Source organism: Luteimonas deserti (genome assembly GCF_013425765.1).
Lineage (GTDB): Bacteria > Pseudomonadota > Gammaproteobacteria > Xanthomonadales > Xanthomonadaceae > Luteimonas > Luteimonas deserti.
Genome location: NZ_JACCJZ010000015.1, coordinates 55,464 through 113,134, shown reverse-complemented (window position 1 = coordinate 113,134; position 57,671 = coordinate 55,464). Strand labels below are relative to the sequence as shown.

44 protein-coding genes and 2 tRNA genes (2 of these 46 cut by a window edge) are annotated in these 57,671 nt (G+C 68.1%); 31 read left to right on the top strand and 15 right to left on the bottom strand.

Annotated features, from left to right (window positions below; genetic code table 11):
• Together H0E82_RS08270 and H0E82_RS08265 are read left to right on the top strand one after the other, a co-directional pair.
• On the top strand, positions 1-83 hold the end of the coding sequence (locus H0E82_RS08270) for an MgtC/SapB family protein (RefSeq protein WP_180544985.1). 430 nt of this gene lie to the left of the window's left edge; only the last 83 of its 513 coding nucleotides appear in the window; its start codon lies beyond the left edge, outside the window; it ends in the stop codon at positions 81-83.
• Positions 84-171: 88 nt separating this feature from the next.
• Positions 172-987, top strand: coding sequence for a hypothetical protein (locus H0E82_RS08265; RefSeq protein ID WP_180544984.1), 816 nt, complete (start codon positions 172-174; stop codon positions 985-987).
• Positions 988-1,090: 103 nt separating this feature from the next.
• Here H0E82_RS08265 and H0E82_RS08260 read toward each other — a convergent pair whose 3' ends face one another.
• Positions 1,091-1,480, bottom strand: a complete 390-nt coding sequence (locus H0E82_RS08260) for a DUF1428 domain-containing protein (RefSeq protein WP_180545007.1) — start codon at positions 1,478-1,480, stop codon at positions 1,091-1,093.
• 620 nt (positions 1,481-2,100) lie between these two features.
• On the opposite strand from H0E82_RS08260, the gene H0E82_RS08255 reads away from it, so the two are divergent.
• Entirely contained in the window at positions 2,101-2,334 is a 234-nt protein-coding gene (locus H0E82_RS08255; protein WP_180544983.1) for a hypothetical protein, read from the top strand.
• 597 nt (positions 2,335-2,931) lie between these two features.
• Here H0E82_RS08255 and H0E82_RS08250 read toward each other — a convergent pair.
• Positions 2,932-3,321: an MAPEG family protein gene (locus H0E82_RS08250; protein WP_180544982.1), complete on the bottom strand. Its 390-nt coding sequence runs from the start codon at positions 3,319-3,321 to the stop codon at positions 2,932-2,934.
• Between the two features lie 25 nt (positions 3,322-3,346).
• Positions 3,347-3,886, bottom strand: a complete 540-nt coding sequence (locus H0E82_RS08245; RefSeq protein ID WP_180544981.1) for a type 1 glutamine amidotransferase domain-containing protein — start codon at positions 3,884-3,886, stop codon at positions 3,347-3,349.
• 93 nt (positions 3,887-3,979) lie between these two features.
• Between H0E82_RS08245 and H0E82_RS08240 the strand changes: the two genes are divergently transcribed.
• From H0E82_RS08240 to H0E82_RS08215, 6 genes are all read left to right on the top strand, one after another.
• Positions 3,980-6,466, top strand: a complete 2,487-nt coding sequence (locus H0E82_RS08240) for a DEAD/DEAH box helicase (RefSeq protein WP_180544980.1) — start codon at positions 3,980-3,982, stop codon at positions 6,464-6,466.
• Positions 6,463-7,395 carry a ribonuclease H-like domain-containing protein gene (locus H0E82_RS08235; RefSeq protein WP_180544979.1) on the top strand — a complete coding sequence of 311 codons (933 nt, stop codon included), beginning with the start codon at positions 6,463-6,465 and terminating at the stop codon, positions 7,393-7,395. Before H0E82_RS08240 ends, H0E82_RS08235 begins: the two co-directional genes overlap by 4 nt.
• Positions 7,396-7,658: 263 nt before the next feature.
• Positions 7,659-8,978 (top strand): APC family permease, encoded by a 1,320-nt coding sequence (locus tag H0E82_RS08230; protein WP_219338468.1) that lies wholly within the window; start codon positions 7,659-7,661, stop codon positions 8,976-8,978.
• Entirely contained in the window at positions 8,975-9,649 is a 675-nt protein-coding gene (locus tag H0E82_RS08225; protein ID WP_219338467.1) for an SAM-dependent methyltransferase, read from the top strand. The genes H0E82_RS08230 and H0E82_RS08225 overlap by 4 nt, the downstream gene beginning before the upstream one ends.
• 129 nt (positions 9,650-9,778) lie before the next feature.
• Complete coding sequence (locus H0E82_RS08220) at positions 9,779-10,843, top strand: alpha/beta fold hydrolase (RefSeq protein WP_180544977.1); 1,065 nt, start codon at positions 9,779-9,781, stop codon at positions 10,841-10,843.
• 53 nt (positions 10,844-10,896) lie between these two features.
• Positions 10,897-12,204, top strand: a complete 1,308-nt coding sequence (locus H0E82_RS08215; protein ID WP_235974237.1) for a COG3904 family protein — start codon at positions 10,897-10,899, stop codon at positions 12,202-12,204.
• 19 nt (positions 12,205-12,223) lie between these two features.
• Here the strand turns inward: H0E82_RS08215 and H0E82_RS08210 are convergent, their stop codons facing one another.
• Both H0E82_RS08210 and H0E82_RS08205 read right to left on the bottom strand, forming a co-directional pair.
• Positions 12,224-14,059, bottom strand: coding sequence for an ABC transporter ATP-binding protein (locus H0E82_RS08210; protein ID WP_180544976.1), 1,836 nt, complete (start codon positions 14,057-14,059; stop codon positions 12,224-12,226).
• 110 nt (positions 14,060-14,169) lie between these two features.
• Entirely contained in the window at positions 14,170-15,198 is a 1,029-nt protein-coding gene (locus H0E82_RS08205; RefSeq protein WP_219338466.1) for an NADP-dependent oxidoreductase, read from the bottom strand.
• A gap of 70 nt (positions 15,199-15,268) precedes the next feature.
• Here H0E82_RS08205 and soxR point away from each other — a divergent pair, with 70 nt between their 5' ends.
• Both soxR and H0E82_RS08195 read left to right on the top strand, forming a co-directional pair.
• Positions 15,269-15,706, top strand: coding sequence for a redox-sensitive transcriptional activator SoxR (gene soxR / locus H0E82_RS08200; protein ID WP_180544975.1), 438 nt, complete (start codon positions 15,269-15,271; stop codon positions 15,704-15,706).
• A gap of 349 nt (positions 15,707-16,055) precedes the next feature.
• A complete protein-coding gene (locus H0E82_RS08195; RefSeq protein WP_180544974.1) occupies positions 16,056-16,550 on the top strand; it encodes a DUF4019 domain-containing protein in 495 nt (164 codons plus the stop codon).
• Between the two features lie 12 nt (positions 16,551-16,562).
• Here H0E82_RS08195 and H0E82_RS08190 read toward each other — a convergent pair whose 3' ends face one another.
• The gene (locus H0E82_RS08190; RefSeq protein ID WP_180544973.1) at positions 16,563-16,826 is read right to left on the bottom strand and encodes an RNA-binding S4 domain-containing protein; all 264 of its coding nucleotides are present in this window, start codon (positions 16,824-16,826) and stop codon (positions 16,563-16,565) included.
• 185 nt (positions 16,827-17,011) lie between these two features.
• On the opposite strand from H0E82_RS08190, the gene H0E82_RS08185 reads away from it, so the two are divergent.
• Complete coding sequence (locus tag H0E82_RS08185) at positions 17,012-18,079, top strand: GGDEF domain-containing protein (RefSeq protein WP_180544972.1); 1,068 nt, start codon at positions 17,012-17,014, stop codon at positions 18,077-18,079.
• A 3-nt stretch (positions 18,080-18,082) separates the two neighbouring features.
• Here the strand turns inward: H0E82_RS08185 and H0E82_RS08180 are convergent, their stop codons facing one another.
• Both H0E82_RS08180 and H0E82_RS08175 read right to left on the bottom strand, forming a co-directional pair.
• The gene (locus H0E82_RS08180) at positions 18,083-19,021 is read right to left on the bottom strand and encodes a DMT family transporter (RefSeq protein WP_180544971.1); all 939 of its coding nucleotides are present in this window, start codon (positions 19,019-19,021) and stop codon (positions 18,083-18,085) included.
• 76 nt (positions 19,022-19,097) lie between these two features.
• The gene (locus tag H0E82_RS08175) at positions 19,098-20,414 is read right to left on the bottom strand and encodes an NTP/NDP exchange transporter (protein WP_180544970.1); all 1,317 of its coding nucleotides are present in this window, start codon (positions 20,412-20,414) and stop codon (positions 19,098-19,100) included.
• 497 nt (positions 20,415-20,911) lie between these two features.
• Between H0E82_RS08175 and H0E82_RS08170 the strand changes: the two genes are divergently transcribed.
• Complete coding sequence (locus H0E82_RS08170) at positions 20,912-22,168, top strand: HD-GYP domain-containing protein (RefSeq protein ID WP_180544969.1); 1,257 nt, start codon at positions 20,912-20,914, stop codon at positions 22,166-22,168.
• Positions 22,169-22,181: 13 nt separating this feature from the next.
• The gene (locus H0E82_RS08165; protein WP_180544968.1) at positions 22,182-23,444 is read left to right on the top strand and encodes a putative bifunctional diguanylate cyclase/phosphodiesterase; all 1,263 of its coding nucleotides are present in this window, start codon (positions 22,182-22,184) and stop codon (positions 23,442-23,444) included.
• A gap of 467 nt (positions 23,445-23,911) precedes the next feature.
• On the opposite strand, the gene H0E82_RS08160 is transcribed toward H0E82_RS08165, so the two are convergent.
• Positions 23,912-24,499: a superoxide dismutase gene (locus H0E82_RS08160; RefSeq protein WP_180544967.1), complete on the bottom strand. Its 588-nt coding sequence runs from the start codon at positions 24,497-24,499 to the stop codon at positions 23,912-23,914.
• A 117-nt stretch (positions 24,500-24,616) separates the two neighbouring features.
• On the opposite strand from H0E82_RS08160, the gene grxD reads away from it, so the two are divergent.
• The 11 genes from grxD (at position 24,617) to H0E82_RS08105 (ending at position 38,539) form a co-directional block, all read left to right on the top strand.
• Positions 24,617-24,937 (top strand): Grx4 family monothiol glutaredoxin, encoded by a 321-nt coding sequence (gene grxD, locus H0E82_RS08155; RefSeq protein WP_180544966.1) that lies wholly within the window; start codon positions 24,617-24,619, stop codon positions 24,935-24,937.
• Between the two features lie 26 nt (positions 24,938-24,963).
• Entirely contained in the window at positions 24,964-25,692 is a 729-nt protein-coding gene (locus tag H0E82_RS08150; protein WP_328796986.1) for an SDR family NAD(P)-dependent oxidoreductase, read from the top strand.
• Entirely contained in the window at positions 25,689-26,288 is a 600-nt protein-coding gene (locus H0E82_RS08145; RefSeq protein ID WP_180544965.1) for a MarC family protein, read from the top strand. The genes H0E82_RS08150 and H0E82_RS08145 overlap by 4 nt, the downstream gene beginning before the upstream one ends.
• Before the next feature lie 262 nt (positions 26,289-26,550).
• Positions 26,551-29,991 carry a TonB-dependent receptor gene (locus H0E82_RS08140; RefSeq protein WP_180544964.1) on the top strand — a complete coding sequence of 1,147 codons (3,441 nt, stop codon included), beginning with the start codon at positions 26,551-26,553 and terminating at the stop codon, positions 29,989-29,991.
• 112 nt (positions 29,992-30,103) lie between these two features.
• Positions 30,104-31,492: a nucleotide 5'-monophosphate nucleosidase PpnN gene (gene ppnN, locus H0E82_RS08135; protein WP_180544963.1), complete on the top strand. Its 1,389-nt coding sequence runs from the start codon at positions 30,104-30,106 to the stop codon at positions 31,490-31,492.
• A 127-nt stretch (positions 31,493-31,619) separates the two neighbouring features.
• Complete coding sequence (locus tag H0E82_RS16805; RefSeq protein WP_328796985.1) at positions 31,620-32,144, top strand: GspH/FimT family pseudopilin; 525 nt, start codon at positions 31,620-31,622, stop codon at positions 32,142-32,144.
• On the top strand, positions 32,141-32,617 hold the full coding sequence (gene pilV / locus H0E82_RS08125; RefSeq protein WP_180544961.1) for a type IV pilus modification protein PilV: 477 nt from the start codon (positions 32,141-32,143) through the stop codon (positions 32,615-32,617). Before H0E82_RS16805 ends, pilV begins: the two co-directional genes overlap by 4 nt.
• Positions 32,614-33,747 (top strand): PilW family protein, encoded by a 1,134-nt coding sequence (locus H0E82_RS08120; RefSeq protein WP_180544960.1) that lies wholly within the window; start codon positions 32,614-32,616, stop codon positions 33,745-33,747. Before pilV ends, H0E82_RS08120 begins: the two co-directional genes overlap by 4 nt.
• A gap of 1 nt (position 33,748) precedes the next feature.
• Positions 33,749-34,252, top strand: a complete 504-nt coding sequence (locus tag H0E82_RS08115) for a pilus assembly PilX family protein (RefSeq protein ID WP_180544959.1) — start codon at positions 33,749-33,751, stop codon at positions 34,250-34,252.
• Positions 34,253-34,262: 10 nt separating this feature from the next.
• Positions 34,263-38,081, top strand: a complete 3,819-nt coding sequence (locus H0E82_RS08110; protein WP_180544958.1) for a pilus assembly protein — start codon at positions 34,263-34,265, stop codon at positions 38,079-38,081.
• Positions 38,078-38,539 carry a type IV pilin protein gene (locus tag H0E82_RS08105; RefSeq protein ID WP_180544957.1) on the top strand — a complete coding sequence of 154 codons (462 nt, stop codon included), beginning with the start codon at positions 38,078-38,080 and terminating at the stop codon, positions 38,537-38,539. Before H0E82_RS08110 ends, H0E82_RS08105 begins: the two co-directional genes overlap by 4 nt.
• A 371-nt stretch (positions 38,540-38,910) precedes the next feature.
• On the opposite strand, the gene H0E82_RS08100 is transcribed toward H0E82_RS08105, so the two are convergent.
• Both H0E82_RS08100 and H0E82_RS08095 read right to left on the bottom strand, forming a co-directional pair.
• A tRNA-Asn gene (locus H0E82_RS08100) sits at positions 38,911-38,987 on the bottom strand.
• Positions 38,988-39,587: 600 nt separating this feature from the next.
• Positions 39,588-40,112 (bottom strand): GspH/FimT family pseudopilin, encoded by a 525-nt coding sequence (locus H0E82_RS08095; protein WP_180544956.1) that lies wholly within the window; start codon positions 40,110-40,112, stop codon positions 39,588-39,590.
• A 182-nt stretch (positions 40,113-40,294) separates the two neighbouring features.
• Here H0E82_RS08095 and uvrB point away from each other — a divergent pair, with 182 nt between their 5' ends.
• Together uvrB and H0E82_RS08085 are read left to right on the top strand one after the other, a co-directional pair.
• A complete protein-coding gene (gene uvrB / locus H0E82_RS08090) occupies positions 40,295-42,328 on the top strand; it encodes an excinuclease ABC subunit UvrB (protein WP_180544955.1) in 2,034 nt (677 codons plus the stop codon).
• Between the two features lie 57 nt (positions 42,329-42,385).
• Positions 42,386-42,460, top strand: a tRNA-Val gene (locus H0E82_RS08085).
• Positions 42,461-43,043: 583 nt separating this feature from the next.
• On the opposite strand, the gene H0E82_RS08080 is transcribed toward H0E82_RS08085, so the two are convergent.
• The gene (locus tag H0E82_RS08080; RefSeq protein WP_180544954.1) at positions 43,044-45,791 is read right to left on the bottom strand and encodes a TonB-dependent receptor; all 2,748 of its coding nucleotides are present in this window, start codon (positions 45,789-45,791) and stop codon (positions 43,044-43,046) included.
• A gap of 226 nt (positions 45,792-46,017) precedes the next feature.
• On the opposite strand from H0E82_RS08080, the gene H0E82_RS08075 reads away from it, so the two are divergent.
• Positions 46,018-46,992: an oxygenase MpaB family protein gene (locus tag H0E82_RS08075; RefSeq protein WP_180544953.1), complete on the top strand. Its 975-nt coding sequence runs from the start codon at positions 46,018-46,020 to the stop codon at positions 46,990-46,992.
• 68 nt (positions 46,993-47,060) lie between these two features.
• Here H0E82_RS08075 and pulA read toward each other — a convergent pair whose 3' ends face one another.
• Both pulA and H0E82_RS08065 read right to left on the bottom strand, forming a co-directional pair.
• Positions 47,061-49,805: a pullulanase-type alpha-1,6-glucosidase gene (gene pulA, locus H0E82_RS08070; protein WP_180545003.1), complete on the bottom strand. Its 2,745-nt coding sequence runs from the start codon at positions 49,803-49,805 to the stop codon at positions 47,061-47,063.
• Positions 49,802-51,421, bottom strand: coding sequence for an alpha-glucosidase (locus tag H0E82_RS08065; RefSeq protein WP_180544952.1), 1,620 nt, complete (start codon positions 51,419-51,421; stop codon positions 49,802-49,804). The genes pulA and H0E82_RS08065 overlap by 4 nt, the downstream gene beginning before the upstream one ends.
• Before the next feature lie 200 nt (positions 51,422-51,621).
• On the opposite strand from H0E82_RS08065, the gene H0E82_RS08060 reads away from it, so the two are divergent.
• Positions 51,622-53,118 (top strand): MFS transporter, encoded by a 1,497-nt coding sequence (locus tag H0E82_RS08060; protein WP_180544951.1) that lies wholly within the window; start codon positions 51,622-51,624, stop codon positions 53,116-53,118.
• A 23-nt stretch (positions 53,119-53,141) separates the two neighbouring features.
• Positions 53,142-54,890, top strand: coding sequence for an alpha-amylase family glycosyl hydrolase (locus tag H0E82_RS08055; RefSeq protein ID WP_180544950.1), 1,749 nt, complete (start codon positions 53,142-53,144; stop codon positions 54,888-54,890).
• An 83-nt stretch (positions 54,891-54,973) separates the two neighbouring features.
• Here the strand turns inward: H0E82_RS08055 and H0E82_RS08050 are convergent, their stop codons facing one another.
• Entirely contained in the window at positions 54,974-56,014 is a 1,041-nt protein-coding gene (locus H0E82_RS08050) for a LacI family DNA-binding transcriptional regulator (protein ID WP_180544949.1), read from the bottom strand.
• 349 nt (positions 56,015-56,363) lie between these two features.
• Between H0E82_RS08050 and thrS the strand changes: the two genes are divergently transcribed.
• Positions 56,364-57,671 carry the 5' portion of a threonine--tRNA ligase gene (gene thrS, locus H0E82_RS08045; protein WP_180544948.1) on the top strand. The gene runs 600 nt beyond the window's last position, so 1,308 of the gene's 1,908 nt are visible here — the first part of the coding sequence; its start codon is at positions 56,364-56,366; its stop codon lies beyond the right edge, outside the window.

Genomic DNA, 57,671 nt, shown 5'->3' with positions numbered 1-57,671 from the left:
TGGTCGTACGTGCGATTCCGCGCATGCATCATCCCGCCCGCGCGGCGCCCACAGGCGAAGACATCAGCGGGCGTGATGCCTGAACGGCGAACGCGCCCATTCTGTCTTCCCCCACGGCGGCTTCATCCTGCCTCGCGCAGGGTGGATGCACATCCCCTGGAGTGAGCGCTCATGAGCAACAACGATGAAATCCGCGATGAAGGCCGTGACATGAACCGCGATCCGATCACCAAGGCGCCCGGCGCGCATCCCGTCGGTGTGGGTGTGGGTGGAATCGCGGGCGGTGCAGCCGCGGGCGCGGCCGCAGGCACGATCTTCGGCCCCGTCGGAACCCTGATCGGCGCGGCCGTTGGTGTGGTCGCGGGCGCCGCGGTAGGCAAGGGCGTCGCGGAGCGTATCGACCCCACCGGTGAAACCGAGTACTGGCGTGAAGCCCACGCAGAACGTCCGTACGTGAAGTCCGATTACGACTACGACCGTGACTACGCGCCGGCCTACGGGTTCGGCCTGCAGGCCCGCGAAGCCGACCGCACGCGCGGCTGGGACGAGTCCGAAGCGACCTTGCGCGAGGAATGGGAGTCCGCGCGCAGCGATTCTCGCCTTCCGTGGGACGAAGCCAAGCCGGCCGTGCGCGATGCCTGGGATCGGACCGAGCGGACGCACGACCTTTACCAGCGCAGCGATGCTTACCACAGCTCGGAGTTCGAGAAGGCCGATTACCGCAGCGAGGACGACAGCTTCGACGATTACCAGCCCGCCTACCGGTACGGCGTGTATGCGCGCTCGCGTCATCCCGACCGCAACTGGGACGACTCGCTGGAGAGCGAACTGTCCCGCGACTGGGGTTCGCGCCGCGGCACGTCCAAGCTCGAGTGGGACCGCGCGAAGGCCGCCGTGCAGCATGCGTACGTGTCACACGACCACTACAGCTCGGGCCAGTACAGCGATGACGGCCGCGATGGCGGAGACCGGTTCCGCGTCGGTTGATCCGCTTCGCTGTTCAGAAGGCTTGACGCACGAGCGCACCCCTCCGGGGGTGCGCTTTTTTCTATGCGCAATGCGAATCGTCGAGTTCCCGGGCGGCCCGGCCTCAGCGCTTCGCAGCGCCGGCGTCGGGCGCGGGCAGCTCCAGCAACGGTCGGAACCCGCCGAAGATCATCCGCTTGCCGTCGAACGGCATCGGATTTTTTTCCGGATCGAAGCGAGGATCGCTGCCATCCATCATTTTTGCGAACGCCGCATCCCGGGTGGCTTTGTCAGGCCATTCGATCCAGGAGAACACCACGGTTTCATCCTCGCGTGCCTGCACGGCTTTGCGGAAGTCGGTCTGCGTGCCGTCGGGGACATCGTCGCCCCAGCACTCGAGCACGCGCAATGCGCCCAGCTCGATGAAGAACGGATCCCCGATACGCGCGTGCTCGACGAACTTGTCGCGATTGGCGGTGGGAACGGCGATGACGAAACCATCGATGTAGGACATGGAAAACTCCGTGGTTGGACGTGAGGCACCGGACATCCGGTTGCATCCGAGCGACGTTCGAGGGGCGCCGGTTTCGACATCGCGTGCGACCGAGCGCAGCGAGAGATCGCTTGGACCACTGTTTGACATCCTGTGGCACAACGTACCGGCGCGCCCGGCGCGGCCAGCGGGCCGAGCGACCGGAACGTGCGCGGCTCCCGGAACGTCGTCCGCGCCAGCGCGCGCGTTGGAGATGCCCTGGACGCGCGTGCGCATGGCGGGATCTCTCCGTATCGGGCACAGGTCGCGCGCTGCGCCCCGCCAGCTCGGTATCGGGCGTGGGCGGAACGGACATGTGGCAAACCAGGTGTTGTTCCGGGGGGGCTGGAGCGTCGGGAAGGACGGTCGAAGCCAAGTGCGTGAACAGTCGCTGCCGGCCTGAAGGCGCCTCCGCCCGCGCTGGGCGCCTCTCAGGCGACCTGCGCGCTCAGATACCTCGACCATCGCATCGGTACGAAAGATGAAGAAGCCGATCCCGATTGCCGCCGCGCATGTGTCGCGGGCGTTCACCCGCGGCACTCTTCACATTCCTGCGTGGCGCCCTGCGCGAGCATTCGCCCATTCATCATGGGAGTGGTCACATGGGTCAGGGTTCCGCTGGCAACGTCATCGCCGCCATCTGCAGCTTCATCGTGCCGGGTCTTGGCCAACTGGTGCAGGGGCGGGTCTTCTCGGCGATTCTGTGGTTCGTCGCCGCCTGCATCGCATTCGCCGTGACCTGGCTGCTCACCGTCTCGCTGCTGCCCTTCGGATGGTTCGTCGTCAGCGTGTTCTCGTGCATCAACGCCGCGCTGTACCGGCGTCCTGTGCGCTGACGGTTCACGACGCGGCTTAGCCGCCTGCATCCGTGAAGCACGGCGCAGGCAGCCTGCCGGGGCAATCGCGATCCGCCAGCATCCGCTCGCCCCGGGCCGCACGTGTGTTCGCGTTCCGGGGCTCCATGGAGCAACGCAGCCGAATCGGGCCACGCAACGGAGCAATCATCCGGAGGTCCCGTCGAGGGCCCGTGTCACGCTCAGGCCGCGCGGCTGAACCCGCGTCGGCGGCCCGCGGGAGCGGGGACCTCGAAGGCCTGCCATGCGGCCTGGACGTCCGCCCGGACGTCATGCCAGGCACGCAGACGGCTGTCGAATTCCCAGACGCGCCGCAGCACAGGTTCGATCTCCTCCCATGGGCGTTCGGGGTACGAAGCGCGCCCGTTTCGGCCGAGGGAAAGCACCAGTGTACGGTCGGAATCGGAGCGAGCCATCTGCGTCGTGCCGTGATCGGGAGCGCGCAGGCTACGGCGCGTTTCGTGTGTTCTTGGTGAACCTGTCGAGCGATTTCCATGACAGACGCGCCACCGGCTGAACGCTGCCGAATAGGGCCCGGCACCCAGCACCCCTGCGTCACCCGCGGGCAGCGCGGACACGTCAGAACAGGCCCTTGATCACCTGCAACAGGCCCCACAACGAGACAACCCAGACGAGGCTGCGCAGGTACGGAATCCCGATCGCGTAGATCGGGAGATAGGCGATGCGTGCCCAGAGGTAGACCTGGGCGCCGAGCGCCGTCGTCGGGTCGCTACGGCCGGCCACGACCACCGCGAGCACGGCTGCGACGAAGAAGGGAAAGGTCTCGAGAAAGTTGCGACTGGCCGCCGCGGTGCGGACGGCGGCACCCCGGAGCGGCGGCGCCTCCGCATCGCGGTTTCCGGCGTTCCAACGCACGCCGCGCTGCCAGGTGGCAAACGCGGCGGCGACGCCGATATGAACGAGGCCCAGGACGATCGCCCAAGCCAGCACTTGCAGTTCGATCGTCATCGTCCGAGCTCCGTCGCGGCGGGTGTCAGCCGGCGACCGCCTTGGCGATCGCGGCGTTGAACGCCGGCAGGTCGTCCGGCTTGCGGCTGGTGATCAGGTTGCCGTCGACCACGACCTCCGAATCTTCCCACTGCGCGCCGGCATTGACGAGGTCGGTCTTCACCGACGGCCAGGACGTGACCTTGCGACCTTTGGCCAGACCGCTTTCGACCAGCAGCCACGGGCCGTGGCAGATCGCGGCGACCGGCTTGCCGGACTCGCCGAATGTGCGGACGAAGGCGACCGCATCTTCGTCGGCGCGCAGGACGTCCGGGTTCATCTGGCCGCCCGGCAGGACCAGGGCGTCGTAGCTGTCGGGGTTTGCCTTGGCCAGTGGCACGTCCACATCGACGCTGCGTCCCCAGTCCTTCTTGTCCCAGCCCTTGATCGAGCCGGCATCGCCGGGGGTGATGACATCGACGTGGGCGCCGGCCTCGCGCAGGGCCTTGAGCGGCTGCTCGAGTTCGGACTGTTCGAAGCCGTCGGTGGCGAGGATGGCGATCTTCTTGCCGTCGAGGTTCTGCATGGGGTGCTCCTGAGGGAAAGGAGCACCGGATGCTAGGCAGCCAACGGTGCCATGGCCGTGAAGCGTGCGCCGCGCGGCGGCCAGTCTCGGGGAATGAGACGCCGGGCGGTCACGCTGGGCGCCGTTTTCTTCCACGCGCCGGAGCAGGTTCTGAACGCGATCCTCAAGCCTGTGCAGGCCCTCGTCACCACAGGCGAGTCCGCGACCGGGAGCGCCCTTGCCACGAAGCTCGCGGCCAAGTATCCCGGCCGCGTCACCGGCACGCTCCTGCTGCCCGGCCAGGCCGGCGAATACGCGCCGCTCCCCGACGACGTGCCCGAGGCCCTGGCACGCGCGTTGCGCAGTCGTGGCATCGACCGGCTGTACCGCCACCAGGCCGAGGCCTGGGCGGCGACGCAGGCGGGACGCCATCTGGTGGTCGCGACCCCGACGGCCTCGGGCAAATCGCTGTGCTACACGCTGCCCGTGCTGTCGGCGGCGATCACCGCGCGCAGCAAGGCGCTGTATCTGTTCCCGACCAAGGCGCTGGCCCAGGACCAGGTGGCCGAGCTGCTGGAACTCAACAAGGCCGGCGAGCTGGGCCTGCGCGCGGCGACGTTCGATGGCGACACGCCGGGCGATGCCCGCCAGGCGATCCGCATCAACGGCGACATCGTGGTCAGCAATCCGGACATGCTGCACCAGGCGATCCTGCCGCATCACACCAAGTGGGCGCAGTTCTTCGAGAACCTGCGCTTTGTCGTGATCGACGAGATCCACACCTACCGCGGCGTGTTCGGCTCGCACGTCGCCAACGTGATCCGTCGGCTCAAGCGCGTCTGCGCGTTCTATGGCGTGACGCCGCAGTTCATCCTGTGCTCGGCGACGATCGGCAACGCGCGCGAGCACGGTGCTGCGCTGGTGGAAGTGGACGATGCCGCGCTCGAAGCGATTCTCGAATCCGGGGCGCCGCGCGGCGACAAGCACGTGCTGCTGTGGAATCCGCCGGTGGTCAATCCCGATCTCGGCCTGCGCGCCTCGGCGCGTTCGCAGTCCAACCGCATCGCACGCATGGCGATTCGCGCGGGCCTCAAGACCCTGGTGTTCTGCCAGACCCGGCTGATGGTGGAAGTGCTGACCAAGTATCTGAAGGAGGTCTTCGACCACGACCCGCGCAAGCCGAAACGCATCCGCGCCTACCGCGGCGGCTACTTGCCGACCGAGCGCCGCGCGGCCGAGCGCGAAATGCGCGCGGGCAACATCGACGGCATCGTCAGTACCTCGGCGCTGGAACTGGGCGTCGATATCGGCAGTCTCGATGTCGTGGTGCTCAACGGCTATCCGGGCAGCATCTCGGCGACCTGGCAGCGCTTCGGCCGCGCCGGTCGCCGGCAGCAACCCTCGGTCGGCGTACTGGTGGCCAGCTCCGAGCCGATGGACCAGTACGTGGTGCGGCATCCGGAGTTCTTCGCCGAGGCCAATCCCGAACACGCGCGCATCGAACCCGACCAGCCGCTGATCCTGCTCGACCACATCCGCTGCGCCGCGTTCGAGCTGCCGTTCGTCGATGGCGACATGTTCGGGCCCGTCGCGCCGATGCCGTGGCTGGAGGTGCTGGCCGAATCCGGGGTGCTGCATCACGAGGGCGACCGCTGGGAGTGGATCGCCGACAGCTATCCGGCGCAGGCGGTGAACCTGCGCTCGGTCGCCGACGGCAACTTCGTCGTCGTCGACCGCACCGACGGGCGCCAGACGATCATCGCCGAGGTCGATTATTCGGCCGCCGCGCTCACTTTGTACGAGGGCGCGATCCACATGATCCAGTCCGAGCCCTTCCAGGTGGAGCGTCTCGACTGGGAGGGCCGCAAGGCCTACGTCACGCGGACCAACGTCGACTACTACACCGACGCGATCGACTACACCAAGCTGAAAGTCCTCGATGACGAGGAGCAGGCCGATGCCGGGCAGGGCAGCGCGCACCTGGGTGAAGTGCACGTGGTGCGGCGTGTGTCGGGCTACAAGAAGATCCGCTTCCACACCCACGAGAACATCGGCTACGGGCCGGTGAATCTGCCCGATCAGGAACTGCACACCAGCGCGGTGTGGTGGCAGCTGCCGCAGCAGGCGCTGGACCGTGCGTTCGATGCGCGTCACGAGGCGCTCGACGGCTTCCTCGGCGCGTCGTATGCGCTGCATCTGGTGGCGCAGGTCGCGGTGATGGCCGAGAGCCGGGATCTGCAGAAGGCGGTGGGCAGTGGCGACGGCACCTGGTTCGCGACCGCCGACCAGCGCGGCCGCGGTCAGTTGCGCGATGGCGACGGCAGCAGCACGTCGATCGAGTTGCTCGGGCGGTTCGCGCCGACGCTGTATCTCTACGACAACTATCCCGGCGGCGTGGGCCTGTCGTCACCGCTGTTCGAGCGTCGCGACGAACTGCTTCACAAGGCCGCGGCGCTGGTCGCCGGCTGCAGTTGCCGTGCCGGCTGCCCGGCCTGCGTGGGACCGATTCTCGCCTCGGAGGAAGACGCCGAGCGCACGCCGCGCCAGCTCGCGGCGCGCGTGATCGATCTGCTGATGCAAGCGCCGCAGCAGCCGGCATGAGTGCGCTGGGCAAACGCCTGGGCCTGCTGCGCAGCCAGGCCGGGACCGTGCTGCCGGCGGTGGCTCCGACACCGCCGCTGCCGACGGCGACGCGCGCGCACTGGCCGCGCGCCGACGGCGAGCGTTCGCCGGAGGAGGTCGTCGCGCAGTTGCGCAGGCTGATGAAGCTGCGCGTGCCGACGCCCGCATCCCGCCCGGCCGGACCGATCGATCGCGCGCTGCCAGGCGAGGAGATCGCGCCCGGCCTGCGCTATCTCGAGCAGATCGCGCCATGGCCGCACGAGGACGGCCCACTCGCGCTCTACGACATCCGCCACGAACCGGCGCAGCGGTCCGATCTCCTGGCGTTCGACACCGAGACCACGGGTCTGGCCGGCGGCACCGGCACCCGCGCCTTCATGATCGGCGCCGCAGATTTCGTCGACGGAGCGCTGCGCATCCGTCAGCTGTGCATCACCACCCTGGGCGCCGAGCGCGAGATGCTCAAGACGTTCTCGACGTGGCTGCGGCCTTCGACGGTGCTCGTCAGCTACAACGGCCGCAGCTACGACCGGCCGTTGCTGACCACGCGCTATCGTCTCGCGCGCCTGCGCGATCCGCTGATCGAACTGCGCCACGTCGACCTGCTGCATCCGGTGCGACGCCGTTACCGCGGCGTATGGGCGAACTGCAAGCTGGCGACCGTCGAGCGCGAACTGCTCGGCGTGCTGCGCGAGGACGACCTGCCCGGCAGTGAGGCACCCGCCGCATGGCTCGCGTATCTGCGCGGCGGCAGCGCAGACAAGCTGCGGCGCGTGGGCCTGCACAACGCCCAGGATCTGCGCAGCCTGTTCGGCGTGCTGGAAGCGATGCGCGATGCGGCGTGCGTCGAGACGGTGGTGGTGCCGGAGCCGGACGCGACCCTGCCGGTGGACTGCATGTTCGACTGAGCCGCTGCGCCGTGGGATTCAGCGACCGGAATCCGGCGGCAGAGGCCGGCGGGTGCGCGACCCACGCCGTCGATCGACTCGCGACGGGATCGATGCGACATGCGGTTGTCATCGTCGCGATGCGTTCACATGCCCGGCATCGCCGCGATGCTTGAATCGGACGGCCCAGCAGTCACGAGTCGCCGGCCCGCCGGCAACAGACGCCCGCGCCACTCTGGAGCCCCATGGATACACGCGAACGCCGGCCCGGGAGGGCCGACCCGGTGTCCCCGCGCACGACGCTACGCGCGCGTGATGCATTCGCGATCACCATCGGCGTGGTCGTCGGTGCAGGCATCTTCCGCACGCCATCGCTGATCGCCGGTGCGTCGGGCACCGAGTTCGTGATGCTCGCCGCGTGGCTGGCCGGCGGGGCGCTCTCGATCATCGGCGCGCTGTGCTACGCCGAGCTCGCGACGACGTATCCGCAGGCCGGCGGCGACTATACCTACCTGCGCCGCGCCTACGGGCCGCGTCTGGCGTTCCTGTTCGCGTGGGCCCGGGTATCGGTGATCCAGACCGGCTCGATCGCGCTGCTCTGCTTCATCGTCGGCGACTACATGGCGCAGCTCTACGACCTCGGGCCGTGGAGCGCATCGCTGTATGCCGCGGCTGCCATCATCGTGCTGACCGCGGTGAACTGGATCGGCACGCGCCACGGCGCAACGGTGCAGGGGTGGCTGACCGTGGCGGAGATCGTGGGTGTGCTCGTGATCGTGGTCGCGGGGCTGCTGTTCGCCCCGGGCGATGTCGCGCCGGTGCCCGGCGCAGGCGGCGACAGCGCGATCGGCCTGATTCTGGTGTTCGTCCTGCTGACCTACGGCGGCTGGAACGAGGCGGTCTACGTGACTTCGGAAGTGCGCGATGCCAGGACGTGGATGCCCCGCGTCCTGGTGCTGAGCCTCGTTGCGATCGCCGTGCTCTACCTGCTGGTGAACCTCGCCTACCTCCGGGTGCTGGGACTCGGCGGCATGGCCGAGCACAACGCGGTGGCCGCCGAGCTGATGGGCCGCGTTTTCGGAGCGCCGGGTGCCGTGCTGATGAGCGCGATCGTCATCGCCGCCGCGCTGACCTCGGCCAACGCCACGATGATCACCGGCGCGCGCAGCGTCTACGCGGTGGGCCGGGATTTCCCGACGCTGGGTTTCATCGGGCGCTGGGATGCCCGCAGCGGCACACCGCGCGCCGCCATCGTCACCCAGGGCGTGTTGGCCCTCGCGCTGGTGGGACTCGGCGCGTTCGCGCGCGACGGCTTCGAGGTCGCCGTGGAATACACCGCCCCGGTGTTCTGGCTGTTCTTTCTGCTGGTCGGGATCGCGTTGTTCGTATTGCGCCGTCGTGAGCCCGACCGTCCCCGCCCGTTCCGGGTGCCGTTGTACCCGGTCCTGCCGCTGCTGTTCTGTGCCACCAGTGCCTATCTGCTGTACTCGAGCCTCGCCTACACCGGCCGCGGCGCAGTGGTGGGTGTTGCGGTGCTGGCCGTCGGCGGCCTGCTGCTGCTGTTGCTTCGCCCCGCCATTCGAACCGAGGAAATCCTGCCATGACCCCCTCCAAGAAGATGCTCACCGCGATCGCCGTCTGCACGCCACTGTTGATGGCCTGCGCCGACCAGGCCGTCAATGCCTATGAACCGGCCGGGCAGGCGGAGTCCGCGCCTGCCACCAGCGTGGCCACGCCGATCGAGACCACGCACACCGTCGACGCCGCGCTCGAGCCGGGCACGGCCGCCGGCGATGCGCCGCGTCCCTCGCGAGAACCGGACGTCATCTACGTGCCCACGCCCGAGCCGGTCGTGGACGCGATGCTCAACCTCGCCGGGGTGAAGGAAGGCGACGTGCTCTACGACCTCGGCTCGGGCGACGGACGTATTCCCATCGCCGCGGCCCGGCGCTTCGGTGTGCGCGCCGTCGGCATCGACATCAATCCGGTCCGCGTGCGCGAGGCCAATGCCCACGCCGAAGCGGCGGGCGTGACCGATCTCGTGACGTTCAAGGAGGCCGACCTGTTCGAGGAAGACATCCGCGAGGCCACCGTCGTCACCCTCTATCTGCTGCAGAGCCTCAACGTGAAGCTGCGGCCCAAGCTGCTGGCCGAACTGCGACCGGGGACGCGGATCGTCAGTCACGCCTTCGACATGGCCGACCAGTGGGAGCCGGAGGAGACCCGTCAGGTCGACGGCACGCGGATCTTCATGTGGACCGTGCCGGAGCGCTGAGCCACCACGCGGCCGCCTCACGGCGCGCCGCGCGTCCAGCGGGCTGTCGTCTGCGCCACGCAGGACGGCTGCAGTCGTGCCCGACGTCCGGTTCGGTCCGGGACGTCCTCATCCGGAGATGCCCGATCCATGCGTGATCCAGTCCTGGCTGCCGGCCTGACGCTCGCGGTTCTCTTCGCAACGGCGGTCGATACGGCTGCGAGCACGCCGCTCGGCGGCGAACTGCAGGAATTCGACTATCCCCATGCGCGCCGCGCGCATACGTTCGACTCCCAGGGACAGCGGGTGTCGATGACCTATATGGATGTCCGTCCTCCAGGCGAGGACACCGGCCGCGTCGCCGTGCTGCTGCACGGCAAGAACTTCTGCGGGCCCACCTGGGAGGACACGATCGATACCCTGCTTGCAGCGGGCTGGCGTGTGGTCGTGCCCGACCAGGTGGGCTTCTGCGGGTCCACACAGCCGCGCGGCTACCAGTTCTCGTTCGCGCAGCTGGCCGCCAACACCCGCGGACTGCTGGAGATGCTGGACGTCGAGCGGCCCGTGATCATCGGGCATTCGATGGGCGGGATGCTCGGCATCCGCTATGCGCTGCAGTATCCCGATGCCGTGGAGCGTCTGGTTCTGGTCAACCCGATCGGCCTGGAAGACTGGCAGGCCGAAGGCGTGCCCTATGCCACGATCGATACGCTTGCGGCTGTCGAGCGGGCGACTACCGCCGACACCATCCGTGACTACCAGCGCCGCGTGTACTACGACGGCCAATGGACACCGCGGTTCGAGCGCTGGGTGGCGATGCTGGCGGGCATGTACGCGGGCCCCGACGGCGCGCTGGTGGCATGGAACCAGGCCCAGGCTTCGGAGATGATCTTCACCCAGCCCGTGATCCACGAACTGCCGGCCCTGCGTGTGCCCACGCTGTTGATGATCGGCGGAACCGATCGCACTGCGCCGGGCTCCAACCGCGCGGTCCCCGAACTGGCGGCGCGCCTCGGCGATTACCCGGCACTCGGACGTCGGGCAGCGGCCGCCATCCCCGATGCAGAGCTCGTGGAATTTCCCCGGTTGGGCCACTCGCCGCAGGTCGAGGATCCGGACACGTTCCATGCCGCACTGCTCGAGCGGCTACGGGACGTGCCGCGGCGACCCGGGACATTCAGACCGCGTTCGGACGTGTCCGGGCCCACCCCCTAAACTGAACCGGTCGCGGCCTGTCGCCGCCCGTCCTGTCCGGAGCCCGTTGCCCCATGTCGTCCTGGCGCCTCTGCCTGCTGCTGTTCGCCTGCATCGCCCTGGCCGCCTGCCGGCCGGCGACCGATCCCGCCGGCTCCGCGGTGGAGACGGTCGAGGTGACCAGCCCCGAGGAAGGGGGCGCAGTCAGCACCGCGCCGCTCGCCGACGAGGACTTGCCCGAGGTGTCGGCGCTGCCGGAGACGCCGCTGGAGAACGTGGACTGGGCGCCGATGACGCTCACCGACGGGACCGCGGCGCTCGGCTGTGAACTGGACTACGCGAACGCCGGGGACGGCGAGGTCCTGGCCGCGTTCGAACAGGACGCCCTGCGCACGGCGATGCAGGCCTGCGCCGAACGCGGGGTGTTCCGGCTGCGCTACCGCGGCCGGGTGACCCAGGAATTCACCCAGCTGATGCAGCGTCTCGCCGTGGTCGCGGAGGGTCTCGGCATCGACAAGCGCGTACTGGACATCGATTCGAGCGGCGGCATGGTGGAGGAAGCGATCCGCGCCGGCGATGTGATCGCCGAATCGCGCTGGACCATCTGGGTGCGTGACGGCGCGGTCTGCCACAGTGCCTGCGTCTTCCTGCTGGCAGGCGGTGACACGCGCCTGATCGGCGGCCGGGTCGGCATTCACCGGATCATCCGCATGAGTTCGACGGCCTCCACCCGCGCCGAGCTCAACCGCGAGCTGCGCGCGGTATACGGCCGCGTGCGCGATTACCTCGAACGCAACGGCGCCGCGGTCGCGGTGGCCGACCTGATGATGGCCGTGCCCAACCGCAGCCTGCGCATCCTCACCACCGACGAGCTCAAGCTCTACGGTCTCGACGGGGTGAACCCCGCCCAGGACGATCTCGACCGCCTGCGTCTGATGCGCAAGTGCGGGCAGGACTTCGTCAACCGGCGCGATGCCTACGCGCGCGCCTTCGACGCCACCTGCAACGCGCCGGACCGGGATGTCGAACAGATGGCGGCCTGCGGCCTGGAATTGCGCAGTACGTTCGGGTTTCCCGACGAACAATGCCCGTCGGAGAGCCCGCTCTCGGAGTTCGACCTGGTCGGCCAGATGACCGCGGCCGCCGGCGTCGCCAGCCGTCTGCGCATACTCGGAGTGCCGGCTGCCGACTCGACGCGGGCGGCGGCGCCGAACGCCGAGCCTGCACCGCGGCGCGCCGTGACTTCGCCGCGGCCGGCGGCACCCGCAGGTCGTCCGGCAGCCGACGCCGCCGCCGAGCCGTCGGTGGCGCCGCCGACCGAGGAAGCCGTCGACGTGGCCGAGCAGCCCGAATCGTCCGCCGAGCGCGAAGGCGGGCGTTGATGCAGGCGGCGCAGCCCGGCTAGACAGCGTCCTGGAGGAAGCCGCCCGACTGGCGGCGCCACAGCTGTGCGTAGATGCCGTCGCCCTCGACCAGTGCCTCATGCGTGCCCTGCTCGACGATGCGGCCCTGGTCCATGACCACCAGCCGGTCCATCGCGGCGATGGTCGAGAGCCGATGCGCGATCGCGATCACCGTCTTGCCCTCCATCAGGCGGTAGAGATTCTCCTGGATCGCGGCCTCGGCTTCGGAATCCAGCGCCGAGGTCGCCTCGTCGAGGATCAGGATGGGCGCGTTCTTCAGGAGGACCCGGGCGATCGCGATGCGTTGTCGCTGCCCCCCCGACAGTTTGACGCCGCGCTCGCCCACCTGGGCCTCGTAGCCGGTGCGGCCCTTGGCATCGCTGAGGCCGAGAATGAACTCGTGGGCCTCGGCGCGCTTCGCTGCCTCGATCATCTCGGCCTCGCTCGCGTCGGGGCGTCCGTAGAGGATGTTGTCGCGCACCGAGCGGTGCAGCAGCGAAGTGTCCTGCGTGACCATGCCGATCTGCGCCCGCAGCGAATCCTGGGTGACGGTCGCGATGTCGACCCCATCGATCCGGATCACGCCTGCCTCGCGGTCGTAGAAGCGCAGCAGCAGGTTGACCAGGGTGGATTTCCCTGCGCCGGAGCGGCCGACCAGGCCGATCTTCTCCCCCGGTCGCACATGCAGATCGAGGCGTTCGATGACGCTGCGCTCCTGCTGGCCGTAATGGAAGTCCACGTGCTCGAACCGGATCTCGCCCGCGCTGGCGGCGAGTGCCGGCGCGCCCGGGGCATCGTCGACGGTGGGCGCGAGCGCGATCGAGTTGATGCCGTCGCGCACCGTGCCGATGTTCTCGAACAGCGCGGAGAGCTCCCACATGATCCACTGCGACATGCCCAGCATGCGCAGGGCCAGGGCCAGGGCCACGGCGATCGCACCGGTGCTGATCGCGCCCTCCAGCCACAACCACAGCCCCAGCGCGGCGACTGACGCGACCAGCAGCATGTTGAGTGCGTAGTTGCAGACGTTGACCATCGTCACCAGACGCATCTGGCCGTGGACGGTCACCAGGAAACCGTCCATGGCCTCGCGCGCGTAGGCCTGCTCGCGGGACGAATGCGAGAACAGCTTCACGGTGGCGATGTTGGTGTAGCTGTCGACGATGCGGCCCGTCATCACCGAGCGCGCATCGGCCTGCTTTTCCGCAATCCGGCTGAGCCGGGGCACGAACACGCGCATCAGCGCCGCGTAGCAGGCCACCCAGCCGAGGAAGGGCAGCATCATCCGCCAGTCGGCCGAGGCGGCGACGACCAGCGCGCCGGTGAGGTAGACGAGCACGTAGTTGCCGACGTCGAGCAGCTTGATGACGGTTTCGCGGACTGCGAGCGAGGTCTGCATCAGCTTGGTCGCGATGCGTCCGGCGAATTCCTCCTGGAAATAGCCCATCGACTGGCGCAACAGGTAGCGGTGGACGTTCCAGCGGATGCGCATCGGGAAATTTCCGAGCAGCGTCTGATGGATGACCAGCGAGCTGAACGTGGTCAGCAGCGGCAATGCGAGCAGCACCAGCACCGCCATGGCCACCAGCCGTCCGCCTTCGGCCTGCATGAAGGTGGCCGGCGTGTGTGCGGCGAGCCGGTCGACCAGCGAGCCGACGTAGGCGTAGAGCACGACCTCGGCGATCGCGATGCTCGCCGTCAGCAGCGCCATGAGCAGCAGCCAGCGTCCGCTGCCTCGCACGTAATGCATGCAGAAGGCGAACAGGCTGGTCGGCGGCTGGGCCGGGGGCGCAGGCGGGAACGGGTCGATGCGGGTTTCGAACCAGCGGAGCATGAAGAGGCCTGTGCGGATGCGCCATCAGCGGCGCGACGAGGGGAGGCGCCTATTGTCGGCGATGTCGAGGGAGGCGGACCGGCGCCGACGTGGATTGCGGGCGGTCGCCGCTAGAGCACCTCGAGAACGATGCGTCCCAGATGGTGCGCCGCGAGCGCATGTGCGGCATCGTCGATGCGCTGCAGCGGGAAGCGCGCGCCGACGTGCACTTCGAAGGGGCCGCGCGCGATCGCCCGGCAGGCGGCCCGCACCTGGGCCATGCCCTCACGGGCGCCGAATGCGAGCGCAGCGACGTCGGAACGGTCCGCCGGCGGGAGTACCCCCTGCGGCCAGGCGATGCGGCCACCCGGGCGCAGGGCGCGCAATGCGGCGCCGGTGATGCTCGGGGCGTCCGCCGTCAGCAGGGCCGCATCCAGTCCGCCCGGTGCGAAGATCCGCAGCGCCGCGGTGACGTCATGCCGACGCCCGTCGATGGCCATGTCGGCGCCCAGCCGTTCGGCGAGGTCGACGCCGTCGGCGCCAGACGCGACCGCCAGCACGCGCGCGCCCCGGTGCCGTGCGAACTGCAGCGCCATGTGACCGATGCCGCCGCTCGCCCCCGAGATCAAGAGGCTCTGGCCCCGGCCGAGGTCCAGGGCCCGGTCGATCGCATGCAGGGCGAGGCCCCCATCCACCGGCAATGCCGCGGCCTGGTGCAGCGGCAGGCGCACCGGCACAGGCCAGACGAGATCGGCGGAGACTAGGGCGAACTGTGCGTGGAACCCGTTGCGGCGGTGGCCCGGAGGGGCGATCGCACAGACGCGGTCGCCCTCGCGGACGCGATGGACCCCCGGGCCGACCTCGACCACGCTGCCCGCGCCTTCCGACCCGCCGATGACCGGGCCCGTCGACAACGCCGCAGCGCCGAGTCGACCGTCGCGCTCCAGCACGTCCCAGTGCCCGAACCCTGCCGCGAGCACACGGACCAGGACCTCGCCGGGGCCGGGCATGGGCACGGGGGTCGCGATCCGGTACCAGGTGCCATGGCCCGTGTCGGCGCGGTCGCGTGCGATCGACATCGCATGCATGGCGTCCTCGTCCGGCGCCGTCGCGGGCGCGGTGGCGACGGGCTCGGCGTCGGCGGGTGGGTCGAAGGTCATCGCGGCTCGCTTGCATCGGAAGGAACCGCAGGCTAAAACCTCGACCATTGTTGAGGTCAAGGGCAGGACGATGGGTCGTATCGACGCACTCTCGATCGGCGACGTGTCCGCACGGACCGGCGTGAGCGTCTCGGCCCTGCACTTCTACGAGCGCCAGGGTCTGCTCCAGAGCACCCGCAATGCGGGCAACCAGCGGCGCTATCCGCGCGACGTGCTGCGTCGCCTGGCGATCGTCCGCGTGGCGCAGCGCGCGGGGATTCCGCTGGCCGAGATCCGGGCGACATTCGACAGCCTGCCCCAGGGCCGGACCCCGACGCGGGCGGACTGGGTGCGGCTTTCCAGCCGCTGGCGGGCCGCGTTGCAGGCCCGTATCGACCAGCTCGGCCGGCTGCGCGACCAGCTCGACAACTGCATCGGCTGCGGCTGTCTGTCGCTGGCGCAATGTCCGCTCCGCAACCCCGACGATGCCGCGGCTGAGCGGGGTCCGGGGGCGTCGTTCCTAGAGTGAGCCGCCGCATGCGCCAGGCGGGTCGCGTGCGAGACGATGATCGCGCGCCGTGGGCGCGGCCGGCGCCGAGGATGCGCTTGCAGGGATCGGAACGATCGACGCGGATCGGCAAGGGCGACACCTCGCCACGCGCGCGGAGATCCCGTTATCCGGCGTGCGCCGACGGCCGTCGAGCGGGGCACGGGGGCTGGCGGCGTGGGGCAATCCGATACGCGCGGTCGCGGGAACCCTCACTGCCCCCCACCATGCCCGGCGCAGCCAGGCATGGTTTGAGGGCCCGAAACGGCACGGTGTTGCCGGCTCAGGGGCGCCGCGTACACTCGGGGCCTACCGTATCCGGAGTGTCCACATGCGCGCTGTCCGTCTCGCCCTGTCCCCTGTCCTGCTTGCCGCATTCGCGGCGCCCGCCTTCGCCCAGCAGCCTGCGGCACCTGCCGCCGCGGCCCAGCAGGAGCCGCTCACGGCTGAACAGCAAGCCCAGGTCGCACGCCAGGATGCCGAGATGGGCGCTGCCGCGCAGCAGGTGCTGCAGATGATCGACGCCAATCGCGCCGCCGAGGTCTGGGACGGCGCATCGCAGACCATGAAGGCGGCGGTCGGCCGGGACGAGTTCGTCAGCCAGCTGCAGGCGGACCGCACCCGCCTCGGCGCACCCAGCCGCCGTGACGCGCCGGTCGTCAGCCGGTCGCAGTTCCGCGAAGGCGACGCGGTGCCGGCCGGAATCTACGTCAATGTGGCATTCCCCACGACGTTCGCCCTGCAGCCGGAGCCGATCCGCGAACTGGTGTCCTTCCGTCTCGACGAAGACCGGACCTGGCGCGTGTCCGGCTACAGCGTGCGCTGAGCGGACGCCGGCTCAGGTGGGCGACGACATGACAGGCGCGCCTGGCGCTTCCGCCGCGTCGGCGTCCACCACGATGGTCACGTCGGCGAGCGTCACCCGTTGGCCGGCGCGGATCTTGCAGGTCTTGCGCAGTTCGACGGTGCCGTCGACCCGGACGGCGCCGCTGGCGACGACGGCCTTGCCGGCGCCGCCGCTGTCACACAGGCCGGTCAGCTTCAGCAGCTGGTTGAGCTCCACGTAGTCGCCTTCGAGCGGGAAATGAATCTGCGCAGACATCGGGAGGATTCCGGAGCGGGAGTCCTAGTATCGCGTGGTCGTCCCCCAGGACGTGCATCGGCCTGCGCGGATCGTGCGTCAGGGTGCCGCCGGGGAGAGCGGGGCGCCCCTCCGCCGCCTCGCCGCATTCATGGCGGCTTTGTTATACAGGGCGGCGTTATCTGCGCTGACGGGAGCCTGCGCTCATGATCCCGCCCGGTCGTCCGGTCGATGAAGCGTCCAGGCAGGCCGCACTCGCGGCCTACCGCATCCTGGACACGCCACGCGAGGCCGCCTACGACGATCTGGTCGCGATCGCCACTGCCATCTGCGACGTCCCCATGGCCTTCGTGTCGCTGGTGGACCGGGACCGGCAATGGTTCAAGGCCAAGGTCGGTCTGGAAGACACCGAAACCTCGCGCGATCTGTCCTTCTGCGGGCATGCGCTGCTGGCGCCAGACACACTGATGGTGGTCGACGACACCCTGGCCGATCCACGGTTCCACGATCACCCCATGGTGACCGGCCCGCCGCACGTGCGCTTCTATGCGGGTGCTCCGCTGCGTGTCGGCGGAGGCAGCGCGCTCGGCGCGTTCTGCGTGATCGACCGCCGACCGCGCCAGCTGGCACCGGCCCAGCTGGCGGCGCTCGAGGCCTTGTCGCGGCAGGCGACGCGCCTGCTCGAACTGCACCGCATCAGTGGCGAGCTGAGCCTGCAGCTCGAGGAGCGCGACTGGTACGAGCAGCAGCTCCTGCACTACCAGCAAGAACTGGAGATGGAGAACGCGGACCTCGCCGAGCAGTCGACCACCGATCCGCTCACGGGACTGCTCAACCGGCGGGCGTTCTCGCACCTGCTCGACGAAGCGATCGAAATGGCGCGGTCGGAATCGACGCCGCTGTCGCTCGCCATCGTCGACATCGACCATTTCAAATCCATCAACGACAACCATGGCCACGGCGAGGGCGACCGCGTCCTGCAGGCGCTGGGCGCCTACCTGCGCGGGCAGGCATCAGCCCGCGGCCGGGTGGCGCGACTGGGCGGCGAGGAGTTCGTGCAGCTGATGTCCGGCTGTGCATCCGACGCGGCAGTGGCCGAATGCGAGCGCCTGCGCACGGATGTCACCGCGATGGATCTCGGCATCCCGGTGACGGTGAGCATCGGCACGGCCTCGCTCGAGGCCGGCGATGACCCGTCGTCGCTTCTGGGACGTGCCGACGCCGCTCTGTACGACGCCAAGCGAAACGGCCGCAACCGCGTCGCCACACGCTGACGTTCAGTCGGTGAAGGCCTTCGACTCTCCGGTGCCGAGCTGTTCGGCGTGGATCCGCCGCGGCCGGACGAAGGCCGGATACAGCAGCACCGCGGCGAGGATGATGGCCACGCCGGCGTAGAAGCGGGGCGAGAGTTCATGCTGTTCGTTGAGCAGCACGATGGCGAGGGCGATGGCGTAGACCGGTTCCAGGTTGACCGCGAGCTGCGCGGCGAAGGCGCTCATGTGGCGCAGGGCCACCAGGGACAACGCGAACGGCAGCAGGGTGCAGGCGAACGCCAGCAGCAGGAGATAGGCGCCGTCCTGCAAACCCGGCAGCAGGAGCAGAGGGCCTGCGAACGCAGGAAACAGCAGCGGCATCAGGGGCGCCAGCAGCGTGAGCGTGAGCGTGCCGGCGCCCAGCTCCAGCGCAGTGACCGTCAGAGGATCGGACCGCTCGACGAGCCGCTTGTTGAGCGATCCGAAGCAGGCCACGAACAGGGCCGACAGAGCGCCCACCGCCACTCCGATCCGCATGCCGTCCGGAATGCCCCCCACCACGAGTGCCACGCCCGGCAGAACGGCCAAGCCCAGGGCGAGTTCGCGCCAGGAAAAGCGGCTGCGCGCGACAAGCGGCTCGATCAGGGCGACGAACACCGTCGCCAGGGCCATGCAGGTCGCCGCAACGGACGCATTGGCCAGCTTCACGGCGCCGTAGAAGGTGAGCCAGTGCAGCGCGACCAGCGCCCCCACGCCGGAATACGCCAGCAGCAGGCGCAGTGGCAGTGCACGCAGCCCACGCCAGACCGTCGGTACGAGCATCAGCACCGCTGCGACCAGGAGCATCCGCCACCACACCAGCGGCAGGGCGGGGAGCGTGATCAGCTTTCCGAGGATGGCGGTGAAGCCCCACAGCAACACGCAGAGGTGGATCTGCCAGTAGGCCTTGGCAACAGGTGTCATGGCGGAACGCGCGGCGAGGGGCGCGCATTATCCATCGCGCGCGGCACGCCCGCGTCGTCGAAGGCGCAGCGCGTGCTCAGGGCTCGGCGGACGGCGTCCCGGCATCGTCCGGCCGGCTGCGGCGCTGCTGCACCCGGCCGAGCCAGAGCCCCAGGGCGGCCCAGACCAGCGCCAGTGGCAACACGACGCTGGCGAGGCCGCCGAGCGCCAGTCCGAGACGACCCAGCACGCCCTCGGTCTGGGCGCCGAGGACATCGCCCATGCGATAGAGGAACGTGTCGATGACCGCCTTGGCCTTGTACTTGTCCTCGCGGCCGACCACGGTGAACAGCGCCTCGCGCGCGGGGCGCGTGAGTCCGCGCTGGATGGCCCGGTTGGTCGCCTCGAGGAGGATCAGCACGAGAAACGAGCCGTACAGCGCCAGCCCGAGGAAGCCGATCGCCATTGCGATCGGCAGTATTGCCAGCGCAATGCCCAGGCCGAGGCGGCGGATGATCTGGCCGGTGAGGGTCACCTGCAATACCAGCACCGCGATCTGCGTCCACATGTCGATGTTGCCGAGCAGCGCCGTGCGCGCGTCCAGATCCGCTTCTGCCGCGGCGACCATCTGCAGTCGGGTGAAATAAATGAACGTCGCGACGATCGTCATGATCACCACGTAGCCGGCGATTCCCATGAGGTAGGGCGAAGCCGCCACCGCGCGCAAGCCGGCCCAGGCGCTGCCGCCGATGCGCGCCGACTCGGGCGGCGCTGCGTCGTGGGGCGCCAGCGGTGTCGCCTCGGTGGCGCCCAGCCGGACAAGCCCCCATGCCAGGGCGATGGCGACGGCCAGGAAACCGGACGCGAGCAGCAGCAGGCTCGGTGTGCCGAGTGGCGCTGCGAGTCGCGCGGCGAGCCAGGGGCCGAAGATCGCGCCCAGAGTGCCGCCGACGGCAATCAGGGCGAAGAGGCGTCGGGCCTGGTCGCTGCTGAAGCGGTCGGCCATCAGCGCCCAGAAGACCATCGTCACGAAGAGGTTGAACACGCTGAACCAGACGTAGAACACCTGGCCGCTGCGCGCGCCCACCGCATCGGGAGCGAATACCAGCAGGGCCCAGAAGCCGCCGAGACTGATGATGAAGAACAGATAGGTCGCGGCAATGAACTGCAACCTGCGCAAGCGGCTCACCAGCCAGCCGAACACCGGATTCACCAGCAGGGTCACCACTGCGGTGCCGATGAACAACCATCGCACGCTCTCGATGCCCCGTTCCATGCCGAGCGCGTCGCGCGCCGGCCGCAGCATCATCAGCGCGGTCAGGATGCAGAAGAAAAAGGCGGCCGCGATCGTGACCGGGGCCAGCTCCCCGCGCCGCAGGTTGAAGAGGTCGACGATCCGGGTATGCGCCGCCATTGGATTCAGGCGTCCTGCGCCACAGGAGCGGGGAACTGTGTCCGCATGCCGACCGGACCTCGCAGTGCCGCCAGGCGCGGCTGCTGTGCGCCGTCGTGCCGCGCAGGGCCACCACCGCAACGCGCATCCACGCACGAGCCGCGCCAGGGCCCCGTCGATCGCGCCCTGCATCCCAGCGCGAAGCGGCGCGGCACGCTGTCAGGCGGAGGGGGGCAGGTGGGCGGTTCGCATGACGGCATGGCGGCGTCCAGGGGCTCCAGGCCTCCGATCATAGGTCCTTCGGGGCCGGGCGATGGCACACGCTGTGCCACATCGGGCGTTCGACGGTCGGCCTACTGCCGGATACCACGCATCGCGGTAGGCTGTCTGCCCGTCCGGCACTGCCCGCCGTCGGGCCGATGGATGACCGACGAGGTCGTACATGGGGGGCGAAGCCGAAAACTTGAAGTTTTCCGGCGCGCGGCCGATCTGGGGCGTGCGGACAACCGGACTGGCATATGGCGCTCGAAGAACACAAGTTACCGGTTTCGGAGCTCCGCCCCGGCATGTACGTCTGCGGCCTGGACCGGCCCTGGGAGGGCACGCCCTTCCTGCTGCAGGGCGTCATGATCCAGTCCGTCGAGGAGATCGATACCCTGTCGGCGCTGTGCGCCTGGGTCTATATCGACCTCGACCGGGGCCTCGGACCACTCGGGCTTTCGCTGCTGCCGTCCGACGCACAATCGCAGCCGGTTGCGCCGACCCGTGCCCGGACGTCCCTTTCCGACCTCGACATCATCGCCCTGCAGGGCTCGACCCGCTATCCGGAACAGATCGACTTCGAGCACGCGCTGGCGGAGGCGCGCGAGGCCCATGCCCGCGCCGCCGAGTTCGCAGGACGGGTGCTGGACGATGTGCGCAGCGGCCGGCCACTGGATCCCGAGGGCGTCCGCGAGGCGGTCGAACCGATGGTCCGCAGCCTGGTGCGCAATGCCGACGCGCTGCTCTGGCTCGATACCCTGCGTGAGCGCGGCCAGTACGAGTACGCCCACGCGCTGAGCTGCAGTGCGCTGGCAACGGCGTTCGGGCGGCACGTGGGCCTGCCGGAATCGCTGCTCGTCGATCTCGCCAGCGGCGCTCTGCTGCTGGACATCGGCAAGCTGCGCGTGGACCCGGTCCTGTTGACCCAGACGGGCCCGTACACCGAAGAGCAGACGCGCGCCATGCGCGCCCACGTCGCGCATGCGCTGTCGATTCTCGACGAGAGCTCAAGCGTGCCGGACCACGTGCGCGAGATGATCCGCACCCATCACGAATGCCTCGACGGCTCGGGTTATCCGGCGGGCTTGTCTGGGGATTCGATTCCGCTGCTCGGGCGCATCGCCTCGGTCGTGGATGCCTACGACGCGATGACCAGCGATCGGCCGCATTGTCGCGCCGTCGGGCAGCATGTCGCGCTGCAGGTGCTCTACCGTGATCGCGGCACCCGGTATGCACCTGAGGTGGTCGAACAGTTCATGCAATGCATGAGCGTGTACCCCATCGGATCGCTGGTCGAACTGAGCACGGGCGAGGTCGCCATCGTCATGGCCCAGAACAGCGCGCGCCGCCTGCAACCGCGGGTGATGGTGCTCACGGCGCCGGACAAGCGGGTGCTCGACCAGTTCCACTCGCTCGATCTCATGGTCCGCGCGCACAGTGACGATCCCGTGCGGGTGGTCGCGCCGCTGCCGCCAGGCGCCCACGGACTGGACCCGGTGGCGCTGTTCCTGTGAAGACGACCGGTCCATGCTGAATCGCGCACAGGCATTCGAGGAGATCGCCCGGCTCCGTGCCCAGGCCTGTGGCGAGCTCCCGGCGGCGGTACTGCTTGTCCGCGTGCAGCGCATGCGGGACGTCGAACTCTCGTTCGGGTACGACGTCGCCGATGCACTGGCGGCCCATCTCGAACGCACGGTCGCCGAGGCGCTGCGTCCGGGCGACACCTGCCTGCGGGTCGGCGAAAGCGACCTGTTGGTATTGCTGCCTGCACTGCGCGGACGTGCGCACGCGGCACTGGCCGCCACGAAGATCGTGCGGGCGCTGCAGGTGCCGTTTCCGGCCGGCGATGGCGACGTCCATCCCCTCGTCGTCGTCGGCATCGCGATGTGCCCGGAAGACGGCGAATCGCCTGAGCAACTGTGCCGGCGCGCCGACCGTGCCTGTGACGAGGCCCAGCGCAGCATCGAGCGCATCGCATTCTGGAGCGCACCGGCCGTGCCGCTCGAAGCCATCCAGACCGCGCTGCGCGGCGCGATCGCCGAGAACCAGCTCCAGCTCCACCTGCAGCCGCTGACCTGCCTGGCGGACGGGCGGATCGCCTGTTACGAGGCCTTGTCGCGCTGGACCCACCCGGAGCTCGGTGCCGTGCCGCCGGCGCTGTTCGTCGACGTGGCCGAGCGCAGTGGCCAGATCGGGGACCTCACGCGTTGGACGCTGAATGTCGGGCTGCGCCATCTGGCCGAGCTGCGCCAGGTCGATCCTGGAATCCGGGTCGCGATCAACCTGTCGGTGGAAGTGCTGCAGCTGCCCGGCTTCGTGGACCAGGTCTTCGATCTGATGCGGCTCTGGAACGTGCCGGGTACGGCGCTCGAGCTGGAGGTCACCGAAAGCGCGTTGATGCGCGACATGGCCCAGTGCGAACAGTTGCTCGCGACGCTGCGTGCGGGGGGCGTTCGCATTTCCATCGACGATTTCGGCACCGGTTACTCGTCGCTGGCCTATCTGCACCGGCTGCCGGTGGATACGCTGAAGATCGATCGCAGCTTCATCCGCGACATGGAAGGCGAGGAGCGTGCCCAGCGTCTGGTCGGCACGATGATCGATCTCGCGCACGATCTGGGTTTGAGCGTCGTGGCCGAGGGGGTCGAGCAACCCGCAGCGCTGGCGCGCCTGGCCGAGCTCGGCTGCGATTTCGCCCAGGGCTTTCTGATCGGTCGGCCTGCGCCGGCCGAGATGATCGTCGCCGGTGCGCGCGCGGCGTCCGGCGTCGAGCCTCCGCATACGGCGTGACCCGCTGCAACGCGTCGGGCCCTGGTCCGTGGCCGGTGCAGAGGGGGAATGTCGGGCGCGGCATGTCGAACCAGCCGTCCGCACCGCACGGATCGCAGAATCAAGCGAACGCCCCGCCTTGGCTCCCCGTCCAGGGGTCAGGCCACTGCGCGCACGAAGCAGGCGCCGGAACACGGCAGCCGTGTCGACCGAGCCGATCCGCGTGACGGAAACGGCCGGCATGGCCGGAGCCTCGGTCCTGCATGCAGCCCACGACCCGGCAACGCGACCGGAGTGCGCTCATCGCGAAGCTGCGAGGTCCGTCGCGTCCCGACACGGGTGCCGTCCGGTCGGCGCGCCTGGGGCCGACCCCGCGACCGGCTGCGTCCGACACGCACTGTGCGGCGGGCATTCCGGCATGGAGACGGTACCGCGTGCTGGCGGGCCGATCGATCAGCGCAGGGGCGTATCGTCCCGGCCGACCGCGTTCACCTGCGCAGACGCGCAGCTACGCTGTCCCAGTTCACCAGTTGCCAGAACGCATCGAGGTAGCGCCGGCGATCGTCCCGGTAATCGAGATACGCGGCGTGCTCCCAGAGCGAGGCCGCAAGCAGCGGAGTGTCCTCGCCGGTCAGCGGCGTCGCTGCGTTCGCGGTGACCGCGATCCCCAGCCGTCCGTCAGGCCGCTGCACGAGCCAGACCCAGCCGGCACCGAAATGACGCAGGGCGGCCGCGTCGAAACGCTGGCGCAGCGTGTCCGTATCGCCGAACTGGCTCTGGATGGCGTCGGCCAGCGCCCCCGACGGCACCCCGGCGGCGGTGGCCGCCGGTCGCAGCGAGCGCCAGTAGAAGGCGTTGTTCCAGGCCTGGGCGGCGCAGTCGAACAGCTCGCCCTGGGCCTTGCGGACGATCGTCTCGAGCGCGGCTTCCTCGAACTCGCCACCCGCGTTCAACGCGTTGATCCGTTCGATCAGCGCGCGCTGGTGGCGCCCGTGATGCTGGTCCACGGTATCGCCCGACAGGTGGGGCTCCAGCGCGGTGCGATCGTAGGGCAGTGCGGTGAGTTCGAGAGGCATGCGGCCTGGAGTCCTGTGTGCCGTGCGGTCGGCGGCAACGCGATAGAATGCGCGATTCTAAACCCTGACCGCCGCCGGCATCGCCCGGTGCCGGCGTCCCCCAGGAGTGGTTCCCCCGTGTCGATCCTCGAACGCATCCAGGCCGAAATCGATGGCCATGCCGTCGTGCTGTTCATGAAGGGGACGCCCGAGTTTCCGATGTGCGGCTTCTCCGCGCGCACGGTCGGGGCGCTGCACGAGGCGGGCGCCCGCGGCTACCGCACGATCAACGTGCTCGAGGAGCCGGAGCTGCGTGCGAACCTGCCGCGGTTCTCCAACTGGCCCACGTTTCCGCAACTCTTCATCCACGGCGAGCTGATTGGCGGGTGCGACATCACCCTCGAATTGCACGAGTCTGGCGAGCTGGCACGGATGGTCGCCGAGGTGCTGCAGGCGTGAACGGGGCGAGTGGCAGGGATCCGGCCGTGGGTGTGCTGGCCGGACGCGTGGTGCTGGTGGTCGGCGCGCATGGCGGCCTCGGTGAAGCAGCGTCCCTGGCGTGCACCGAGGCGGGCGCCACGCCGGTCCTGCTCGGCCGCAAGGTGCCGCGGCTCAACCGCCTGCACGATCGTCTGCAGGCAACCGGTGCCGCCCCGGCCCTGTATCCCCTCGATCTCGAAGGCGCGACGCCGGACGATTACACGGATCTGGCCGCGCGCATCGACGCCGGGTTCGGGCGGCTCGACGGAATACTGCATGTCGCGGCGTACTTCCCCGGGCTCACGCCGCTCGAGCACACGGATCCAGCCGCGTTCGCGCGCGCGCTGCACGTCAACCTGACTGCGCGCTGGTGGCTGACCCAGGCGTGCCTGCCGTTGCTGCGACGCGCCGCAGACAGTGCGCTCGTATTCGCGATCGACGACCAAGCGCGTACGTCGTCGGCGTACTGGGGGGGCTACGGCATCGCGCAGGCCGGACTCTCCGCCATGGTGGCGATCCTGCATGCGGAACTCGCCCGGTCCCCGGTGCGGGTCAGCGGGCTGCAGCCGCCGCCCATGCGCACCGGCCTGCGCGCACGTGCGCACGTGGAAGAGGACGATCGCGTCGCCCGGGTGCCGGCGGAGGTCGCGGCGCACTGCGTGACGCTTCTCGCGCCCGAGGGGCGCGATCATCGCGGTCGGGTCTGGGCGCCGGCCGAGGATCGCGCCGCGTGACCATCGCTTCCGCGGCCCTGCTGCTGTTCCTCATTCTCGATCCCCTGGGCAACATCCCGGTGTTCCTCAGCATGCTGCGACGGCTGACGCCGGCGCGGCAGCGGATCGTGCTCGCGCGGGAACTGCTGATTGCTCTGCTGGTGCTGATGGCATTCCTGTGGGCCGGCAAGTACGCGCTGGAGGTCATGCACCTGCGGCAGGAGTCGGTGGCGATCGCCGGAGGCATCGTGCTGTTCCTGATCGGCATCCGGATGATCTTCCCGCCGCAAGGAGGCCTGATGGGCGAGATTCCCGACGGCGAGCCCTTCATCGTGCCGATGGCCATTCCGCTGGTCGCCGGCCCGTCGGGCATGGCTGCCGTCATGCTCATGGGCAGCAACGAGCCCGACCGCCTTGGCGAATGGAGCCTCGCGCTGCTGATCGCCTGGGGGGCGACCGCGGCGATCCTGTTTTCGGCCACCTATCTCTACAAGCTGCTCGGCCTGCGTGCACTGACCGCGATCGAGCGCCTGATGGGCATGCTGCTCGTCGCGATCTCGGTCCAGATGCTGCTCGACGGCCTGGTGGGCTTCTGGCGCGGGGCCGGGACGGTCTGACGTGTGACCACGCCGAGTCAATGACTTGGCGCGCTCTCCTGCTGTTCCGCATAAAACCCTGCGGGGTCAGTGGCTTGCAGGGCGGGCCGGCTGTCACGGCGTTGTCATTTTCCGCCCCTACCATGTTAACCTGTTGTTAACTACAGCACGCCAAGCCCGCCCCGCGCGGGCGGTCCTTCTTCTGTTTCACACCTGCATGTCCATGTCCTGCACGTCGCTGCCGCGAGGCACCGGCGCACTCCACGCACCGAGGCTTACACCCATGACCCATATGCACCGCGCCCGACTTTCCAAGCTCTCGCTCGGCCTGATCGTCGCACTCGCCGCTGCACCCGCGTTCGCGCAGAACACGTCCGCCGGCGTCGGCGGCCAGGTCTTCGGAACCGGCGGCCAGCCGGTCGCGGGTGCGGAAGTCACCATCGTGCACACCGAGTCGGGTTCGGTCAGCCGCGCGACCACCGATGCGAACGGCCGCTACAACGCGCGTGGCCTGCGCGTCGGCGGCCCGTACTCCATCACCGTGACGCGCGCGGGCGAAGGCACGCGCACGCAGGACAACGTGTTCCTCGGCCTGGACCAGGTGTCGCAGATCAACGTGACCCTGGCGGGCGACGTGACCACGCTGGGCACCGTGACCGCGGTGGCGGTCGGCGGTTCCGAACTCTTCAGCGCCGAGCGCATGGGCGCCGGCACTGCGATCAGCCGTCAGGATCTCGACAACTATGCGTCGATCCAGCGCAACCTGCAGGACTATGCGCGCTTCGACCCGCGCATCTCGCAGACCGACAAGGAGCGTGGCGAGATCTCGGCCGGCGGCCAGAACTCGCGCTTCAACACCATCACGATCGACGGCGTCGCCACCAACGACACCTTCGGCCTGGAAGCCAACAACCTGCCGACCGCGAAGCAGCCGATCTCGATCGACGCGATCGAGTCGGTGCAGATCAACATCTCCAACTTCGACGTGACCCAGAAGGGCTACACGGGCGCGAACATCAACGCCGTCACGAAGTCGGGCACCAACTCGTTCTCCGGCTCGGCGTACTACGTCTACCGCGACGAGAACCTCTCGGGTGACCGCTACAACCGCAGCAACGACACGTACTTCGACGTGCCGGCGTTCGAGGAGACCACCAAGGGCGTGACCTTCGGCGGCCCGATCATCAAGGACCGCCTGTTCTTCTTCGCGGCCTACGAGGACCTGCGCAGCACGCGCGGCGGCCTGGAATTCGGCCCGCTCGGCAGCGAACGCACCAATGTCGCGATCACGCCGTCTGCGATCGCCGGCGTGCAGCAGATCGCGCAGAGCCGCTACAACGTGGACGTCGGCGCGACCGAAGCTGCGGCTGCGGAACTGCGCGTCAAGGACGCCCTGCTCAAGCTCGACGCCAACATCGGCGAGAACCACCGCGCCAGCCTGCGCTGGAGCAAGACCGAGCAGAGCGATCCGATCTACCCGACCAACTTCAACAACGCGATCGCGCTGAGCTCGCACTGGTACAGCCAGGACAAGACCATCGAGACCACGGTCGGCGAGCTGTTCTCGGACTGGTCCGACAACTTCTCCACCGAGATCAAGGTTTCCTACCGCGACTACATCAGCCAGCCGCTCAACAACTCCGATCTGCCCCAGGTGCGCCTGAACTTTGCCGGCGCTCTGCCGGCCGGTTCGCCCGCAGTGGCCAACACCAGTTCCGGCCTCGTGTTCGGCACCGAGCGCAGCCGCCACTTCAACGATCTGGGCACCAAGACCTGGAACTACTCGGCGATCGGCAACCTCTTCCTCGGCGACCACACGCTGAAGTTCGGTGCCGACTACGACGACAACAGCGTCTACAACGCCTTCCTGCAGGACACCCGCGGCAATTACACGTTCGCCTGCATCAACTCGTCGGCGACGCTGAGCTACGAGTTCAATGGCGGCGCGGCCGTGACCTGCAACACGCTGACGCGTGCGCAGAACGAGGCCGCGGTGCTCGAGAACTTCCGTCGCGGCCGTCCGAGCAGCTACCAGGTGCAGGTCGGCGCGCCCGGCTTCACCCTGGACGACGGTGTGGCCAACTGGGACTACCAGAACCTCGGCGTCTTCCTGCAGGACACCTGGGCGGTCAACATGAACCTGACACTGACCGCCGGCGTGCGCGTCGACCGCAAGCGCATGAGCCAGAGCCCATTTCTCAACGAAGCCGCTGCGGCACCGTTCGTGCCCGGCACCTTCAACCCGGCCACCGGCGCACTGACCCGCGCCTCCGGCGGGTTCGGCCTGCGCAACGACCAGACCCTCGACGGCAACCAGCTGGTGCAGCCGCGCTTCGGCTTCAATTACACCTTCGACTCCGATCGTCCGACCCAGCTGCGCGGCGGCGTCGGCCTGTTCGAAGGCGCGGCGGCCAATGTGTGGCTGTCCAATCCCTACTCCAACACCGGCATCGCGACCCGCGTGATCGGATGCGGCATCACCGGCTTCGCCGCCTGCCCGACGGCCGACGGCCTGTTCAATCCCGACACCTCGGCCCAGCCGACCAACTTCACCGGTGCGATCCCGGCGGCCAACGTCGACTTCCTGTCGCCGTCGCTGCGTCAGCCGTCCGTCTGGAAGGCCAACCTCGCGTTCGAGCACGAGTTGCCGTGGTGGGGCGTGGTTGCGGGCATCGAGTACATCCGCACCGAGGTCAAGGACGCGATCTACTATCGCCACCTCAATCTGGGCAACCCGACCCGTCAGGGCTCCGACGGTCGCGATCTGTTCTGGACCGCGCAGGGTTACAACACCGCCTGTTTCAACAACAACGGTTCCACCATCACCTCCGGCGCGTGTACCGGTTTCCGTAACCGTGCGCTCAGCAACCCGAACTTCGCCAATGCGCTGGTCGCCGAGCAGACCAGCCGTGGACACGGCGACAACCTGACGCTGTCGCTGAGCGGCCGGTTCCTCGAGGATTTCAGCTGGGGTCTCGCGTATGCGTTCACCCAGGCCAAGGAAGTCAGCCCGCTGACGTCCTCGGTCGCCAACTCGAACTGGAACTCGGTGTCGGTGTTCAACCCGAACGAGGAAGTGGCCGCCAATTCCGCTTACCTCGTGCGTGACCGCTTCACCGGCCAGCTCAACTGGAGCCGCAAGTTCTTCGGTGACAACGCCACCAGCGTCGGCCTGTTCTACGAGGGGCGCAAGGGCAAGCCGTACAGCTGGATCTACAACAACGACCTCAACGGCGACGGCATCACCAACGACCTGATGTACATCCCGACCCGCTTCGGTTCGGGCGAGGTGGCGTTCCGCGGCATCAACGGGCAGACCCCGGCGCAGGCCGAGGCGCTGTTCTGGGAGATCGTCAACGCCAATGGTCTGAACCGTTTCGCCGGTGGCGTGGCCGAGCGCAACTCCTCGTTCGCCAAGTGGACCAACACCTTCGATATGCGCATCAGCCAGCAGTTCCCGGGCTTCTTCGACGGCAACAAGATCACGCTGGCGCTGGACATCCTCAATGTCGGCAACCTGATCAACAAGCGTTGGGGCCAGATCGAGGAAGTGGCGTTCCAGTCGCAGGGCGGCCTGGCGCGCAGCTTCGTGAACTACCTCGGTACCGATGCCCAGGGCCGCTACATCTACGGCGTCGATGGGCAGGTCGAAGACTTCGTCACGCGCCAGGCGCGCGGCGAGTCGCAGTGGGCGGCGCAGTTCACGCTCCGCTACGCGTTCTGATCCAAACCGCAGGCGATACGCGAAACGGCCGGGGCAACCCGGCCGTTTCCGTTTGTGCGAACGGCTGCGCTACAGTGCCGCACCGATCGAAGACACCAGCAAAGAAGAGCAGATGAGCAACGAGATTCCGGCAGCGACGGCGCTGCCTACCGTGAACGCCTACATCTATCCGCGTGGCGGCCTGGACGTGCTGTCGCGCGACGAGGTGGCGCGGCTGAAGGACGCATCCAGCGGCGGCATGCACGACCTGTTGCGCCGCTGCGCGCTGGCCGTGCTCACCAGCGGCAGCGCGTCCGACGACCCGCGCGCAGCACAGGAGCTGTATCCCGATTTCGACATCCAGGTGCTGCAACAGGATCGCGGCATCCGGATCGAGCTGGTCAATGCGCCGGGCATGGCCTTTGTCGACGGCCAGATCATCCGCGGCGTCGCCGAGCTGCTGTTCGCCGTGGTCCGCGATCTGGCCTATACCGCGATCGAGCTCGGCCCCGAATACGCCACCGACCTGGAATCCTCGTCCGGCATCACCAGCGCGGTGTTCGGCCTGCTGCGCAATGCACGGCTGCTGCAGCCGGGGGATCCGAACCTGGTGGTCTGCTGGGGCGGTCATTCGATCAACCGCGGTGAGTACGACTACACCAAGCTGGTCGGCTACGAGCTCGGCCTGCGCGGGATGGACATCTGCACCGGCTGCGGTCCCGGCGCGATGAAGGGCCCGATGAAGGGCGCCAACGTCGCCCACGCCAAACAACGGCAGTACCCGGCGCGCTACATCGGCATCACCGAGCCGGGCATCATCGCGGCCGAGTCGCCGAACCCGATCGTCAACCAGCTGGTGATCATGCCCGACATCGAGAAGCGGCTCGAATCGTTCGTGCGCCTCGGCCACGGCATCATCGTGTTCCCGGGAGGCGTGGGCACGGCCGAGGAGATCCTGTACCTGCTGGGCCTGCTGCTGCAGGAGGAGAACCGGGAGATCCCGTTTCCCTTCATTCTCACCGGCCCGACCGCGTCGGCACCGTATTTCCAGCAGATCGACCAGTTCATCCGCCTCACCCTGGGCGACGAGGCGGCGGCGCGCTACGAGATCATCGTCGCCGACCCGGAGCAGGTCGCGCGGCGCATGGCTGCCGGCATCCGCAAGGTCAAGGAATACCGGGTCGCGCACAAGGACTCGTTCTACTTCAACTGGTCGATGACCATCCCGCTGGACCTGCAGCGGCCCTTCGTGCCCAACCACGAGGCGATGGCGGCGCTCGACCTGCATCACGGACGCAAGCCGCACGAGCTGGCGGCCGATCTGCGCCGTGCGTTCTCCGGCATCGTCGCCGGCAACGTCAAGGAAGACGGTCTGCGCCGGGTGGAGGAATTCGGCCCGTTCCGGATCAACGGCGACCGCGACATCATGCAGTCGCTCGACGCCCTGCTGCGCGCGTTCGTCGAGCAGCGGCGCATGAAGATCTCCGGCGACTACAAGCCCTGCTACGAGGTGGTGGCCTGAGGCAGCGGCGGGCGAGGACGTTCATCGCCCGCTTCCGACCGTCCATCCGCGAGCGCTTGTGTGCCGGGCGGCGCTGGCTAGACTGCGCGGTGGGGAACGCCGGATCCGCCGGCGGCGCGGGCACATCATGCGAGTACGGGGATTCACACTGGTCGAATTGATGGTGACGGTCGCGATCGTCGCGATCCTCGCCGCCATCGCGTTTCCGAGTTTCGAGGCGACCATGCGCTCGAACCGGGTGGCGACCACCACCAATGAGCTCTTGGCCTCGTTCTCGCTGGCGCGCTCCGAGGCCTTGCGCAGCCCGGGGGGTGCCCGTGTCTGCACCAGCAACAACGGGACATCGTGCACCGGTACCGCCTGGGAGCAGGGCTGGATCGTGTGGATCGCGACCAACGCCAATGATGTTCTCGAGCCGGCACAAGGCGAGCGGGTCGTGCGTTATTCCCAAGCGAAGCCGGGGGTCGTGATCACCGCAGAGGCAGGAGGCGCGAACCTCAACATCCGTTTCGACCAGCGGGGCTATCTCGTAGGCGGAGAGCGGACCCTGGGACTTGCATCGGGAACCTGCCCAACCAGTGCACCCCTGGTGCGGACCTTCACGGTTCGCCCGACTGGCGGTACGTCCGTCGCGCGCGGAGAATGCCCATGAGTCACGCTCGCTTGCGTCTGCCCCCCGGTCGGCAGCGCGGGTTTTCCATGATCGAAGTGCTGATCGCCATCGTGGTCCTGGCGATCGGTCTGCTCGGGTTTGCCCTGCTGCAGACCACCAACCTGCGCTATACGCAGAGCGCCAACAACCGCACGCTGGCGACGAATCTGGCGTACAGCCTGCTCGACCAGATGCGCACCAATCGGCTGTCCGCCGCGAAGTACACCGCTGCGGGATTCACCGCGAATTCGCTCACTCGTGCTACTGCGTGTGCCCCCGTGACGGGCACCGATGCGGTGGCCCAGGGGATCGGCAACTGGCGCTGTCAGGCGATCAATGCGCTTGGACCGACGACGGCGGCGACCGTGACCTACAGCGCGACGGGCGTGGCCACCGTGCAGTTGACCTGGGGCGAGCGCAGCGCCACGGCGAACGAATCCCAATCCACGTTCACCGCGAGCACGCAGCTATGAGTCCTTGGTTCAATCGTCGCGTACAGGGCGTTTCGCTGGTCGAAATGATGATCGCGCTGGCGATCGGCGCGTTTCTGATGCTGGGGCTGGCGCGCGTATTCTCGGCATCGCGCACAGCCTACCAGTTGTCGGAAGGCGTATCCCGCGTACAGGAGAACGGCCGTTTTGCGATCGATTTCATCCAGCGTGACCTGCGCATGGTCGGCCATATGGGGTGCGTCAACGACCAGTCGCATCTGCAGAATGCCGGCGCCTTGGCGAACGGAATTCCTGCAGGTGGCACCACCAACTCAGGGGTGAACTTTCCGCTGGGCATCCAGGCTTATGAGGCCGTAAAGACCAGTGAGTTCACCATGAATCTCGGAACCGCGGCCGCCACGTGGGACCCGGCACTTCCGTCAACCGTGGCGGAGCTGGATCCAGAGCCGGGCAGCGACATTCTGCAGCTGCGCTTTCTCGCGAGCGAAGGTGCACCGGTCGACTCGATCACTGTCGCCGGGACCACATCGACGATCAGGGTTGCGCGATGGAATGCCCTGACTCGGGATGGTGTGGTGGCGCCGACGATGTTCGGCCTTGCGGACTGCAGCTTCGTTGATCTCTTTCTACCGACTGCGACGGATCCGGTCGCACGCACGGTCACCGTCGGCTCCGTTCTCGATCGCTACACCCCGCAACCGGCAGGCCAGACGATGCTGTACCGGCTGGAGTCGGTGGTCTATTTCGTTGGCGTGGGAGCTTCCGGTGAGCGCGCTTTGATGCGGGCGCGCTCCCTTACGGATGGCACATATGACGACGCCGAGGAGCTGGTCGAGGGGATCGAGAGTCTCCAGGTGCAGCTCGGCCTGGATAGTAATACCGCAGGAATGACGACTGCCCCGCCGAGCGGCTACGTGGGCAGTTTCATCCGCCCTTCGGCGATGGCGAACACCGAAGTCGCGTGGCGCTCCGTGGGCGCAGTGCGCCTGGGCGTGATGGCGAGCAGTCCCGATCGGGCAGCGTCCGAACAGTCCGAGGTCGCTCGGAGCGTGCTCGGCGTCGCCTTCACTCCCGCGGACACTTCCGATGGCCGCTATCGCTGGGGATACGAGAGCACCATCGCGATGCGCAACCGCCTCTATGGAAACTGACATGCGTCGATTCGCCGCTTCGATCCCACACCGCCAACGTGGCGCCGTGCTCTACATCGCACTGATCATGCTGGTGCTGCTGGCGCTCCTGGGCATCGTCGGCATGCAGGTGGCCGGGTTGCAGGAGCGGATGTCGTCGAACTACCGCGCGGTCAACCTGGCATTCCAGAGGACCGAGGCGCTCGCGCGCAATGCCGAATGTGCGCTCGAGGACATGGTCAACCGGACGGCGACAGCGGGTTGCAATGCGGTTGCAACCGCCGACATCAGGTCCTGCGACACGGCGTTCGACCCTGGCGGGTGGGCGAGCGAACGCTCGCTCGCGCAGACGCAATCGGTCAATGCGCGTTTGATCGGGCCTTGTATCTCGGGCAATTCGACGCTCGACATGGGCGGAGCGGTCAACGAAGACCCGAATCCGATCTACCAGGTCACCGCGTTTCGTGTGGATGATCCTGATAACCCGACGGCACAGGCCGTCATCGACACCATCTTCAGGCCGTGAGGGCAGCGCCATGAAAGGCCGCACAAAACTTCTTGCCGGCGCCACCGCGCTGGTTCTCGCCGGTAGCGCCTACTTCCTGCATTCCGTCATGGCCGTGCAGGGACAGGGCACGCTTGCCCAGCAGCCCTTGAATGTGCAGCGGCAGATCCCGCCGGCCTTCATCATGGCGCTGGACGATTCGGGCTCGATGGTATGGGAGACCCTCAACAACACCCGCGACGGCGTGTTCGGCTGGACCGACAACGCCAATGCCAGTGGCAGCTTCTACAACGGTGCCACGCCGCGTGGATACGACAGCGTCAGTCACCGCTTCTACTATGCGTTTCCTCCTTATGGTCGCGGCAATGACGCCATTCCGCCGATCGATGCTTTCGGGTTCGCGCGCTCGCCGGATGTCAATCCGGGCTATTTCGATCCCCGCCTCGACTATCCCTCATGGAAGCAGGCGAATCGTACGGACTATGCGACGATCGACCCGACCGCTGCGCCTCTTGATCCGCGTCCAGCTGGATCGACCGGAAAGATCAACGGCACCCTCAATCTCACCGCGTTGGCAGAATCGACTGTAGACAGCTGGCGCTTCCGGGTACGACCCGGAATGATTCTTCCGGCGGGTACCCGAGTGCGTGGTACGTGCGACGCGAACGGTGGCAATATCAACAGCGCCAACGCCTACGTGGAGTTGAATAGCGCTCGCCGCATCACGCAGTCGTGCTTGCTTCACTTCTCCTATTTCCCTGCGACGTTTTTCATGGCGAGCACGACGTCGCTGCCCCCTTCTTACGGGTATACCGCGACGCCAGTCGCGATCACGAATCCCGAGGGGGGCAGACCGGGCACCCTGTACAAATACGAAATCAGGCCGGGTAATTTCGCGTCGCAGGCGCAGTACCAAGCCGCACTTGGGAATTTCGCGCGGTGGTTTAGCTTCTATCGCACGCGTCGCGAAGGCCTGATCGGTGGCGTCGTGAATGCTCTGCTCGACGTGGAGAACATGACGGTCGGCTGGTTCCGCATCAGCAACCGGAACAACGTCACGATGCGTGACATGTCGAACGAGACTGCGAAGCAGGCGCTCTACGACGAAATCGTGCGCATGCCTGCCGCGGGTAGCACCCCCAACCGGCGCGCCGTACAGCATATCGGCGAACAGTTCCGCCGGACAGACGATGGCCGGCCGATCACGCTGAGCTGCCAGAAGAACGCGGGCATGCTCTTCACCGACGGATACATCAACGAGGAGGGCAACAGCCCCTCGGTGGGCAACCTCGACGCCGGAATGGGTCCTCCGTTCGAGGATGCAGTCGCGGACACGATGGCCGACCTCGTGATGCCGTATTACCTCAACAGCCTGCTGCCAGCCGGGCATGCCTTGGAACGCAATGCCGTTCCGGTGCCTCCGGCGTGTGCCAGCGTGGCGACTCCTCTGCTTCCCGAGCAGAGGAGCCTGGATTGCAAGACGCACCTGCACATGAACTTCTACGGCATCGTGCTGGGCACGCTGGGTGAGCAGTTCGGCGTCACATATCTTCCGAGCCCGACCGACCCCGCCAAGCTGGTCCCCGATCCCTATCTCACCCCGCCCACATGGCTGGCCCGTCAGGACCTCACGCCGCGCGCAGTCGATGAGATGTGGCACGCCACGCTCAACACGCGTGGCGAGATGATCAATGCGACTTCGCCTTCGCTGATCACCGCCGCCATGCGACGCGTTCTGGCCTCTGTGAGCGCCGGCGAGTCGCCCGCGGGCAGCATCGCGCTGACCGGCGCGCGCATCGGAGCGGGCTCGGTGTCCGTTTCCCCGTTCTACGAAGCACGCAACGGCGGCACGGACTGGTACAGCACGCTGACTGCCCAGACCGTCACCGCGAATCCGACCACCGGTGTGGTGACTTTCGTGGATGCATGGGAGGCGGCGAGCCGGCTTCCTGCGGCGGCCGACCGCAACATCTGGTTCGGCACGGGCACGGGTGCGGCACTCTTTACGCCGGCCAACCTGGCCAATCTGGACAGGCTGTGTTCCAACCCTGCACCCATGTCGCTGTGCACGGCCAGCGGACTGGCGGCGCTTGGTGGTGCGACGAGCACGCTGAGCTTGACCGAGGCCGTGAATTATCTGAAGGGTGATCAGACCCTCGAAGTCGAGCGCAACCCGAACGGGAAGCTGCGTTTCCGCACCAACCGGCTCGGTGATATCGTCAATGCGACGCCGGTGATCAGCGCGCCGACCGACGATTACGGATATCGGTCGCTGCCCGCGCCCTACGGAGCCAGCTACAGCACATATATGACTTCCAAGGCGGCGGCCGATGATACGAACCGGCGTCGCCCGATGGTGTTCGCCGGCGCCAATGACGGCATGTTGCACGGGTTCGACGGGCGCACGACTGCGGCCGGCGGCATCGAGCGCTTCGCCTTCATCCCGCAGTCCGTGGTGGGGCACATGGGGAACCTGCTGTATCCCTACGATCCTGCAGCAGGCGGTGACCAACGGTTCCAGCATCGCTATTACGTGGACGGCCCGCTGGCTGTCTCCGATGCCTATTACGGCGGTGGCTGGAAGACAGTGCTGGTCGGTTCGACCGGCGCCGGCGCCAAGGGCACGTTCGCGTTGAACGTGTCGGGCGTTTCGCGCCAGAACGGAACCTTCGCAGGCGCCGATCGTCTGTGGGAAGTGAACGACTCCAACACCGACGCGAACATTCGCAACAACATCGGGCATGTGCTGGGCCGCCCGGTCATCGTGCCGGTCAAGACCCGGACCGCGGGCGGTGCAGTGACCATCAAATGGCGCGCGATCTTCGGCAACGGCTACAACAGCACCAATGGCCGCGCCGTTCTTTTCCTCGTGGATATCGACTCCGCAACGCCCGAGATCACGCGGATCGAGGCCGTCGAAAGCGGTGCGCCGGCCGGAAGCAACGGGCTTGGCAACATCGTCGTGCTCGACCGCTTCGGCGCGGCACCGGATGGCTCCCTGACGCTTCCGGGGCGCGATGGGTTTGCCGACACCGTGTACGCAGCCGATCAGAAGGGTGCGATCTGGAAGTTCGACCTGCGCCTGCCCAACCCGGCATGGCCGACGCAGCCGGTGTTCACAACCCTGACCTACACCTCGGGCGCCGAGAACGGCACGCGACAGCCGATCCTCGGCGGCCTGACGGCAGCCGCGGGCCGGAATGGCGGCGTGATGCTGTACTTCGGCACGGGCAGCTTCTCGTTCAACAACGATCCCGTGGATTCCACCCTGCAGTCCCTCTACGGTGTTCTCGACCTGGCGAGTGGGCAACCCACAACCACGCTCACGCGTGCGAACCTGCTTGGGCAGACCATCATTCAGTCGAACGCGGGCTCGAGGACGACGAGTGCCAATGTCCCCGGAGCGGGAAGCATGGGCTGGTATATGGATCTACCCGAGCGCGAACGTTTCGTGGGATACCCCCGCGTCGAAAGCGGCATCGTGTTCATGCCCACTTACGCGCCGATCAACGCCCAGCAATGCAATGTCGACGGTGCGAACTGGCTGTACGGGCTGAACTCGCTGACGGGTGCCGCGAGGTTGTCGAACGTGACGTTCGATACGCCAACCGGTACCTCGCCTGGTCCAGGCACCGGGGCGATTCCGCTCAACACCAAGGGCACCGCACCGGTGAAGGACGTGGCGATCTTCAGCTCGCCTCGTCTCGCGCCCCTGCCATCGACCGCAACCCAGGCGGAGATTGACGCAGCCCTGGCAGCCCAGTGTTCGATGGTCGTGCAGGTGGCGGGTGCGCCGACGATGTACCTCAAGCGGCCCTGTGGCCGTCAATCGTGGAGACAGATCCAGTGACGCGCGCGCTTTCAACAAAGGCCACATCGCTCCGCGCGCTTGACGCGCGGGGCTTCACCCTGATCGAGCTGATGGTCGTGGTGGCGGTGATCGCGATTCTCGCGGCGATCGCATACCCGAGCTATCAGGATTCCGTGCGGAAATCGCGTCGTGCGCAAGTGAAGGCGGACATGGTCGAAATTGCGCAACGCTACGAACGCTTCCATACGATCAACAACACCTACGTCGGCTTCTGGCAAAGCGCTTTCGGCGCAGCCAATGCCCAGGTTCCTTCGCCCTCCACGGCGGGCGCGGCTCTTGCGTATCGGATCACGAACGCCGAGGCCGTCAATACCTTTACGCTGACTGCGGCGCCGCAGGGAACCCAGGTCAAGGACACGCGTTGTGGAACGCTTGGCCTCTCCAATACCGGGGCCAAGACCAAGACCGGTAGCGGAACGGTGGCCGACTGCTGGTAGCAGTCCCCCGGCCCGGTGGGCGATGTGACGAACGCGGCAGGTGGTCGCTGATCGCGCGACGCACCTGATTCGTGGATGCGCGGGGTCGGTGATAGGGGCGAGATCCTCCCTTATGGCCCTGCGCGTCTGCACAGCAGTGATCCCGACTATGCGGGTCGGCCCTGAAGTTGATTCCGAACCCGGGATCCGGGCCAGATCCGACGTGAGCAAGCAGCAGACGGCGTGGTTCCAACAGAATGCAGAGCGAGGTTGTTGCTGCCGGTCAGTGACGCGTCAAACCCAACGGAAATCGTGGTGGAGGCGAAGCCTTGTCAGCGCGCACGAATCGCCCAACAAAAAAAGCCTGCGCATCACTGCGCAGGCTTCGTATCTGGCGCCCGAAGTTGGACTCGAACCAACGACCCCCTGATTAACAGTCAAGTGCTCTAACCGGCTGAGCTATTCGGGCGGGGACGCACATTCTAATCGGTTGTCGCCAAGGGTCAAGCCTCTTCCACGGCCGATCTCGACGCCGACGAAAGCGCGGTCCACGAGGAACGCTGGACTTGGAATCGGTGGGAGATCTTCGATCTGCGCCCACCCGTGTCTCGCAGGTGCCTCCGATACGGTCCGGTGGTGGGATCGGCTTTGCGCGGTGTCCGGTCCATGGCCCTCAGGCATGTTCCAGGCAGCAGTGCGGAGCGTCGCCGTGTGAAGGAGAGCGCCGTGTCGATGACGGACCCGGCGGCGCGAGGTTCCGCACGTTTCCGGGAGTGATGCGCCGGAACGCGCCCCAGCGGGCCCGAACCGGCCCGAATGGCCCGGTCTCGGGCATTCCCGTACGCGCACGCAACGTTCTCCTCGCACCCAATCAGCTCCGGCAGTCATCTGGTCGGGGACGCATCGGTCGTGCAGGTAGGCTGTGTCCCGAGTGCGTGTGCCTGCATCCGGCCTGTCGGGCCGGTGGGGCGGTGACGGCGCGCACGCCCGCGCTGCCGCAGCCAAAAGCGGTTCAGCAGGCTGCGCATTCCCCGGAGTCCCTGTCTGCAGCGGCCCCCGGTTGCTCACCTCACATTGGGCACACCGTGGGTCGGGCCGGTCTTGCGGTGCGCACCCGCCCGAGATTGTTGACGATGACCTGGCCGGCGAGCGTGTCACCGCTGCAGACGCGGATCGTGAGGTTGGTGCCGGCACTGCGCCCGTCGCGCTGGTAGCGCACGAAGTTGCGGGTCGCGCCGATACGCATGGCGCCGCTGCCGGTGCCCGGCGCGCTCGAAACGCGCAGGAGCTGGTCGAGCGTGTCGGGACGCCGGTTGCCGTCCGGATCGGCGAAGACGATCCACCCCTGTCCCCAGTCCGCGTCTCCGTGGCAGCCGTTGGCCCCCGTGCCGGGGCAGACCACGACGGCGCTACGTCGCATGATCGCGCTGCTCCGGGCCATCGCCAGATCGGCGCTGACCAGATGCATCGTGGTCTGCACCCGGTGGCGGGCGAGGGCATCGGCAAGGCCGGGCAGCCCGACCGCAAAGAGGACGGCCAGGACCGCAAGCGTGGTGAGCAGCTCGATCAGGGTGAAGCCGGTGTGTTTCGGCATGGCGGCATCCTTGCGGCCAGGGACCTGCACCGTGCGCGAGATCGCGGGCCGGTGCATTGGGGGGTGCACGCTTCGCAGGGTCGGAAGGGTCCGGCTGGTAAGGTCGGAATGTGGCCGGGGGCCGCCTGTTGTGCCCCGGCTCCCGCGTCCCCATCTCCCCCGTTTCCTGAAGCGCCGACTCCATGAACGACGTCATCCATCCCGCCGCGTTCCAGCTCGTCTCGCCCTACAAGCCCGCCGGCGATCAGCCGCAGGCGATCGAGAAGCTCGTCGAGGGCTTCGAGGCGGGGCTGGCGCACCAGACGCTGCTCGGCGTCACCGGCTCGGGCAAGACCTACACGATCGCCAACGTGATCCAGCAGGTGCAGAAGCCGACGTTGGTGATGGCGCCGAACAAGACGCTGGCCGCGCAGCTCTACGGCGAGTTCAAGTCGTTCTTCCCGCACAACGCGGTCGAGTATTTCGTCAGCTATTACGACTACTACCAGCCCGAGGCCTACGTGCCGTCGTCGGACACGTACATCGAGAAGGACAGCTCGGTGAACGAGCACATCGAACAGATGCGGCTGTCGGCGACGAAGGCACTGCTCGAGCGGCGGGACGCGATCGTGGTGTGCTCGGTGTCGGCGATCTATGGCCTGGGCGACCCGAACGAGTACTTCCGCATGGTGCTGCACATGGTGCGCGGCGAGCGCATCGACCAGCGCGAGCTGATCCGGCGCCTGACCGAGATGCAGTACAGCCGCAACGACACCGAGTTGCGGCGAGGCACGTATCGCGTGCGCGGCGAGGTCATCGACATCCATCCGGCCGAATCCGAGATGGAGGCCCTGCGGATCGAGCTGTTCGACGGCGAGATCGAGCGGATCACCCAGTTCGATCCGTTGACCGGCGAAACCAGGCGGACCTTGCCGCGCTACACGATTTATCCGAAGTCGCATTACGTCACCACGCGCCGCACGACGCACGAGGCGATCAATTCGATCAAGGCCGAGCTGCCACCGCGGCTGGAGCAGTTCTATGCCGAGGGCAAGTTGCTCGAGGCCCAGCGACTGCAGCAGCGCACCCAGTTCGATTTGGAGATGATGGCCGAAGTCGGGTACTGCAACGGCGTGGAAAACTACTCGCGGCACCTGACCGGACGCATGCCCGGCGAGGCGCCGCCGTGTCTGTTCGACTACCTGCCGCCCGATGCGCTTCTGGTCGTCGACGAGTCCCACGTCACCGTTCCGCAGATCGGTGCGATGTACAAGGGCGACCGTGCGCGCAAGGAAACGCTGGTGAATTTCGGCTTCCGCTTGCCCTCGGCGATGGACAACCGGCCCTTGAAGTTCGAGGAGTGGGAAGGCCGCGCCCCGCGGGCGATCTTCGTGTCGGCCACGCCCGGCTCGTACGAGCTGGAGAAATCGGAAGGGCAGATCACCGAACTGGTGGTGCGCCCGACCGGATTGATCGATCCGCAGGTCGAGATCCGTCCGGTCGCGACCCAGGTCGACGACGTACTCGGCGAGATCAACGAACGCGTCGCGATGGGCGACCGCGTGCTGATCACGGTACTGACCAAGCGCATGGCCGAGAACCTCACCGAATACCTCGGCGAACACGACATCAAGGTGCGTTACCTGCATTCGGACATCGACACCGTCGAGCGCGTGGAGATCATCCGCGACCTGCGCCTGGGCAAGTTCGACGTGCTCGTCGGCATCAATCTGCTGCGCGAGGGCCTGGACATGCCCGAGGTATCGCTGGTGGCGATCCTCGATGCCGACAAGGAAGGCTTCCTGCGCTCGGGCGGCTCGCTGATCCAGACCATCGGCCGCGCTGCACGCAACCTGCGTGGCAAGGCGATCCTCTATGCGGACCGCATCACCAACTCGATGCAGATGGCGCTCGACGAGACCGACCGTCGCCGCGCCAAGCAGGTCGAATACAACGAGCAGCACGGCATCACGCCGACCTCGGTGGCGCGCGCCATCGTCGACATCATGGAGGGCGCGCGGGCCGAGCCCGAGATGGTGAAGAAGGGGCGCGGCAAGACCCGCAAGGTCGCCGAACCGGTCGAGGACTATGCCGCCATGCCGCCGGAGAAGCTGGCGGCCCGGCTCAAGGCGCTGGAGCAGCAGATGTACCAGCACGCGCGCGATCTCGAGTTCGAGCAGGCCGGGCGCCTGCGCGACGAGATCCGCCAGATCAAGGACTTGAGCCTCGTGCGCTGAAGATTCGCAACCGGGTATTCGCCATCGGGCGATTCCGGTGTATCATGCGCACCCTTCGGGCGGTTAGCTCAGCGGTAGAGCACTACCTTGACATGGTAGGGGTCACAGGTTCGAACCCTGTACCGCCCACCACCTGGATCCCCGGTCTCGGGGAGACCAAGTGGACGAAGCACGAAACCCGGCCACGCGCCGGGTTTTTCGTGTCCGGACGGCGCCGGGGACGACGTGGGCGTGGGGCTGTCTGGAAGGGCGAACGCCGTGTGCAGCGTCTGGGCCTCGGTAGATCGATCCCGCGGTTTCAGGATCCCGGCCGACGGGATCCGGTTCGCGTCGGAGCCGCGCATGGCGTCTCGTCGACGGGCCATCCGGGTCGGGACGGACACCGCGTGTCGATCGAATCAGGCGTCGCTGTCCGCGGTCATGCGTCGACGAAGCGTGACCGTATTCACTCGGTCGACGCTGGCGTCGTCTGCAAGGACCTGCCCCCGGAGAGAACCGGCGTCTGCCACCCGCCGGCGACAGGCGATCGCCTCGTGATGCCACTCACGCATGACGCTGCCGGAGCCGCAGTGCACGCGATGTACCCGCACCGGATCACCGTCGCCGTCGAGGCCCGAGTCGGTCCCCAGACGTAGAACGGGGCGGTCGCAATGACCGCCCCGTCGGGAGTGTTGCCACGTGTCGCTGCGCAGGGCCCCAGGTCGGGGTCCCCGGGTCAGAACCGGTAGTTCAGGCCCAGCAGGTAGGTCCGGCCCCATTCCACGTTCTCCAGCGGCCGGTCGCGCGTGCCCGCATACGTCCGGTACGTGGAATTGGTCAGGTTGTTCGCCTGCAGCAGCAGGGTCAGCCCCGCCAGGGACGCGCCCTCACCGAAGGTGTAGCTGACCTGCGCGTCGGTGATGTTCTCGCCGACCACATAGCGCAGCGTGCGCGCACCATCGAAGTTGCCGATCTCGCCGATGAAGTCCGAGCGGCGACGCTGGCTGACGCGCGCCTCGAAACCGTCGCGCTCGTAGTACGCCGTCAGGTTGTAGACCCGCTTCGACAGACCCGGCAGATCGATCGGGCCGTCGCCCACGCTGCTTGCGCTTTCCGGATCGAAGATCTGGATGCTGCTGTCGTTGAAGCTCGCGCTGGCGACGACGCCGAAGCCGCGCAGCGACTCGGTCCACAGGTCGAAGGGCAGGGACGCCGTCAGTTCGAGACCACGCAGCGTGCCGCCTTCGCCGTTCTGCGGCGCGGTGAAGTTGCCGATGGTCTGCACCGGCGGGGCGCCCGGACGCGGCACGTAGCTCGCGACGAAGTCGGTGAAGTCGTAGTCGTCGACCGTCTGCGTGTAGATGTAGGTGCGCAGGTCCTTGTAGAAGAATGCGGCGGCCACGTAGGCGCGGTTGCCGAAATACTTCTCCCAGGAAATGTCGAACGCGTAGGCGCGCCACGGGTCGAGCAGCGGGTTGCCGCCGCTGCCGCCAGGCCGACCGGTCGCCTCGTCCACGCCGAACTCGAGCGACGCACGCAGCTGGTCCACGCGCGGTCGCGCCACCTGCTCCGCCAGGCCCACGCGCACCGTGTGCTCGTTCGGCAGCTGGAAAGCCAGGTTCATGCTCGGCAGCACATCGGTGTAGGTCTTGCCGGCTTCGAAAGGCTGGACGTTGCTGCCCGCTGGCCGGGTGCTGTCCCAGTAGCGTGACGCCGACGACTGGTCCACCCGCTGGATCTGCACGCCGATGTTGCCGCTGACGGTCGTCTCGCCCCATTCGGTGCGCAGGTTGGCGCGGGCGAAGGCGGTGGTGATCTTTTCGCTCACCGTCCAGGCTTTCGGGATCAGGTAGTCGAGGTCCTCGGTCGGCTCGAAGCTCATGTAACGGCCGACCGCGCCGGGCACGTTCCAGGCCGGGATGTAGCCGATGCCCGCGAAGCCCAGGTCGACCAGCCCGTACTGCAGGTCGCCGGCAATCGCGGTGTCGCCCTGCGCGCCGAGGTTGATGTTGCCCTCGGGCTGGCGCTTGGACTTCTCGCGATCGGCGTGATTGATCCCGAGATCGATATCGGCGAGCCAGCTCGCCGCGTCAGGACCGGGGACGGTGAGGGCGATACGTGCGCCCTTCAGCTCGTCCTCGACCTCGGGGGTCTTGCCGTAGCCGGAACCGTAGATGGTGTTGGTCAGGAACAGCCGCGCGGGATCGGAATAATCCAGGCCCGGGCGCATCTGCGAGAACCCGTTGCTGCGGATGTCGAGCTCGATCGTGTCGAGCGAAGGATTGGGCAGCAGCTGCGAGTTGTTCTCGAGGCTGAGCTCCGAACGCTTCGCCCTCGACCAGCTCAGATCGGTCGACAGCCGGGCACGCTCGAAATTGAACTCGTTGCCCCAGCCCACGGCCGAGATCCTGTCGTCGCGCTTGTTGTACATGCCGCGCACCAGCGGATACACGCCGGTGAGCGTGCCGCCGGCGAAGCTGTTGTTCTCGCCTACCCGGACATTGCTGTACACGCATGCCGGATCGCAGGGGAACGAACCGTTGTACTGGGTGTTCACTTCCCACTGGTTCGCAGTGTCTTCCTGCTCGGCGCGCGAGTGGAACATGTCCAGTGTGCTCGTCCATGCGTTGGACGGCCGGAACTGCAGCGTGGACATGATGCCGTCGCGCTTGGTGTAGCCCGTCCGGCGCAAGGCCTTCATGCCGTCGGTGGCCCAGGTGCCTTCGGCGAGGCCCGGCCGCCCGTCGGTCTTCCAGGGCTCGTACAGACCGACCTGGTTTTCCTGGATCGGGGTGTCGCTGTGCGAGACGCCGATCGAGAAACCGAAGCGGCGATCCGCCGACTGGCCGATGTAGCTCGCGCTCAGACGGTTGCCGAAGGGATCGGTATCGGCGGCCTTGCCCAGCGAGTTGCGCTGGAAACGTCCACTCAGAGTGATCACGGGATCGGCGAAGTTCAGCGGGCGCACGGTCTGCATGTCCAGCGTGCCCGACAGGCCCTGGCCGACGAGGGCGGCGTCGGGCGTCTTGTACACGGTGACGCCGCTGACGAGTTCCGACGGATACTGGTCGAACTCGACGCTGCGGTTGTCGCCGGTGCTGACCATCTCGCGGCCGTTGAGCAGCGTGGTCGCGAAGTCGGGTGACAGGCCGCGCACGCTGATCACCTGCGCGCGGCCTGCGACGCGCTGCGCCGACAGGCCGGGCAGGCGCGCGATCGACTCGGCGATGCTGACGTCGGGCAGCTTGCCGATATCCTCGGCCGAGACCGATTCGACGATCGATGTGGCGTCGCGCTTCACCGCGATCGCGCTCTCGATGCCGCGGCGGATGCCGGTGACCGTGACGCGATCGAGTTCGGTGGCGCCGTCCGACGACGGCGTCGGGTTCGAGCTGGTGGTGGTCTGTGCGTGCGCGCTGGTAGCGAGCATCAGCAATGCCGACGACAGTGCGGCACTGAGCAGGTTGCGATCGAGCTTCGACATCTCCCCTCCCAAGGGTGTCCAGCGGACAGCTGTATTTTCGAGTTGTGCCGTCGATGCGCAGCGCTGCAGGAGCGTGGCTGGACGGGTCGCGGCCATGGTAGACGCGGGTTTCCTGCGCGGGCGCATGCTGCATACGTATTCATTGCAACGCCCCCGGGGACGTGTCGCCGGGAGTTCGGGTCGCAGCTTGACCGCGCGTGCAGCGGCAGGGCGCTAGCATCGATCCATGCCGTCATCGACCAGACACTTCGTCAATCCCGTGCAGTCCGCGATCCGCCGCTGGGTGCTCGGCGTGTTCCCGCGCGGACAGAGCGGCATCGACTACGACACGCCGGCCGGAGACGCCGGCCTGTTCGGGCCCGACACCGTCACCTGGCGCGTGCATGCGGATTTCCCCGGCATGCTGGCCGGCGGCCTGTGTGCACTGCTGTTGCAGGCCCTGCATCCGCGTGCGTTGGCCGGCGTCTGGGACCACTCGGATTTCCGCGCCGATCTGGTCGGTCGCCTGCGCCGGACCACTGCATTCGTGGCCGGCACGAGCTATGCCGGAACGGCGGAGGCGCAGCGGCTGATCGCGCGGGTGGCCGCCATCCACGTCCGCGTGCGGGGCACCACGGCGGCGGGCGTGCCATATGCCGCGGACGATCCGGACCTGCTGACCTGGGTGCATGTTTCCGAGGCCTACGCCTTCGTGCAGGGCTTCCGCGCCTACGCGGGCATGGCGATGCCGCGCGCGCTGGAGGATCGCTACTACGACGAGTCGCGCCGCGTGGCGGAAGCGCTGGGCGCGCGCGATGTGCCGGCGAGTGCGGGAGAGATCGAGCGTTACTTCGCCGGCGTGAGGCCCGAGCTGCAGTTCGACGCGCGATCGCGCGAGGTGCTCGCCGTCCTGCATCGGATCCGCCTGCCGGTGCCCGGCGCCGCGCTGTCACGCGAAGTGTTCCTGGGTGCCGGAGCTGCGCTGCTGCCGACGTGGGCCGAGGCGCTGCTCGGAATCGGCGTCGTGCAACGGGCCCGCCACCGGGCGTGTGCGCACCTGCTGCGGGCATCGGCGCCGGTCTTCCGCGCCGCGCTGCCCGACGGCATCGCGCCGCGCGCCTGCGCACGGGTCGGCGCCCCGGCCTCGCTGCTGCGCCAATGGGAGGGCGTGCGCGGCGCGGACATCGTCGCCCGCACCACGCGCCGCGATGGGGCGGGGTGAGCCTCGGGCGGCGAAGGTCGCCGTCAACGGAAACGTGCCAACCCCGACGGGCGCCTAGCCGGTGGGCATCACCGCGCGGCACCTGCCTGGACCACGAAGACCAGCGCCGTCCGTGCCGGGATCGTGAAGCGGCCGCGCGCATCGTCGATGCGGGCCAGCTCGCGGGGACGCGGATCCGCTGCGTCGGGACGACGGTGCACGGGGTGCAGGATCCAGCCGCGCCCGCGCAGGTCCTGGACGTCGATACTGAGCGGCCCGTCCGCGGTGTTGATGGCGTAGAGCACGTCGTCGTACAGCGCGTCGGCGAGCCCGTGTCCGTCGAGATGGCCGACGACGAGCCTCGGATCCGATGCGGGTCCCGTCGCTGGAAAGCGCAGGCAAGCCTGGACATCGGCTGCGCTGCGCAGGCGGAACAGCGGTGTGCTCGCGCGGATACGCAGCAGGTCCAGGCTCATGTCGCGTGCGCGCAGGATGTCGGATGCCTGTGGGCGGATGTGCTGCGTCTGGGCGAGCAGCGGTTGCAGCAGCGGCCAGTCGTCCGCGTTGTCGGGCGCCGGTGGCAGACCGCGTCCGAACGTGTGCGTTCGGCCGCTCCAGTCGAGCGTGTTGAACCAGTCGCCCGAATCGAAGCTGTTGCGGTCCATCGATTTCGAGCGCATCACCTCGACACCGGCGTGGAGGTAGGCGATGCCCTGGCTGAAGGCCGTGGTGGCGAGCGCCAGCACCTGCGCGTGTATGCGTGCGTCCATGTCCGCACCGGGCGGCAGGCGTAGAACGTTGATGTCGAAGAGCGTGTGGTTGTCGTGGTTCTCGACGTAGTTCACGACCTCGCCCGGCGCGGCGGCATAGCCGGCCGCCTGCCCGGCATAGTCGATGTCGGAGAGCGTGCGGCGGGTGCCGTCGTCGAGGTCCATGCGGTAGTCGCGCAGCGTGCCTGCGAGTCCCGCGCGGACGAGGTCGGCCTGCCGATGGAGCAGGCTCGTGTCCTCGTGTCCGTGGATCCAGCCGCGCCGCCCGGCCAGCGCATCGCCTCGATCGGACGGACCGCCCCCGCGTACGGCATCGCGCGCGCGGTCGCTGAAGGTGGCGATGCCGGTGCCGGACAGCGTCCCCTGGGCGGCCTGCACGAACCGCGCGCCGTCGGCCACTTCGCCGAAGTTCCAGCCTTCGCCGATCAGCGGCACCGGGCGGCCCGCGGCCGCGTCCACGCGCGCCTGGAGCTCGAGCATCGCCGCACGCGGCTGGTGCCCCATGAGGTCGAAACGGAAGGCGTCGATCCGGTAGTGGCGCACCCAGTGCTCGGCCGAGTCGATCATCAGCCGCGCCATCATCGCGTGCTCGGTCGCGGTGTTGTCGCAGCAGGTCGAGGTCTCGACACGCCCCTCGGCATCGAGGCGGTGGTAATAGCCGGGCACGATGCGGTCCAGCACCGATTGCGCATGCTGGCCGGATGCGCTGGTGTGGTTGTAGACCACGTCCATGCCGACGCGCAGGCCGAGGCCATGCAGGGCCTGGACCATGCGCCGGAACTCGAGGATGCGCGCGCCCGGATCGTCCGCGTCGCTCGCATAGCTGCCTTCGGGCACGTCGAAATGCAGCGGGTCGTAGCCCCAGTTGAAACAGTCGTGGGCCGCCACCGCCGCCACGGCCGCCTGCTGCAGCGTGCTGTCGGGCGCGGCCTGCGGAATCGCCGGCACCACGCAGCCCTGTTCCGGGACCGTGGCCAGGTCGAACACCGGCAGCAGATGCACGTCGGTGACGCCGGCATCGCGCAGGCGGCGCAGATGCCGCACGCCCTCTGAATCCGGTTGCGCGAACGCCGCGTAGCGGCCGCGCAACGCTTCGGGAACGCTGGTGTCGTCGCGTGAGAAATCGCGCACGTGCAGCTCGTAGATGACCATGTCGGTCGCCGCTGCGAGCGCCGGCGCGGCATCGCGATCCCAGCCGGGGGGCCGCAGGGCCGGAGCATCGAGGTCCAGCACCACGCTGCGTCTGGAATCGGCGGTCAGCGCGACCGAATACGGGTCGGTGACGCGATTGCGGACGATGCCGACGCCGGGCACGAAGACGTCCACCAGGTAGAGATAGGCGTGTCCCTCCAGCGCCTGGGGAAGCGTGGCAGTCCACATCCCGGTCGCCGCCTCGTGGGCCAGCGGCATCATCGTCTTCGCGGCGGCGCCCGGCTGCGGATACAGGCAGACCGTGACCGCCTGCGCCGAAGGCGCCCAGAGCCGGAACGCCGTGCCCCGGCCGGACACCGCGATCCTGGGCGCCGGTGCGTCACGTGCGGCGCTGTAGAGGTCGTCGAAGGCTCCTGCCACCTGGAGCGCGGTCGCATCGAGCACGCGGCCGTCGTCGTCCTCGTGTACCAGCAGCAGCTGACCGCGATGCAGCGCGCCGAGGGTGGCATCGTCGAGGTCGATGGCGAGCGTGGGGCCGGTGCCGACGAAACGGAAGCGCTCGCGCAATGCGTCCGGCAGGGCATCGGTATGCAGGCGGGTATCGAACACGTGGTCATAGGCCGTGACCCGCGCGCCGGGACGCGCGACGAGCGTCGCGCGCCGGGCCTGATAGAGCCGGTAGCGGCCGCCTGCCTCCGTATCGGCGCCGGGCCAGCGGATCAGGCGGCGATCGAGCCAGTGAGCGCGGGCGTGAACGGGCGCGGCATCCGTGTGCAGCGCATGCAGGGTGCGTGCGAACCCGGGTGCGTCGCAATCGGTCCAGGCGGGGACGGCGGCCTGCGCACCGCCGCCAGCGAGCGCGGCGAGCGCGAGTGCAGATCGGAGGCGGTGCTGTGCGCCGACACCGGTCAGGGCAGCGCGGCGAACAGCGCGGCGTGCGGCGGCAGGCGCAACAGTCGCCCTTCGAGCGTCCCGGGGCGCAGACCATGGCCGTCCAGCGCCCGGGCGGCCTCCATCTCCGGGGGCACTGTCCAGTCCACGGCGCCGGCGGACAGATTGAATACCGCGAGCACGCGGTCGGCGCCCAGGCTGCGGACCAGCGCCAGCACCGGCTCGGGCGCATCGACGAACTGCTGGTCGCCCCGCACCAGTGCCGGCTGCGCCTGGCGCCAGTGCAGGAAACGCCGCGCCGAGACGAGCACGGACGCCGGATCGTCCTCCTGCTGTTCGACGCTGCGGGCGCGATGCGCGTCGGGGATTGGCAGCCAGGGCTCGCCGGTGGTGAAGCCGGCACCCGGGTCCGCGGTCCAGGGCATCGGCGTCCGGCAACCGTCACGGCCCTTGAAGTTCGGCCAGAACGTGATGCCGTAGGGATCGCGCAGCTTCTCGAACGGCACGTCGGCCTCGGGCAGGCCGAGTTCCTCGCCCTGGTACAGGCAGACCGAACCGCGCAGCGTGCACACCAGGCCGATCATCTGCCGGGCGAAATCGTCGCTCGCGTCCGCGCCGCCCCAGCGGGTCACCGCGCGCTGCACGTCGTGGTTGGAAATCGCCCAGCACGGCCAGCCTTCGGTCATCGCCGCCTCGAGGCGCTCGACGGTGCCGCGGATGTAGCCGGCGCTGAAATCGTCGACCAGCAGCTCGAAGCTGTAGCCCATGTGCAGCCGGCCGGCGCTGGTGTACTCGGCAGTGGTGGCCAGCGAATCCTCGGACGAGATCTCGCCGAGCGCGGCAACGTCCGCATATCCGTCCATCAGCGTGCGCAGCTGCTCGATGAAGCCGATGTTCTCCGGCTGCGTGTTGTTGTACCAGTGGTACTGGAACGCGTAAGGATTGTCCGGCGAGAAGCCGCGGCCCAGACGCAGCGCCTCGGGCTTGGCCGGGTTGTCGCGCAGCGCCGGGTCATGGAAACAGAAGTTGATCGAGTCGAGCCGGAAGCCGTCGACGCCGCGGTCCAGCCAGAAGCGCACGTAGTCCAGCGTGGCCTGCTGCACGTCGGGGTTGTGGAAATTGAGGTCCGGCTGGCTGGACAGGAAATTGTGCAGGTAGTACTGCCGGCGCCGCGGCTCCCACTTCCAGGCCGGGCCGCCGAAGATCGACAGCCAGTTGTTGGGCGGCGTGCCGTCGGGCTTCGCATCGGCCCAGACGTACCAGTCGGCCCTGGGGTTGTCGCGCGAGGCGCGGCTTTCCTGGAACCAGGCGTGCTCGTTCGAGGTGTGGCTGAACACCTGGTCGATCATCACCTTCAGCCCCAGGCCGTGCGCCTTGGCGAGCAAGGCGTCGAAATCGGCGAGCGTGCCGAACATCGGATCGACGTCGCGCTGGTCGGCGATGTCGTAGCCGTAGTCGTGCATCGGCGAGCGGAAGAACGGCGACACCCAGATCGCGTCCACGCCGAGCTGCGCCACATGGTCGAGCCGGTCGATGATGCCCGGCAGGTCGCCGATGCCGTCGCCGTCGCTGTCCATGAAGCTGCGCGGGTAGATCTGGTAGATCACCGCGCCGCGCCACCACGGGTTGTTCGCCATCACTCGTCTCGCCTCCCCGCCGCAGTGCGCGACGCGATGCGACGTTAGTGCATGGTGCGGCGCGTGCGGAAGCGTGCGGTGGTGGCGCATGCGATGAATACGTATGCAGGTCGTGGCCGTCGAACGGCTGCTCGCTACCATGGGTCCGCCGTCGCACTGCCGCGATGGCGCAGCGGTCCTTGGGAGGGGAGTCGCAGCACATGCGCAATACGAAACCGTCACTGTCGTTCTGGCAGATCTGGAACATGTGCTTCGGCTTTCTGGGCATCCAGTTCGGATTCGCCCTGCAGAACGCCAACGTCAGCCGCATCTTCCAGACGCTCGGCGCCGACATGGAACAGGTGCCCGGGCTGTGGATCGCCGCGCCCCTGACCGGCCTGCTGGTGCAGCCGGTGATCGGCTACTTCTCCGACCGCACCTGGACACGCCTCGGCCGCCGGCGTCCGTACTTCCTGTGGGGCGCGATCTTCTCGACCGCGGCGCTGCTGGTGATGCCCAACTCGCCCGAGCTGTGGATCGCCGCTGGCACGCTGTGGGTGCTCGACGCCTCGCTCAACGTGTCGATGGAGCCGTTCCGGGCCTTCGTCGGTGACCAGCTCGCGCCGCCGCAGCGGCCCACCGGCTACGCGATGCAGGGCTTCTTCATCGGCGTGGGCTCGGTGATCGCCAGCGCGCTGCCGTTCGTGCTCGCGAAACTCGGTGTCGCCAATACCGCCGGCCCCGGCGAAGTGCCGGACACCGTGCGCTACGCGTTCTACTTCGGCGGCACCGTGTTGCTGCTCGCGGTGCTGTGGACCGTGCTGCGCACGCGCGAATATCCGCCCGAGGTGCTGGCCGCGTTCGACGATGCCCAGCCTGCAGGTGCGTTGACCGCGGCCGATGCGCCTGTGCCGTCGGCACTCGGCGGGCTGCCCTGGCTCCTCGTCGGGCTGGCCGGGCTCGGGCTCGTCTACGGTCTCGGCTGGGACCGCATGCTCTACGTGCTGGCGGGGCTGCCGCTGGCCTACGGCGCGCTGCGACTGATCGCGGCGCGCATGGCGTCGCAGCGGATGCTGCCGACGATCGCCGCCGACCTGCACGCGATGCCGCCGGCGATGCGCCAGCTGGCCGTCGTGCAGTTCTTCTCGTGGTTCGGCCTGTTCGCGATGTGGATCTACACCACGGCCGCGGTGGCGCAGACGCACTACGGCAGCAGCGATCCGCAGTCGACCGCGTTCAACGAGGGCGCGAACTGGGTGGGCGTGCTGTTCGCGGCCTACAACGGATTCGCCGCGCTGGCCGCGATCGCCATTCCGTGGATGGCACGACGCCTCGGCCTGCGTCTGACCCACCTGGTCAACCTGTTCCTCGGCGGCGCCGGGCTGGTGTCGATCGCCTTCATCCGCGATCCGCAGTGGCTGCTGCTGTCGATGGTCGGCGTGGGCTTCGCCTGGGCCTCGATCCTGTCGCTGCCGTATGCGCTGCTCTCCGACAGCCTGCCCGCGCACAAGATGGGCGTGTACATGGGCATCTTCAATTTCTTCATCGTCATCCCGCAGCTGGTGGCGGTGAGCACGCTCGGCGTGCTGCTCGGACGCGTCTTCGACGGCGATCCGGTGCGCGCGCTGATGCTCGGCGGCGCCAGTCTCGCGATCGGCGGGCTGTTCGCGCTGCGTGTCGCGCGGCCGCGCTCCGAGCTGGCCGTCACCCCGACCTGAATCCATCCTGCTGGAGCCTGCGCATGATCCGACCGTTGACCGCCGTTCTCGCCGCCGCGCTGTGCGCGGCCTGCTCGCACGGAGGTCAGCCGTTGCGTGCCGACGCGCCGGTCGGAGGCGCGCTCTACGGCACCCGCGCGCCGTTCGCCGCGCATTCGGTCTACTTCGTCGTCACCGACCGCTTCGTCAACGGCGATCCCACGAACGACCAGCGCGACCAGGGCGGTGCGCATCGCACCTTCGACATCCCGGTGCGTTGCGAGGACGGCATCGACGGCAACATCGGGTATCTGGGCGGCGACTTCCGCGGCGTGCTCGACAACGCCGGCTACATCCGCGACATGGGCTTCGGTGCGGTATGGATCACACCGATCGTCGCCAATCCCGACGAGGCGTTCACCGGGGGCGATTCGATCAGCTGCGGCAGCACGCTCACCGACCGCGGCAAGACGGGCTATCACGGCTACTGGGGCACGAACTTCTACCAGGTGGACGAGCACCTGCCGAGCGCCGGTCTCGATTTCCGCGCCTTCACCGACGGCCTGCGCGCGGCCGGCCTGAAGACCGTGCTCGACATCGTCGGCAACCACGGTTCGCCGGCGTGGACGATGCCGGTCGCGCAGCCGGGTTTCGGTCAGATCTTCGATGCAGAGGGCCGCTTGATCGCCGATCACCAGAACCTGCCACCGCACCAGCTCGATCCGGGCCGCAATCCGCTGCACGCGTTCTACAACACCACCGGGCCGGTGGACGCCGAGACCGGTTCGATCTTCGACGGCAACCTGGCGCAGCTGGCGGACTTCGATGCCGCCAATCCGGCGGTGTTCGACTACCTGGCCGGCGCCTACGAACACTGGATCGGGCAGGGCGCGGATGCGTTCCGCATCGACACCATCGCGTGGATGCCGCATGCGTTCTGGAAGCGCTTCGCCGACCGCATCCGCACCGAGCGGCCGGACTTCTTCATGTTCGGCGAGGCCTTCGACTACGACGCGGCGAAGATCGCCGAGCACACCTGGGCCGTGAACGGCGGCATCAGCGTGCTCGATTTCCCGATGAAACAGGCGATGGATGCGGTGTTCGCCGGCAGCGCCGGCTTCGAGCGCCTCGCGCCGAGCCTGCACCTCGAACGCGGGCCCTACGCCAATCCCTACGAGCTGACGACGTTCTACGACAATCACGACATGCCGCGCATGGACGCCACCGATGCCGGCTTCATCGACGCGCACAACTGGCTGTTCACCGCGCGCGGGATTCCGGTCGTCTACTACGGCTCGGAGACGGGCTTCATGCGCGGCCGCGCCGAACACGCCGGCAACCGGGCGTACTACGGGCAGGCGCGCGTGGATGCCGGCGTCGGCACGCCGATCCATGCGGCGCTGACCCGCATCGCCACGCTGCGCCGCGACACACCGGCACTGCAGCGCGGCCTGCAGTTGCCGCTGCTGCTCGAGGGCGACCACGCGGTGTTCTATCGCGTGCTCGACGACGGCGGTGTGCGCCAGACCGCGCTGGTGCTGCTCAACAAGGGCGATACGCCCTGGGCGGCGCGTCTGGGGTCGACGGACATCGACGACGGCGCATGGCGCGACGCGTTCGACGGGTCCGGAATCGCGTCGGTCGCGGGACTGCGCCTCGATGTCTCCGCGCACGGCGTGCGCGTGCTGCTGCGCGAAGACGTGCCGGTGTCGCCCACCTTGCGCGCACGGCTGCGGACCCTGATGGCCGGACGTCACGGCGGCCCGGACACGGAGCCTGCAGGCACGCGGTAGCGCGGGCGGGTCGCGGCGTTCGCGGTGCGGGGGAACCGTCAGTCGGAGCGGGCATCCGCGTGCCCGCTTCCCGGCCCCTGGCGTCAGCCGGCGCGCGCCTTCGCGGTCGAATCGCGCACCACCAGCGTAGTCGGCAGCCGCAGGCTCTCCGCGGGCTCCCCGTGCACGAGGTGCATCAACGTGTCGACCAGCAGCTCGCCCGCGGTCAGGGTGTCCTGGACCACCGTGGTCAGGGCGGGGGTGGTCATGCGCGCCGCCGGAATGTCGTCGAAGCCCACCACGGCCACGTCGTCCGGGATCCGCAGGCCTGCGGCGGAGAAGGCCTGCATCGCGCCGATCGCGATCAGGTCGCTGGCCGCGAACACCGCATCGAATGGATGTCCGCGGCGCAGCAGTTCGGTCGCGGCGGCATGCCCCGAGCCCTCCGCACTCTCGGCGTCCACCTGCAACCGAGGATCCATGGCCAGGCCGTGGGCCGAGAGCGCAGCCTCGCAGCCGCGGTAGCGGTCGAGGAACTCCGGATACCGGCTCGAGGCATCGCCGAGAAACGCGATCCGTCTGCAGCCGATCCCGGCCAGATGCTCGCCGACCAGCGCACCGCCATTGGCGTTGTCGCAGCCGATCGAGATGCCGGGCTGGTCCGGCAGCACCGCGCCCCAGCGCACGAACTGCGTGCCCTGCTCGACCAGCGTGCGCAACTTGCCCTGGTAGGCGAGGTAATCGCCGTAACCGAGCAGGATCAGCCCGTCCGCCTTGTGGCTGTCGCCGTAGTCGGCGTGCCAGTCGTCGGAGAGTTGCTGGAACGAGATCAGCAGGTCCTGGCCGTGGCGCGCGCAGGCCCGTGTGATCGAGCCGAGCATCGGCAGGAAGAAGGGATTGATGTGCGACTGGTCGGTGGTCGGATCCTCGAACAGCAGCAGCGCCAGCGTGCCCGACTGCTGCCGGCGCAGGTTGGAGGCGTTCTTGTCGACCTTGTAGTTGAGCTCGCGGGCGATCGCCAGGATCCGGTCTCGGGTTTCCGGATTGACCGACGGGTGGCCGCGCAGGGCCCGCGACACCGTGGGCTGGGAAACGCCGGCCCGGTGGGCGATGTCCAGCGAGGTCGGCTTGCCTTTGATGGTCATCGCGGCCCGGGCGGGGAGTACCGGGGCGATCATGCCACGCGCCGCGCGGGCAGCGCCGCCTGACCGGCGGGCCTCCCCGGGGCCGCCCGTCGCAGCGCCGGGCGGCCTGCTTCTGCGCTACCATCTCGGCCCGATCCTCCGTACAGGTGGCCCGCGCCCTGCGCCGGCCGAGCGTGCGACATGAGCACTACGATCCTCCAGCGCTGATCGACCCCGGGCTCCCGCAGCAGGCGCCCGCGTGGCGCTTTTTTTTGGCCGGTGACCGGCGATGGGTGAGTGGCACTGGCCCGAGTCCCCCGTTCGCCTCCCGGAACATCCATCGCGAATCACCAATCACGGCGTCTTCTCAATGATCACCATCACGCTCCCCGACGGCAGCCACCGCGAGTTCGACCACCCCGTCTCCGTCATGGACGTCGCCCAGTCGATCGGTCCTGGCCTCGCCAAGGCGACCATTGCCGGCAAGGTCGATGGCCGCCAGGTCGATGCCTCCGACCTCATCGACCACGACGCCTCGCTGCAGATCCTGACCGCGAAGGATGCCGAGGGTGTCGAGATCATTCGTCACTCCTGCGCGCACCTCGTGGGTCATGCGGTCAAGCAGCTGTATCCGGACGCGAAGATGGTCATCGGTCCGGTGATCGACGACGGTTTCTACTACGACATCTACTCCGAGCGTCCGTTCACGCCCGACGACATGGCGGCCATCGAGAAGCGCATGGTCGAGCTGATCGACACCGAGTACGACGTCGTCAAGAAGATGACGCCGCGCGCCGAGGTCATCGAAACGTTCAAGGCCCGCGGCGAGGACTACAAGCTGCGCCTGATCGACGACATGTCCGCCGACATCACCCAGATGGGCCTGTACCACCACCAGGAATACGTCGACATGTGCCGCGGTCCGCACGTGCCGAACACGCGTTTCCTCAAGGCCTTCAAGCTCACGCGCATCTCGGGCGCGTACTGGCGCGGCGATTCCAAGAACGAGCAGCTGCAGCGCATCTACGGCACCGCCTGGGCGGATTCGAAGCAGCTCAAGGCCTACATCCAGCGCATCGAGGAAGCCGAGAAGCGCGACCATCGCCGCATCGGCAAGGCCCAGGAGCTCTTCCATCTGCAGGAGGAGGGACCCGGCCTGGTGTTCTGGCATCCCAAGGGCTGGGCGCTCTGGCAGGTGGTCGAGCAGTACATGCGGCGCGTCTACCAGCACAGCGGCTACGGCGAGGTGCGCTGCCCGCAGATTCTCGACGTGACCCTGTGGAAGCAGTCCGGCCATTGGGATAACTACAAGGAGAACATGTTCTTCACCGAGTCCGAGAAGCGGACCTACGCGGTGAAGCCCATGAACTGCCCGGGCCACGTGCAGGTCTTTAACCAGGGCCTGCACAGCTATCGCGACCTGCCGATCCGCTACGGCGAGTTCGGCAGCTGCCATCGCAACGAGCCCTCCGGCGCGCTGCACGGCATTTTGCGCGTGCGCGGCTTCACCCAGGACGACGGCCACATCTTCTGTACGCCGGACCAGGTCGAGGCGGAGGTGCGCGACTTCCATGCCCAGGCATTGAAGGTCTACGCGGATTTCGGTTTCGACGACATCCAGATCAAGATCGCCCTGCGGCCCGAATCCCGACTCGGCGACGACGCCACCTGGGACCGC

Excerpts from the sequence above, each read along its gene's own strand:
- H0E82_RS08265 (WP_180544984.1), top strand. The coding sequence starts at position 172 with ATGAGCAACAACGATGAAATCCGCGATGAAGGCCGTGACATGAACCGC.
- H0E82_RS08260 (WP_180545007.1), bottom strand. The coding sequence starts at position 1,480 with ATGTCCTACATCGATGGTTTCGTCATCGCCGTTCCCACCGCCAATCGC.
- H0E82_RS08255 (WP_180544983.1), top strand. The coding sequence starts at position 2,101 with ATGGGTCAGGGTTCCGCTGGCAACGTCATCGCCGCCATCTGCAGCTTC.
- H0E82_RS08250 (WP_180544982.1), bottom strand. The coding sequence starts at position 3,321 with ATGACGATCGAACTGCAAGTGCTGGCTTGGGCGATCGTCCTGGGCCTC.
- H0E82_RS08245 (WP_180544981.1), bottom strand. The coding sequence starts at position 3,886 with ATGCAGAACCTCGACGGCAAGAAGATCGCCATCCTCGCCACCGACGGC.
- H0E82_RS08240 (WP_180544980.1), top strand. The coding sequence starts at position 3,980 with ATGAGACGCCGGGCGGTCACGCTGGGCGCCGTTTTCTTCCACGCGCCG.
- H0E82_RS08235 (WP_180544979.1), top strand. The coding sequence starts at position 6,463 with ATGAGTGCGCTGGGCAAACGCCTGGGCCTGCTGCGCAGCCAGGCCGGG.
- H0E82_RS08225 (WP_219338467.1), top strand. The coding sequence starts at position 8,975 with ATGACCCCCTCCAAGAAGATGCTCACCGCGATCGCCGTCTGCACGCCA.
- H0E82_RS08220 (WP_180544977.1), top strand. The coding sequence starts at position 9,779 with ATGCGTGATCCAGTCCTGGCTGCCGGCCTGACGCTCGCGGTTCTCTTC.
- H0E82_RS08215 (WP_235974237.1), top strand. The coding sequence starts at position 10,897 with ATGTCGTCCTGGCGCCTCTGCCTGCTGCTGTTCGCCTGCATCGCCCTG.
- H0E82_RS08210 (WP_180544976.1), bottom strand. The coding sequence starts at position 14,059 with ATGCTCCGCTGGTTCGAAACCCGCATCGACCCGTTCCCGCCTGCGCCC.
- H0E82_RS08205 (WP_219338466.1), bottom strand. The coding sequence starts at position 15,198 with ATGACCTTCGACCCACCCGCCGACGCCGAGCCCGTCGCCACCGCGCCC.
- soxR (WP_180544975.1), top strand. The coding sequence starts at position 15,269 with ATGGGTCGTATCGACGCACTCTCGATCGGCGACGTGTCCGCACGGACC.
- H0E82_RS08195 (WP_180544974.1), top strand. The coding sequence starts at position 16,056 with ATGCGCGCTGTCCGTCTCGCCCTGTCCCCTGTCCTGCTTGCCGCATTC.
- H0E82_RS08190 (WP_180544973.1), bottom strand. The coding sequence starts at position 16,826 with ATGTCTGCGCAGATTCATTTCCCGCTCGAAGGCGACTACGTGGAGCTC.
- H0E82_RS08185 (WP_180544972.1), top strand. The coding sequence starts at position 17,012 with ATGATCCCGCCCGGTCGTCCGGTCGATGAAGCGTCCAGGCAGGCCGCA.
- H0E82_RS08180 (WP_180544971.1), bottom strand. The coding sequence starts at position 19,021 with ATGACACCTGTTGCCAAGGCCTACTGGCAGATCCACCTCTGCGTGTTG.
- H0E82_RS08175 (WP_180544970.1), bottom strand. The coding sequence starts at position 20,414 with ATGGCGGCGCATACCCGGATCGTCGACCTCTTCAACCTGCGGCGCGGG.
- H0E82_RS08170 (WP_180544969.1), top strand. The coding sequence starts at position 20,912 with ATGGCGCTCGAAGAACACAAGTTACCGGTTTCGGAGCTCCGCCCCGGC.
- H0E82_RS08165 (WP_180544968.1), top strand. The coding sequence starts at position 22,182 with ATGCTGAATCGCGCACAGGCATTCGAGGAGATCGCCCGGCTCCGTGCC.
- H0E82_RS08160 (WP_180544967.1), bottom strand. The coding sequence starts at position 24,499 with ATGCCTCTCGAACTCACCGCACTGCCCTACGATCGCACCGCGCTGGAG.
- H0E82_RS08140 (WP_180544964.1), top strand. The coding sequence starts at position 26,551 with ATGACCCATATGCACCGCGCCCGACTTTCCAAGCTCTCGCTCGGCCTG.
- ppnN (WP_180544963.1), top strand. The coding sequence starts at position 30,104 with ATGAGCAACGAGATTCCGGCAGCGACGGCGCTGCCTACCGTGAACGCC.
- H0E82_RS16805 (WP_328796985.1), top strand. The coding sequence starts at position 31,620 with ATGCGAGTACGGGGATTCACACTGGTCGAATTGATGGTGACGGTCGCG.
- pilV (WP_180544961.1), top strand. The coding sequence starts at position 32,141 with ATGAGTCACGCTCGCTTGCGTCTGCCCCCCGGTCGGCAGCGCGGGTTT.
- H0E82_RS08120 (WP_180544960.1), top strand. The coding sequence starts at position 32,614 with ATGAGTCCTTGGTTCAATCGTCGCGTACAGGGCGTTTCGCTGGTCGAA.
- H0E82_RS08115 (WP_180544959.1), top strand. The coding sequence starts at position 33,749 with ATGCGTCGATTCGCCGCTTCGATCCCACACCGCCAACGTGGCGCCGTG.
- H0E82_RS08110 (WP_180544958.1), top strand. The coding sequence starts at position 34,263 with ATGAAAGGCCGCACAAAACTTCTTGCCGGCGCCACCGCGCTGGTTCTC.
- H0E82_RS08095 (WP_180544956.1), bottom strand. The coding sequence starts at position 40,112 with ATGCCGAAACACACCGGCTTCACCCTGATCGAGCTGCTCACCACGCTT.
- uvrB (WP_180544955.1), top strand. The coding sequence starts at position 40,295 with ATGAACGACGTCATCCATCCCGCCGCGTTCCAGCTCGTCTCGCCCTAC.
- H0E82_RS08080 (WP_180544954.1), bottom strand. The coding sequence starts at position 45,791 with ATGTCGAAGCTCGATCGCAACCTGCTCAGTGCCGCACTGTCGTCGGCA.
- H0E82_RS08075 (WP_180544953.1), top strand. The coding sequence starts at position 46,018 with ATGCCGTCATCGACCAGACACTTCGTCAATCCCGTGCAGTCCGCGATC.
- H0E82_RS08065 (WP_180544952.1), bottom strand. The coding sequence starts at position 51,421 with ATGGCGAACAACCCGTGGTGGCGCGGCGCGGTGATCTACCAGATCTAC.
- H0E82_RS08060 (WP_180544951.1), top strand. The coding sequence starts at position 51,622 with ATGCGCAATACGAAACCGTCACTGTCGTTCTGGCAGATCTGGAACATG.
- H0E82_RS08055 (WP_180544950.1), top strand. The coding sequence starts at position 53,142 with ATGATCCGACCGTTGACCGCCGTTCTCGCCGCCGCGCTGTGCGCGGCC.
- H0E82_RS08050 (WP_180544949.1), bottom strand. The coding sequence starts at position 56,014 with ATGACCATCAAAGGCAAGCCGACCTCGCTGGACATCGCCCACCGGGCC.